Origin of the sequence: Chryseobacterium sp. Leaf394 (assembly GCF_001424105.1) — a bacterium.
In the GTDB taxonomy this organism is placed as follows: Bacteria; Bacteroidota; Bacteroidia; order Flavobacteriales; family Weeksellaceae; genus Chryseobacterium.
This window is the reverse complement of sequence record NZ_LMQH01000010.1, coordinates 71567-129237: the sequence shown is the minus strand read 5'-3', so window position 1 is coordinate 129237 and position 57671 is coordinate 71567. Positions and strand designations below refer to the sequence as shown.

General features: G+C 36.5%; 58 protein-coding genes (1 of these 58 cut by a window edge). 38 read left to right on the top strand and 20 right to left on the bottom strand.

Features of this window, described 5'->3' with window-relative positions:
• From ASG21_RS03355 to ASG21_RS03335, 5 genes are all read left to right on the top strand, one after another.
• Positions 1-2159 carry the 3' portion of an MMPL family transporter gene (locus tag ASG21_RS03355; RefSeq protein WP_056075881.1) on the top strand. 1495 nt of this gene lie to the left of the window's left edge, so the window shows 2159 of its 3654 coding nt (coding positions 1496-3654); its start codon lies beyond the left edge, outside the window; its stop codon occupies positions 2157-2159.
• Between the two features lie 42 nt (positions 2160-2201).
• Positions 2202-3116, top strand: a complete 915-nt coding sequence (locus tag ASG21_RS03350) for a hypothetical protein (protein ID WP_056075878.1) — start codon at positions 2202-2204, stop codon at positions 3114-3116.
• A 2-nt stretch (positions 3117-3118) separates the two neighbouring features.
• Positions 3119-4258, top strand: a complete 1140-nt coding sequence (locus ASG21_RS03345; protein WP_056075875.1) for a beta-ketoacyl-ACP synthase III — start codon at positions 3119-3121, stop codon at positions 4256-4258.
• Entirely contained in the window at positions 4258-4689 is a 432-nt protein-coding gene (locus ASG21_RS03340; RefSeq protein ID WP_056075872.1) for a hypothetical protein, read from the top strand. Before ASG21_RS03345 ends, ASG21_RS03340 begins: the two co-directional genes overlap by 1 nt.
• Before the next feature lie 164 nt (positions 4690-4853).
• The gene (locus ASG21_RS03335) at positions 4854-5294 is read left to right on the top strand and encodes a hypothetical protein (protein ID WP_056075869.1); all 441 of its coding nucleotides are present in this window, start codon (positions 4854-4856) and stop codon (positions 5292-5294) included.
• 142 nt (positions 5295-5436) lie between these two features.
• On the opposite strand, the gene ASG21_RS19990 is transcribed toward ASG21_RS03335, so the two are convergent.
• Positions 5437-5628 carry a hypothetical protein gene (locus tag ASG21_RS19990; RefSeq protein WP_128414207.1) on the bottom strand — a complete coding sequence of 64 codons (192 nt, stop codon included), beginning with the start codon at positions 5626-5628 and terminating at the stop codon, positions 5437-5439.
• 291 nt (positions 5629-5919) lie between these two features.
• On the opposite strand from ASG21_RS19990, the gene ASG21_RS03325 reads away from it, so the two are divergent.
• Entirely contained in the window at positions 5920-6189 is a 270-nt protein-coding gene (locus ASG21_RS03325) for a hypothetical protein (RefSeq protein WP_056075861.1), read from the top strand.
• A gap of 102 nt (positions 6190-6291) precedes the next feature.
• On the opposite strand, the gene ASG21_RS03320 is transcribed toward ASG21_RS03325, so the two are convergent.
• Both ASG21_RS03320 and ASG21_RS03315 read right to left on the bottom strand, forming a co-directional pair.
• A complete protein-coding gene (locus tag ASG21_RS03320; RefSeq protein WP_056075858.1) occupies positions 6292-6615 on the bottom strand; it encodes a hypothetical protein in 324 nt (107 codons plus the stop codon).
• 80 nt (positions 6616-6695) lie between these two features.
• Complete coding sequence (locus ASG21_RS03315; RefSeq protein ID WP_056075854.1) at positions 6696-9608, bottom strand: M16 family metallopeptidase; 2913 nt, start codon at positions 9606-9608, stop codon at positions 6696-6698.
• A gap of 241 nt (positions 9609-9849) precedes the next feature.
• Here ASG21_RS03315 and ASG21_RS03310 point away from each other — a divergent pair, with 241 nt between their 5' ends.
• From ASG21_RS03310 to ASG21_RS03280, 7 genes are all read left to right on the top strand, one after another.
• A complete protein-coding gene (locus tag ASG21_RS03310) occupies positions 9850-10254 on the top strand; it encodes a hypothetical protein (protein WP_056075851.1) in 405 nt (134 codons plus the stop codon).
• 50 nt (positions 10255-10304) lie between these two features.
• Complete coding sequence (locus ASG21_RS03305; RefSeq protein ID WP_056075850.1) at positions 10305-11303, top strand: BtrH N-terminal domain-containing protein; 999 nt, start codon at positions 10305-10307, stop codon at positions 11301-11303.
• 19 nt (positions 11304-11322) lie between these two features.
• Entirely contained in the window at positions 11323-11712 is a 390-nt protein-coding gene (locus ASG21_RS03300; RefSeq protein ID WP_128414206.1) for a hypothetical protein, read from the top strand.
• A 22-nt stretch (positions 11713-11734) separates the two neighbouring features.
• Entirely contained in the window at positions 11735-12490 is a 756-nt protein-coding gene (locus tag ASG21_RS03295) for an ABC transporter ATP-binding protein (protein ID WP_056075844.1), read from the top strand.
• Positions 12480-13742, top strand: coding sequence for an ABC transporter permease (locus tag ASG21_RS03290; protein ID WP_056075841.1), 1263 nt, complete (start codon positions 12480-12482; stop codon positions 13740-13742). The genes ASG21_RS03295 and ASG21_RS03290 overlap by 11 nt, the downstream gene beginning before the upstream one ends.
• Positions 13743-14045: 303 nt before the next feature.
• Entirely contained in the window at positions 14046-14465 is a 420-nt protein-coding gene (locus tag ASG21_RS03285; protein WP_056076540.1) for an acyl-CoA thioesterase, read from the top strand.
• A gap of 56 nt (positions 14466-14521) precedes the next feature.
• Entirely contained in the window at positions 14522-15655 is a 1134-nt protein-coding gene (locus tag ASG21_RS03280; RefSeq protein ID WP_056075838.1) for a beta-ketoacyl synthase N-terminal-like domain-containing protein, read from the top strand.
• A gap of 43 nt (positions 15656-15698) precedes the next feature.
• Here ASG21_RS03280 and ASG21_RS03275 read toward each other — a convergent pair whose 3' ends face one another.
• On the bottom strand, positions 15699-16601 hold the full coding sequence (locus ASG21_RS03275; RefSeq protein WP_056075835.1) for a hypothetical protein: 903 nt from the start codon (positions 16599-16601) through the stop codon (positions 15699-15701).
• 399 nt (positions 16602-17000) lie between these two features.
• Here ASG21_RS03275 and ASG21_RS03270 point away from each other — a divergent pair, with 399 nt between their 5' ends.
• The 12 genes from ASG21_RS03270 (at position 17001) to ASG21_RS03215 (ending at position 26360) form a co-directional block, all read left to right on the top strand.
• Complete coding sequence (locus tag ASG21_RS03270) at positions 17001-17240, top strand: hypothetical protein (protein ID WP_056075832.1); 240 nt, start codon at positions 17001-17003, stop codon at positions 17238-17240.
• Positions 17237-17776, top strand: coding sequence for a hypothetical protein (locus ASG21_RS03265; protein ID WP_056075829.1), 540 nt, complete (start codon positions 17237-17239; stop codon positions 17774-17776). The genes ASG21_RS03270 and ASG21_RS03265 overlap by 4 nt, the downstream gene beginning before the upstream one ends.
• An 88-nt stretch (positions 17777-17864) precedes the next feature.
• Positions 17865-18122, top strand: a complete 258-nt coding sequence (locus ASG21_RS03260) for a phosphopantetheine-binding protein (RefSeq protein ID WP_034963026.1) — start codon at positions 17865-17867, stop codon at positions 18120-18122.
• 81 nt (positions 18123-18203) lie between these two features.
• Positions 18204-19400, top strand: coding sequence for a beta-ketoacyl-[acyl-carrier-protein] synthase family protein (locus ASG21_RS03255; protein ID WP_056075826.1), 1197 nt, complete (start codon positions 18204-18206; stop codon positions 19398-19400).
• Positions 19400-20461: a beta-ketoacyl synthase N-terminal-like domain-containing protein gene (locus ASG21_RS03250; protein ID WP_056075823.1), complete on the top strand. Its 1062-nt coding sequence runs from the start codon at positions 19400-19402 to the stop codon at positions 20459-20461. The genes ASG21_RS03255 and ASG21_RS03250 overlap by 1 nt, the downstream gene beginning before the upstream one ends.
• A gap of 51 nt (positions 20462-20512) precedes the next feature.
• Positions 20513-22279, top strand: coding sequence for a WG repeat-containing protein (locus ASG21_RS03245; protein WP_056075821.1), 1767 nt, complete (start codon positions 20513-20515; stop codon positions 22277-22279).
• A gap of 14 nt (positions 22280-22293) precedes the next feature.
• Complete coding sequence (locus ASG21_RS03240; RefSeq protein ID WP_056075817.1) at positions 22294-23043, top strand: polysaccharide deacetylase family protein; 750 nt, start codon at positions 22294-22296, stop codon at positions 23041-23043.
• Complete coding sequence (locus tag ASG21_RS03235) at positions 23043-23669, top strand: outer membrane lipoprotein carrier protein LolA (RefSeq protein WP_056075814.1); 627 nt, start codon at positions 23043-23045, stop codon at positions 23667-23669. Before ASG21_RS03240 ends, ASG21_RS03235 begins: the two co-directional genes overlap by 1 nt.
• Positions 23635-24270, top strand: coding sequence for a hypothetical protein (locus ASG21_RS03230; protein WP_056075811.1), 636 nt, complete (start codon positions 23635-23637; stop codon positions 24268-24270). The genes ASG21_RS03235 and ASG21_RS03230 overlap by 35 nt, the downstream gene beginning before the upstream one ends.
• Before the next feature lies 1 nt (position 24271).
• Entirely contained in the window at positions 24272-24646 is a 375-nt protein-coding gene (locus tag ASG21_RS03225; RefSeq protein WP_185113702.1) for a 3-hydroxyacyl-ACP dehydratase, read from the top strand.
• 55 nt (positions 24647-24701) lie between these two features.
• Positions 24702-25187 (top strand): hypothetical protein, encoded by a 486-nt coding sequence (locus tag ASG21_RS03220; RefSeq protein ID WP_056075808.1) that lies wholly within the window; start codon positions 24702-24704, stop codon positions 25185-25187.
• Positions 25188-26360 (top strand): DUF2062 domain-containing protein, encoded by a 1173-nt coding sequence (locus ASG21_RS03215; RefSeq protein WP_056075804.1) that lies wholly within the window; start codon positions 25188-25190, stop codon positions 26358-26360.
• A gap of 443 nt (positions 26361-26803) precedes the next feature.
• Here ASG21_RS03215 and ASG21_RS03210 read toward each other — a convergent pair whose 3' ends face one another.
• From ASG21_RS03210 to ASG21_RS03180, 7 genes are all read right to left on the bottom strand, one after another.
• Complete coding sequence (locus tag ASG21_RS03210; protein ID WP_056075801.1) at positions 26804-28465, bottom strand: C45 family autoproteolytic acyltransferase/hydolase; 1662 nt, start codon at positions 28463-28465, stop codon at positions 26804-26806.
• Positions 28455-29990, bottom strand: a complete 1536-nt coding sequence (locus ASG21_RS03205; protein WP_056075799.1) for an NAD(P)/FAD-dependent oxidoreductase — start codon at positions 29988-29990, stop codon at positions 28455-28457. The genes ASG21_RS03210 and ASG21_RS03205 overlap by 11 nt, the downstream gene beginning before the upstream one ends.
• Positions 29991-30416: 426 nt before the next feature.
• Positions 30417-31301 (bottom strand): lipid A biosynthesis acyltransferase, encoded by an 885-nt coding sequence (locus tag ASG21_RS03200; RefSeq protein WP_056075795.1) that lies wholly within the window; start codon positions 31299-31301, stop codon positions 30417-30419.
• Between the two features lie 95 nt (positions 31302-31396).
• The gene (locus ASG21_RS03195; protein ID WP_056075792.1) at positions 31397-31648 is read right to left on the bottom strand and encodes a phosphopantetheine-binding protein; all 252 of its coding nucleotides are present in this window, start codon (positions 31646-31648) and stop codon (positions 31397-31399) included.
• Positions 31649-31653: 5 nt separating this feature from the next.
• On the bottom strand, positions 31654-32874 hold the full coding sequence (locus ASG21_RS03190; RefSeq protein ID WP_056075790.1) for a beta-ketoacyl-[acyl-carrier-protein] synthase family protein: 1221 nt from the start codon (positions 32872-32874) through the stop codon (positions 31654-31656).
• A gap of 88 nt (positions 32875-32962) precedes the next feature.
• A complete protein-coding gene (gene fabG, locus ASG21_RS03185) occupies positions 32963-33694 on the bottom strand; it encodes a 3-oxoacyl-ACP reductase FabG (protein ID WP_056075786.1) in 732 nt (243 codons plus the stop codon).
• A 307-nt stretch (positions 33695-34001) separates the two neighbouring features.
• The gene (locus ASG21_RS03180; protein ID WP_056075783.1) at positions 34002-35519 is read right to left on the bottom strand and encodes an aromatic amino acid ammonia-lyase; all 1518 of its coding nucleotides are present in this window, start codon (positions 35517-35519) and stop codon (positions 34002-34004) included.
• Positions 35520-35602: 83 nt separating this feature from the next.
• Between ASG21_RS03180 and ASG21_RS03175 the strand changes: the two genes are divergently transcribed.
• Positions 35603-36847, top strand: coding sequence for an NAD(P)/FAD-dependent oxidoreductase (locus ASG21_RS03175; RefSeq protein WP_056075779.1), 1245 nt, complete (start codon positions 35603-35605; stop codon positions 36845-36847).
• A 34-nt stretch (positions 36848-36881) separates the two neighbouring features.
• Here the strand turns inward: ASG21_RS03175 and ASG21_RS03170 are convergent, their stop codons facing one another.
• Both ASG21_RS03170 and ASG21_RS03165 read right to left on the bottom strand, forming a co-directional pair.
• The gene (locus ASG21_RS03170) at positions 36882-37478 is read right to left on the bottom strand and encodes a hypothetical protein (protein WP_056075777.1); all 597 of its coding nucleotides are present in this window, start codon (positions 37476-37478) and stop codon (positions 36882-36884) included.
• A gap of 95 nt (positions 37479-37573) precedes the next feature.
• Positions 37574-38866, bottom strand: a complete 1293-nt coding sequence (locus tag ASG21_RS03165; protein ID WP_056075773.1) for an AMP-binding protein — start codon at positions 38864-38866, stop codon at positions 37574-37576.
• Positions 38867-39265: 399 nt separating this feature from the next.
• Here ASG21_RS03165 and ileS point away from each other — a divergent pair, with 399 nt between their 5' ends.
• The 8 genes from ileS (at position 39266) to ASG21_RS03125 (ending at position 46627) form a co-directional block, all read left to right on the top strand.
• On the top strand, positions 39266-42664 hold the full coding sequence (ileS, locus tag ASG21_RS03160) for an isoleucine--tRNA ligase (RefSeq protein ID WP_056075770.1): 3399 nt from the start codon (positions 39266-39268) through the stop codon (positions 42662-42664).
• Between the two features lie 59 nt (positions 42665-42723).
• Positions 42724-43104: a TraR/DksA C4-type zinc finger protein gene (locus ASG21_RS03155; RefSeq protein WP_056027007.1), complete on the top strand. Its 381-nt coding sequence runs from the start codon at positions 42724-42726 to the stop codon at positions 43102-43104.
• An 88-nt stretch (positions 43105-43192) separates the two neighbouring features.
• The gene (locus ASG21_RS03150; protein ID WP_056075767.1) at positions 43193-43438 is read left to right on the top strand and encodes a DUF6576 domain-containing protein; all 246 of its coding nucleotides are present in this window, start codon (positions 43193-43195) and stop codon (positions 43436-43438) included.
• A 64-nt stretch (positions 43439-43502) separates the two neighbouring features.
• Positions 43503-43700 (top strand): DUF2683 family protein, encoded by a 198-nt coding sequence (locus ASG21_RS03145; protein ID WP_056075763.1) that lies wholly within the window; start codon positions 43503-43505, stop codon positions 43698-43700.
• Entirely contained in the window at positions 43700-44338 is a 639-nt protein-coding gene (locus ASG21_RS03140; RefSeq protein ID WP_056075760.1) for a lipoprotein signal peptidase, read from the top strand. The genes ASG21_RS03145 and ASG21_RS03140 overlap by 1 nt, the downstream gene beginning before the upstream one ends.
• Before the next feature lie 43 nt (positions 44339-44381).
• On the top strand, positions 44382-45026 hold the full coding sequence (locus tag ASG21_RS03135) for an ElyC/SanA/YdcF family protein (RefSeq protein WP_056076536.1): 645 nt from the start codon (positions 44382-44384) through the stop codon (positions 45024-45026).
• Positions 45027-45054: 28 nt separating this feature from the next.
• Positions 45055-45765, top strand: a complete 711-nt coding sequence (locus ASG21_RS03130) for a hypothetical protein (protein ID WP_056075757.1) — start codon at positions 45055-45057, stop codon at positions 45763-45765.
• 1 nt (position 45766) lies between these two features.
• Positions 45767-46627: a hypothetical protein gene (locus tag ASG21_RS03125; protein ID WP_056075754.1), complete on the top strand. Its 861-nt coding sequence runs from the start codon at positions 45767-45769 to the stop codon at positions 46625-46627.
• Position 46628: 1 nt separating this feature from the next.
• Here the strand turns inward: ASG21_RS03125 and ASG21_RS03120 are convergent, their stop codons facing one another.
• Both ASG21_RS03120 and ASG21_RS03115 read right to left on the bottom strand, forming a co-directional pair.
• A complete protein-coding gene (locus ASG21_RS03120; protein ID WP_056075752.1) occupies positions 46629-47546 on the bottom strand; it encodes a response regulator transcription factor in 918 nt (305 codons plus the stop codon).
• Between the two features lie 92 nt (positions 47547-47638).
• Positions 47639-48907 (bottom strand): hypothetical protein, encoded by a 1269-nt coding sequence (locus tag ASG21_RS03115; RefSeq protein ID WP_056075750.1) that lies wholly within the window; start codon positions 48905-48907, stop codon positions 47639-47641.
• Positions 48908-49060: 153 nt separating this feature from the next.
• On the opposite strand from ASG21_RS03115, the gene trpS reads away from it, so the two are divergent.
• Positions 49061-50029 (top strand): tryptophan--tRNA ligase, encoded by a 969-nt coding sequence (gene trpS, locus ASG21_RS03110; RefSeq protein ID WP_056075747.1) that lies wholly within the window; start codon positions 49061-49063, stop codon positions 50027-50029.
• 57 nt (positions 50030-50086) lie between these two features.
• On the opposite strand, the gene ASG21_RS03105 is transcribed toward trpS, so the two are convergent.
• From ASG21_RS03105 to ASG21_RS03085, 5 genes are all read right to left on the bottom strand, one after another.
• The gene (locus tag ASG21_RS03105; RefSeq protein ID WP_056075744.1) at positions 50087-50782 is read right to left on the bottom strand and encodes a YjjG family noncanonical pyrimidine nucleotidase; all 696 of its coding nucleotides are present in this window, start codon (positions 50780-50782) and stop codon (positions 50087-50089) included.
• Between the two features lie 202 nt (positions 50783-50984).
• Positions 50985-51572, bottom strand: a complete 588-nt coding sequence (locus ASG21_RS03100) for a sigma-70 family RNA polymerase sigma factor (protein WP_056075740.1) — start codon at positions 51570-51572, stop codon at positions 50985-50987.
• Between the two features lie 190 nt (positions 51573-51762).
• Positions 51763-52245 carry a hypothetical protein gene (locus ASG21_RS03095; protein ID WP_082482351.1) on the bottom strand — a complete coding sequence of 161 codons (483 nt, stop codon included), beginning with the start codon at positions 52243-52245 and terminating at the stop codon, positions 51763-51765.
• Positions 52246-52332: 87 nt separating this feature from the next.
• On the bottom strand, positions 52333-53613 hold the full coding sequence (gene metK / locus ASG21_RS03090) for a methionine adenosyltransferase (RefSeq protein WP_056075735.1): 1281 nt from the start codon (positions 53611-53613) through the stop codon (positions 52333-52335).
• A gap of 229 nt (positions 53614-53842) precedes the next feature.
• Positions 53843-54793: a LysR substrate-binding domain-containing protein gene (locus tag ASG21_RS03085; RefSeq protein ID WP_056075732.1), complete on the bottom strand. Its 951-nt coding sequence runs from the start codon at positions 54791-54793 to the stop codon at positions 53843-53845.
• Between the two features lie 109 nt (positions 54794-54902).
• Here ASG21_RS03085 and ASG21_RS03080 point away from each other — a divergent pair, with 109 nt between their 5' ends.
• The 3 genes from ASG21_RS03080 to ASG21_RS03070 all read left to right on the top strand — a co-directional run.
• Entirely contained in the window at positions 54903-56390 is a 1488-nt protein-coding gene (locus tag ASG21_RS03080; protein WP_056075729.1) for a catalase, read from the top strand.
• Between the two features lie 105 nt (positions 56391-56495).
• On the top strand, positions 56496-57263 hold the full coding sequence (locus ASG21_RS03075) for an enoyl-CoA hydratase-related protein (protein ID WP_056075726.1): 768 nt from the start codon (positions 56496-56498) through the stop codon (positions 57261-57263).
• Between the two features lie 32 nt (positions 57264-57295).
• A partial coding sequence (locus tag ASG21_RS03070) for a dCMP deaminase family protein (protein WP_056075723.1) occupies positions 57296-57671 on the top strand: 376 nt, incomplete at its 3' end.

Sequence of the window (57671 nt, the reverse complement as noted above, 5' to 3'; positions counted from 1 at the left end):
GTGAAGCGTTAGCGAGAAATTCGAGACTAAGCCAATTTCTGGAAAAGGAGAAGCAGGAAGGTAAAATTTTAAGTTACAATTCTATTGGAAATGTTGTTTTGTCTGAAAAAGATCAGCAGAAAAAGGTAGATCAGTGGAACAGATTCTGGAATCAGGATAAAAAAAATCAGACGATTTCTGAATTGGTTAAAAACGGAAATGAATTTGGCTTTAATGCTTCGGCTTTTGATCAGTTTAATGAAAATTTAAATAAAACCTATTCCAGTTTAAGTTTAAAAGATTACCAAAAAATAAAGGCACTTCAAATCTCAGAGTTTCTGAGCAATGAGAACGGATTTTTCACAGTTTCAAATGTGGTAAAAGTGGATGAAACCAAAAGAGATACATTCATCAAAGACGTTGAAAAAAGCCACGAATCTTTGGCAATCGACCGTCAGCAGATGAATGAGAACTTTTTAGGTTTATTGAAAAGAGATTTCAATACTTTGATTAATTATTCACTTCTTGCAATCGTTCTAACAATTATTGTTTTCTTCAGAAATTTTGAACTGTCTCTGCTGACAATGTTTCCGATTGTTTTAACGGGAGTTGTAACTGCCGGAATTCTGTACTTTTTAGGTTTAGAATTAAATATTTTCAGTACCGTTGTCTGCACTTTGGTTTTTGGCGTTGGCGATGATTTCAGTATTTTCCTGACGAAAGCAATGCAAAAAGAGCATACGACTGGAAAAAATGAACTTCCGACCTATCGGATTTCTATTATTTTGGCGGTTTTCACTACAATTTTATCCATCGGTTCCTTGATTTTTGCCAAACATCCGGCATTGCATTCATTAGCCTTGGTCGCTTTGATCGGAATGTTTTCAGTGATTGTCATTACTTCCACATTATATCCGTTCTGGTTCCGGTTTTTAATTATCAACAGAGCTAAAAAAGGCTTGTCGCCAATTACTTTGAGACTGCTTTTAAATTCTGTCATCTCTTTTATTTACTATGGTTTAGGCGGATTGATTTTCTCTGCCATCGGAAGTATTTTCGTGAAAAGATCGAAAGGAAAAACTTTGGAATTCATCAAATTGATTTTAGCAAAATTCCTTGTTTCTGTTTTATACACCAATCCTTTTGTCAGAAAAAAAATCATTAGAAATCCTGATGAAAACTTTTCTGAACCTGCAGTAATCATCGCCAATCACACTTCATTTCTCGATACACTGGTCATGGGAATGGTCAGCCACAAAATTGTTTATCTTGTGAACGACTGGGTGTATAATTCTCCGGTTTTTGGGAAAATTGTGCGGGCTTTAGGCTTCTATCCTGTTTCTCAGGGCATTGAAAACGGCATGGAGCAATTGAGAGAAAAGATTGCGCAGGGATATTCGCTGGTTGTATTTCCTGAATCTGAACGTTCATACAATAACGACGTCAAAAGATTTCACAAAGGTGCTTTTTACATTGCGGAACAGTTTAATTTGGATATCGTTCCGATTTACATTCACGGAAATTCTGAAGTACAGCCGAAAGGAGATTTTATTATTTTTGACGGAAGCATTACGGTAAAAGTAGGCGACAGAATCCGTAAAGAAGATTTGAGTTTTGGAAAAGATTATTCTGAGAGAACGAAAAAAATCAATGCGTATTTCAGAAATGAATTTGCGAAACTGAGAAATGAGCTTGAGGATGAGAATTATTTTAAAAAGAAATTACTTTTAAGCTTTTTATATAAAGAAAATGAAGTTGTAAAACCTGCAAAGGAAGATTTCGATAAAAATAAATCGGTCTATTTTGAACTGAACAAACACATCCCGAGTGACGCTACCGTATTTCACATTGCCGATGATTTTGGGCAGAAAGATGCTTTACTCACACTTCAGCAAGCGGGACGCAGAATTTTCAGTTTAATCGGTGATTCAGAAAAAAGAGCTGTAGCAAAAAACAGTTATCTTGTTCACAAAAGAAAATTGAATTACATTGATAATCAGACACAAATAAACAAAAAGATCGATATACTTTTAATTTCTGACGAAAAATATCATCTTACTGATATCAAAGATTTTCCGGAGACCATTATTCTGCTGAATATTAAAAATCAGACTTTTGAAAACGCAAATTATAAACAATTGTTTAATTCAGAAGCAATAAAAATTTTTAGGCACGAATAATAAATCTGAAAATCTTATTTTTGTAAACCATAAAATAGATTAATGCAAAAAAATATACTTGTCTTATATTACACTCAGACCGGACAGCTGGAAGATATTGTAAAAAATATTGCCCAACCCTTTGAAGATAAAAAAGACGAATATAAAGTAACTTACTACAACATTCAGCTGAAAAAAGATTTTCCTTTTCCGTGGCCGTCTGATGTTTTTTTCAATACCTTTCCGGAATCTTACCTTCAGATTCCAAGTGAAATTCTGCCACCGCCTGAGGAGGTTTTAAATACAAAATTTGATCTGATTCTTTTTGGCTATCAGGTTTGGTATTTAACGCCGTCTATTCCTGTAATATCATTTTTAAAAAGTGGATTTGCAGAAAATATCCTGAAAGGCACGCCAGTTGTTACCATCTCCGGAACCCGAAATATGTGGATGCTTTCTCAGGAAAAACTGAAGGTTTATCTGAAAAATTTAGACGTAAAATTAGTCGGAAACATTGCATTAGTCGACCGAAGAGATAATTATACAAGTGTTTTAACGATCCTTCGCTGGATGACCACCGGACAGAAAGAAAAATCCGGAATCCTTCCTGCGGCAGGCGTTTCAGACGAAGAAATAAACGGAGCTGGGAAATACGGGAAGATCATTGAACAGCATTTCCGCAACAGCGATTTCGTAAATCTGCAGCCCGAACTGGTAAAAAACGGAGCTGTAGAAATCAGAGCTTTCCTTGTGAGAGTAGAAAAAGTTGGGAACAAAATTTTCACGGTGTGGTCTAACCTTATCATGAAGAAAAAAGAAAAACGCCCGATGCTGATCAAGTTTTTTAAAGTATATTTAATGGCAGCAATCTGGATCATTTCACCCATTGTTTTGATTTTTCATATCTTGCTTGCACCTATTTTGTGGAACAAAAGACAAAAACAGAAAAAATATTTACAAGGAATTAATTTAAAATAGAAATGTACGACGTATTCATAACAAAAGCTTCAACATACTTGCCAAATGAGCCGGTTTCTAATGATGAAATGGAAAGCTATCTTGGCTTAGTCAACAATACTCCTTCTAAGGCGAGAGCTTTAATTCTGAGGAATAATAAAATTACAACCAGATACTATGCTTTAGACAAAAACGGAAAACCTACACATACCAATGCGCAGATTACTGCAAATGCTGTGGAGGGACTTTTTGACGAACATTTCAAGAAAGAAGACATGGAGCTTCTCTCATGCGGAACCACTTCAGCAGACCAGATTCAGCCTTCACACGCTTCTATGGTTCATGGTGAACTGAATATCGGTAAATCGGTTGAAATCAATACCTCTACCGGACTGTGTAATTCCGGAATGAATGCGTTCAACTATGCCTTTCTGAATGTTAAAGCTGGTGTAAAAAATAACGCCATCTGTGTAGGTTCAGAAAGATTTTCTGCATGGATGACAGCTGATAAGTTCAATCACGAAGCGGAAAACCTTAAACTTTTGGAGGAAAAACCTATTGTTGCTTTCAAAAGAGAATTTCTGAGATGGATGCTTTCGGACGGAGCCGGAGCTTTTTTGCTTGAAAACAAACCGAGAGAAAACGAAATTTCTTTAAAAGTAGAATGGATGGATTTCTATTCTTACGCGCACGAAATTGAAGCTTGTATGTATTCAGGATGCGAAAAGCAGGAAGACGGAAGCCTGAAATCATGGGCAGAATATCCTGCTGAAGAATGGCTGAACCAATCTATTTTTGCATTAAAACAGGATACAAAACTTTTAGATAAATATATTTTAGTAAAAGGAGCAGAAAGCTTAAGAGCATCTTTTACCAAACACGATCTTGATCCTGATTCCATCGATCATGTATTAGCACACATTTCTTCAGGTTACTTCAAAGAAGGATTAAAAGAAGAATTTGCCAATGTCGGACTTGATTTCCCTTGGGAAAAATGGTTTTACAACCTTTCTGAAGTTGGAAATATCGGTGCCGGATCTATCTTTATTGCTGTTGAGCAGCTGATGAATTCCGGTAAACTGAAAAAAGGAGAAAGAATCATGCTTTGCATCCCTGAAAGTGGAAGATTTGCTTACTCCTGTGCCCTGTTAACGGTTTGCTAATGAGAATTTCTTTACCAATCAACGACAAAAATTTTGTTGAAAGTTTAATTCCGCAAAAATTTCCTTTTGTGATGGTGAGTGGAATTTCAGAATATTCTGAGGAGCATCTGGTTTCAGGATTTGAAATTAAAGAAGACAATATTTTTGTTCACGAAGGCGTTTTTCAGGCTTCAGGTCTAATTGAACATCAGGCTCAAAGCGTTGCTCTTCATACAGGATATAAATTTTATCTTCTCGGAAAAGAAGCACCTACAGGCTACATCGGAGCCATCAAAACATTTGAAGCTGAAACTTTACCGAAATTGGGTGACCATTTAATTTCTGAAGTAAAGATTATCAATGAAATGATGGGCGTAACGTTGGTGGAAATCATTACTAAAATCAACGGTCAGATCATTGCAAAATCTGAGATGAAAACCGTTGTAAAATAGTTGTAAAGAGCCAAGGAAAAAGTAAAAAGAGCCAAGTGATCAGTCTGGTTTGTTTTACAGAAGTTTTTAAAACTCGTAATATCCTAGGAAATTGCAAAGATTTAAATTAGCACAATACAAACCTAACGGGCTTTTAAAACCTGTTAGGTTTTAAACATAAAAAAATGGAGTTAAAGGAAGACAACCTCATCAACATTCATCATTTTCTGCCGCATCGCGCACCCATGCTGATGGCAGATTATATTCTGGAGCTTACTCCGGACAAGGTTGTGACTTCTTTTGATATCAAATCTGACAACATTTTTGTTCACAACAACCATTTTGTGGAAGCCGGACTGATCGAGCATTCTGCACAAACCTCCTCTTCAATTCTCGGACAGAGTTTTTTTAAAGGTCCTGATGTAGAAACGAAGGTGATCGGTTTCATTACCAATATCAAAAAAATTGAAATTTTTGATTTGCCTGAGGTTGGCGACACCATTATTTCCAAAGCAACCCTAATTTCTCAGTATGAAAACATCTGTCAGATTTTCTGTGAGACTTTTATGGGTGAAAAGCTGTTGATCCGTACGGAGATCAGCTTGTTTATTCAGGAGATTGAATAGTTTAATTCATGAAAAACTTTATTGTTTTTTGTATTACTGTCACGTGTTTTGCGTTATACTCAGTTGCGCATTACTCGTTTCTGCTTTACATCAATCCACACATGATGCCCTGGCAACAGTTTGAAACTAATGGAACTTTAGTTTATTCAAATTCGGGCTTCAGATTGTTTACTGTCAGTATTTTGAAATCATTCGCTTTCAGTATTCCATTTTCTTTACTATTCATGATCAGATTAAACTTTAAGTTCAAAAAATTATCCAGCGCTATCAGAGCTTCAATAATTCTAAATGCCCTCGTGTTTTTAACTGTTTTGCTGTTTTCTGTGATTGCCATTTCATTTTCGAATATTTATTTTGAGCATTTCGCCAGCTTTCCAAATACTATTGCCAATCGTTATCCTGGTTATTTGGCTGATACAGTTCATTTATCTTTGATTTCAGGTCTCACAATTTCCTTCATAGCTCTATCACTTTATCCGGATAAAGTTTTAAACAGAGTTTTTAAATTTATTTAAAGATTTTATTTAATTATTGCAGAACATCTTCCGGATGGAATTAAACAGACACCCTTTGAAATAGCGTTTATATTGATTAAATTCTCAATATATTTGGAAAAAATAAAAGTATGAATGTAAAAGTAAGGTTCTATTCCTACGACATCGAATTTGAGTTTAAAAACTATGTTGAATTTCCTGTAGTACCTGCAGTTGGCGATGAGGTTAATCTTATTTCATTCTTTAAGTCTGAGACTTCTGAAAGATTAGAATATGTAAAAAAAATGGAAGATCTCAGTCTGTACGAAAATGCTTTGGTTACTGAGCGTACCTGGTGCAGAGATCTAGAAAAAGATGAGGTGTATTTATTGATTCACTTAAAGTATAAGAGGAGAAAGTAAGAACTGCTTCAATTTCCTAGTTACAACATAGCTGCCCAATTTTGAGCAGCTTTTGTTTTTATATTTAAAACTTGCTTATGTAAGCTTTAACGATATTTTTTATCATTGATCGATATTCAGGCTAGCCAAAAGCTTTCTGCTTGTAAGCCGGACTTTCTCCCATAAATCGTGTTTCAAATGGTGCGTGTAGAATAATTTTTTAATATCAATTTCTTCAATTAAATCTTTCAGCTCAGTAAACAGAATTTTGATCTCTTCATTATCTGAATAATTTTCAATCATAAATGAAGCATCTTCAAAATCCAAAAGAAGTTCTTCTGTATGAGCATATTGATCATCTTTAAATAAATTGTGTATGTATTTTTCCTGCTCAGACGAATCTCTTGAAAGACTTGTAAGCGATTGTATCAGTAAATTATCATTCATCAGTTATTAAATAAAATTCAAATTAAATAAAAAAAGTGAGACATTTCTGCCTCACTTCAAACAATTTATATTAATGAAAATTAATATCCAAAGATTTCTTCCAGGGTAACTTCTTTGAACTCACCCATTTTGTTGATTGATTCCATATTCAGGTTTTCTTTTTTCCCGATGATGGCGGTGTTGTACTTCAACGGTTTAATTTCTTTGTTGTAGAAACTTGTCAGTTGAGGCAACGTCAGATTTTGAATTTCATTATAGTAATCTTTTCTGATATCGTAATCTACGCCAAGTTTTTTCAATGCCAGTTGGTTGTAGAAAATATTGGTTCTGTTGATTCTGTTTGATGCAATCTGCTTCAATGCTGAACCTTTAGAATTCTCAAACTGCGCCGGGATCTGAGGAAAATCTGCCATCAAATCATTCATTGCGTTTACTGCAAGAGGTAATTTGTTTGCCTGAGTTCCGATGTAGTTGGTCACATAGTTAGGATGATCTTTTTCAGAAGCCGTTCCATAAGAAACGTAAGCAGAATACGCCAATGACTTACTCTCTCTGATTTCCTGAAAAACGATAGAAGACAGTCCACGCCCGAAGTACTCGTTAAATACATTTGATTTTCCGAAGTCTGCAAGGTTTACATTGCTTCCTTTTGCCACTTTCGCCATTTCCATCTGCACCATATCATAAGCTGTGAAATATACTTTGCCTTCAGTTGCCGGCTCTGCATATACCTTAGCTTTCGCAGGCTGCAGTTTGGTGTCTGCAATAAATGGTTTCACTGCTTTTTCAAGACTTTTCTGATCTTCTCCGTATAAGAAAACTTCGTAAGGATATTGGTTTAAAGTCTTGATTTTAGACATCAGATCGTTAACGTTGATACTTTCCAGACGTTGTTTTGTGATAATATCAGTCATTCTGGAATCCTTTCCATATTTAGCATAATTGGAAAGTGCTGCCATAATTCTTGCTTTATCTTTTTTGGCCACTTCTCTGGATTCCAAGATTGTTTTTACCGTCTGGTCATAAATTGCTTTGTCAGCTTTTACGTTGGTAATCCAGTGGTTCAACAGTTCTACTCCTTTCTTCATATTGCTTTCCAGCCCGCTCAGATAGATGATCGTCTGGTCATTTGAAGTTCTGAAACCGTTGGAGATTCCTAATTTATAGAATTCTTCTTTTAACTGTTCAGGAGTATATTTATCGGTTCCTAAATATTGTAAAACGCTTACCCCAAGGCTCAGTTCTTTATCATTATCTGTTCCGAAAGGGAAAATATAGTTGACCTGAGCTACTTTGTTATATTTGTTTTCAACGAAACTTATTTTCTTGTCTTTGATCTGCGAAGTGGCGATGGCAGTTTTGTAGTCAATAAACTGAGGTTTGATGTCTCCTGCTTTTGTTGCCAGTAGGTCTTTAAGGAAAGGCGACTGCGCTTCTCTGTTCAGTTTAATTGGTGTGATGGCAGGGTTCTGTACGCGAACCAATTTATCATTCACTCCTTTTTCTTTATAAACAACTACATAATTGTCTTTGAAAAACTCGTTGGCAAATTTTACAATATCTGCTTTGGTAATTTTTTCATAATCATTGATCTCGTCTAATTCCTGCTGCCAGGTTCTTTCGTTGATGTAAGCATTGTAAAGCGTTGTTGCCAAACCGTCGGCAGTTTCCCAGCCTTTCATACGCTGTACTTTCATATCGTTGACGATGGCTTTCAGCATCCAATCCGGGAACTGACCTTTTTTAACTAAATCTAACTGCCCAAGCAATAATTTTTTAGCCTCATCAAAGCTTTGCCCATCTTTCGGTACAACATACATTGTAAATGCACCATAAGTTTTGTAAGGTGATTCGTATGCTCCTGCGCTCAGCACTTTCTGTTTTTGGCTGATGTTTAAATCGATCAAACCAGCATCACCGCTGTTACTCAGAATTTCAGCAACCATGCTGGCCATTCTTGCATCTTTGGTTCCGTATGAATCAGATCTCCAGGCCATAGTCATTCTTGGTGCAGACGGACTTTTTACAGTTCTGCTTACCACCTGCGTCATTGGCTCCTCAGAAACCATTTTCTTCATCGGAAGTTCTTTGTATTTGAATGACCCGAAGTATTGGTCAACTAATTTTATCGTTTTGTCGAAATCCAAATCTCCTACCAAAACTACTGCCATGTTGTTAGGTACATAGTACGTATCAAAATACTTATGAATAGCTACCATTGAAGGACTTTTCAAATGCTCTGACGTACCGATTGTCGTTTGCTGACCGTTCGGATGCTTAGGGAAAAGCGCCTCCATTAAAGTATAATTTACCAAACGGCTGTCGTTATCCTGAGCTCTGTTAAATTCCTCATAAACCGCTTCCAGTTCTGTATGGAAAAGTCTTAAAACCAATTCTGAGAAACGTTCTTTTTCAACTTTAAGCCACTTCTCCAACTCATTAGCCGGAATATTGTTTTTGTAAACCGTTTCGTCTAACCAGGTGTGAGCATTAGTTCCCGTGGCTCCCAAAGAAGAAATTGCTTTGTCATATTCATTGGCAATTGCAAATTTTGAAGCTTCCTGAGAAACATCATCGATTTTCTTATAGAGTGCTTTTTTCTTTTCAGGATCTTTTTCTGCTTTATGCTGTTCGTAAAGGTCAGAAATCTGCTGCAGCAAAACCTTCTCCTTTGCCCAGTCCTGAGTTCCCAGGTGAGAAGTTCCTTTGAAAACCATGTGCTCAAGGTAGTGCGCCAATCCTGTATTGTCGCCCGGATCGTTATTTGAACCTGTTCTTACCGGAACATAGGTCTGGATTCTCGGAGCATCGTCGTTTTTTGCGAGATAAACTTTTAATCCGTTTTTTAAAGTATAGACTCTCACTCCCGCCTGATCATTTTTCACAGTTTCATACGTATAACCCTGACCGTCAGTCACTGTCTGCGTATCAAATTTCTGCGCCATTGCGTTGATCATGAAAAAGAATGAAAGAGAAATAAAAACTTTCTTCATAGTTGAATTTATTAAATCATTTTAATTGGTAAAATTAGTCCAAAAATTAAAGTTTTTGTTACAGTCTTTAACTTTATATAAATAAATAACTACAAACAGAAACAATCTTTATAAAATCCAGGACATTATCATCTGGACATTCCATTATCTTATGTCCTGCATTTTTATTATTTTAGCACATCGAAAAATCAGTACAACAGATGCTTGAAATATCATCTGAATTTAACATTAATCTTCCCGGATGAAAAAACAAGACATTCCACAAGACGAAAGTAATTTGCAGTCAGCAAATATGACCGAAATGTTATATGTGACTGATGAAAATAACAATTATACCACAGCACAAAGCATCGGTTGGGAAGCTAAAAAAGCGGCCTTAGATGAATCTATGGCACTCATTAACGAAAGAATTGAAGAAGCGAAACAAAATGTGGCGAATAATGTCGTGAGCCCCATCATCTATTTTATGGAACTCAATAAAATGGATTTGCAGGTTCTCGCGGCATACGTCGGAAAGTGGCAATGGACAGTCAAACGACACGCAAAACCGAATATATTTAAAAAACTCAGCGATTCTACTTTGAAAAAATACGCCGACACGTTCGGAATTTCAGTAGATGAATTAAAAAACTTCAATGGTAAATAAACCTTTTAGGTTTCAAAAAACTGTAAGGTTTAATAAAATCCAGACTTATAATGAAGATCAATTTCGAACACCACCAGACAGCCCACTGCGAAAACGGTGTTGCCTCCAATCTATTACTCAACAAAGGATTAAAACTCAGCGAACCCATGATTTTCGGAATCGGTTCCGGATTGTTTTTCGTGTATCTGCCGTTTCTAAAAGTGAACTTTGCGCCGGGTTTCAGTTACCGACCAATGCCGGGAGCTATTTTCAGTAAAGCGGCAAAAAGACTGGGCATCAAAATCAAAAGAATTAAATTTTCAAACCCGAAGGAAGCGCAGGCTGCTTTGGAGAAAAATTTAGAACAAAACATTCCGACAGGTTTACAAGTTGGTGTTTTCAACCTAACATATTTCCCTGAAGAATATAAATTCCATTTCAACGCCCACAATCTTGTGGTTTACGGAAAAGAGGACGGAAAATTCCTCATCAGCGACCCTGTGATGGATTTCGCAACCACGTTGACCGAGGCTGAACTTGAAAAAGTTCGGTACGCAAAAGGTGCACTTGCTCCGAAAGGTCATATGTACTTTCCAACGCACATTCCAGAGAATGTTCATCTGGAAGAAGCTATCAAAAAAGGAATTAAAGACACCTGCAAAAACATGTTGGCTCCCGTTCCATTAATTGGCGTAAAAGCAATGCGTTGGGTGGCGAAAAGCATCCCGAAATGGGCTGACAAAAAAGGTACGAAAGTGACCAACCATTACCTCGGACAACTCATCAGAATGCAGGAAGAAATCGGAACCGGCGGTGGCGGATTTAGGTTTATTTATGGTGCTTTTTTGCAGGAGGCCTCAGTGATTCTTAAAAATGAAGAATTGAAAGAATTATCTAAAGAAATTACTGCAATCGGTGACCTTTGGAGAGACTTTGCCGTGGATATTGCAAGAGTTTACAAAAATAGAAATTCGAAAAGCGATATTTATAATCAGCTTTCAAAATCGATGTTGCATATCGCAGATTTGGAGGAGGCATTTTACAAGAAATTGAGAAAAGCGATTCGTTAACAAAGAAATGAACTCAAGCATGATATTTAAATTTTTAACTCCAATTTTTATCCTCTTTTTTGCAACTTATTCTTCTGCGCAATCGGAAAAATTAGATTATAAAAATTTGTTGATTGGAAAATGGGAATATAATATTGCTTATGATACAATTGCAGTTGTAGATGATGGAAAAAATCGTTCTGAAAATTTCTTTTTTACTGATATGAAGATATCAAAAGATAAAATAAAAATTTCAGATTACAATGAAAAATTGGATGGACATTGGGAACTAAAAAACTATAATCAACTTTTCATTTATCTTAAAAATAAAAAAGTTTTAAAATACTCTATAACAACGCTAGATAACGAAAATATTGAGTTACAAATTTTTGGGTTTCCAATTCCCACTTTAGGATTTAAAAGGAAATAGAGCTATAAAATTCAGAAATCGGATGTCAAACCCCATCATCGAAATAAAAAACCTCTACAAGAAATACAAAAACTCGGAAGATTTTTCGGTTAATGATATTTCTTTGAACATCGATAAAAACGAAATCTACGGAATTCTCGGTCCCAACGGAGCGGGGAAAACCACTTTGATTTCTATGCTTTCAGGTTTGATTAAACCGACCTCAGGAAGTTTTACCATCAATGGTTTGTCGCCTAAAAAAGACAATTCGAAAATCAAACAAATCATCGGCGTTGTTCCTCAGGAATATGCGCTCTATCCGACTTTAACGGCGAAAGAAAATCTTTTGTTCTTCGGAAGTCTGTATGGTTTGAAACACGATTATCTTCACAAAGCCATTGATGAAGCTTTGGAATTAATGGGCTTAACGAAATTTGCCAATAAAAAAGTCGACCAGTTTTCAGGCGGAATGAAACGCCGTTGCAATCTGATTGCAGGAACGCTTCACAACCCAAAAGTTCTATTTCTGGACGAGCCGACTGTTGGCGTTGATGTTCAATCCAAAAAAGCCATTATCGATTATCTTTTAGATTTAAATAAAAAAGGAACGTGCATCATTTATACCTCGCATCACTTATCTGAAGCTGAGGAATTCTGTACAAAAATCGCCATCATCGACCACGGAAAAATCCACGCAACGGGAACACCGGAAGAATTGGTAGAAAGAGTTGCCAATGCGGAAAACCTGGAGGATGTTTTCATTTCATTAACCGGAAAAGAATTGAGAGATGTTGTATAAATTGTGGAGAAGTTTCATCAAGGAAATTCAGTTATTGAAGCGAGATTCGGGCGGAATTGTTATCATCTTTCTGATGCCGTTGCTTTTGATTATTACAATTACTTTAATTCAGGATTCGACATTTAAAAATCTGGAAGGTTCGAAAATCCCGATTATTTTCATCGATAACGATAAATCTGAAGTTTCGAAAGTCATCAAAAAAGAACTCGAAACCAGCAAAACATTTGAACTCGTCACCGACTACAACGAAAAATCGGCTGAGAAAGCTGTGTTCACGGGAGATTATCAGATGGCCATCGTCATTCCAAAAAATCTGACGAAAGATTTAAATTCAAATATCGATTCCAAAGTTCAGACCGTCGTTAGTTCGTTTGGTTTGGAAACCGATTCGACCACGACAAAAGCTGTTGCTTCAAAGGCAAAAGACATTCATCTCTATTTCGACCCCGCTACCAACGCAGGTTTCAAAAATTCTGTGATGAATGCCATCAACAAAATGGTTTTCGAAATCGAGAATAAAAAAATCTACAAAGCCTTCCAGGACCAACTCGGAACAACGGAAGACCTTGAAAATAAAAGCCTGATTACTTTCAAAGAAATCACACCAAACAAAGGCAACGAAGAAGTGATGCCAAATTCCGTGCAACACAACGTTCCTGCGTGGGCGCTGTTCGCGATTTTCTTTATTGTGGTGCCACTGTCGATTAATTTAGTCAAAGAAAAAAGTCAGGGAACGAGCGTAAGAGTTCGCGTGAGCCCGACGCCGTATTACATTCACATTTTAGGAAAAACATTCACCTATCTCATCATTTGCGTCATCCAGTTTTTGCTGATGGTTGCAGTGGGAATCTGGCTTTTCCCGCTAATGGATTTACCTCAGTTTGATGTTTCAGGAAAAATGTTTCATCTGCTTATTGTGACTCTTTTTGCAGGATTGGCAGCGATTGGATTTGGAGTTTTAATTGGAACCGTTTCAGATACTCAGGAACAGTCGGCGCCGTTTGGAGCGACTTCGGTTGTAGTTTTGGCGGCGATTGGCGGAATTTGGGTTCCGGTTTTCCTGATGCCTGAATTTATGCAGAAAATTGCGCAATTTTCCCCGATGAACTGGGGCCTGAATGCCTATTACGATATTATTTTAAGAAACAGTGGCATTAGCGAAATTGCCAAAGAACTGATTTTCTTATTTTTATTTTATATTGCGATGGTCAGCATTTCTTTATTGTATGAGAGGAAACAAAATAGTGTTTGATTCAACATTGTAAAGATTTTTAGGAGCCGGGAACCTGCTGTCCACTATATCTTTTTTGTCATTGCGAACGAAGTGAAGTTATCAATTGAACTTATCAGCAATCGCAATGACAAAAAAGGATGCCGTTCCCATCAGGGCTAGGGATTTCGTGGAAAATTCACGTTTTGTCAACCCTAACCAAAAGTCAAAATTTTGGCAAAGTTGAAAGTAGAATATAAATGAACCAACAAAACATATTTTGATTATAATTGGTGACCTTTGTCAAAACCTTTGTGCCCATTGTGGTTAAAAAAAGAAAACAAAATGCAGTCTAAAAATTTAACCTGTACCGAAGAAGTACGCGTCCGGTTCAACGAGACAGACCCGCTGGGAATCGTCTGGCACGGGCATTACATCGTGTATTTTGAAGACGGAAGAGAGGCTTTCGGAAGACAGCACGGTTTGACCTATCTCGACATTCAGAAAGCTGGATTTATAACGCCGATTGTGAAAAGCACTTGCGAGCATTTTCTCCCTTTGAAATATGGCGAAACCTTCAATATTGTAACGACTTTCGTAAATTCTGTTTCGGCGAAATTGATTTATAAATACGAGATTTTCAATCAGCAAAATCAATTGGTTTGCAGTGGAGAAACCATTCAGGTTTTTCTGGATTCTGAAAATAATTTATGCCTGTACAATCCCGAGTTTTTTCAGGCCTGGAAAGATAAAATGGGATTATAGTTGGCGATTGGCTATTAGCTTTAGGCTTTTTAAAATATGAATCGAAAATTTCATAAATGAACAAAGAAATTTACATTACAGATTACAACTGCGTCACGCCTTTGGGTTTTGATGTGAAATCAAACTGGGAAGCACTTTTGGAAGGAAAATCTGGAGTGGCTTTGCATAAAATTATCGACAATCACGAAGCTTTCTTTGTTTCTAAAATTGATTCTGAGAAACTAGAAGAGAAATTTAATAAACACTTCGACAATCAGGATTTCACAAGACTTGAAAAAATGTTTTTGTTGAGTCTGAAACCTTTGGTAGAAAGACATTCGATTTCAGATGACACTGCTTTTATTCTTTCAACAACAAAAGGGAATATCGGTTTATTAAAAAACGAAAACACTTTGCCGGAAGGCGTTTATCTTTCAAAATTAGCTCAAAAACTCGCAGATTTTTTTGGATTTAAAACCAAACCGATTGTCGTTTCCAATGCCTGTGTTTCCGGAGTGATGGCGATTTCTGTGGCGAAAAATATGATTCAGGCAGGACAATATAAAGATGCTTTTGTGGTCGCCGGAGATGAGATTTCCGAGTTTGTGATTTCGGGTTTCAATTCTTTTCAGGCAATCGGAAGCGAACCCTGCAAACCTTACGACAAAAACCGCAACGGAATTAATCTGGGCGAAGCAACTGCAAGTGTTTACATCACTTCAGAATTAAATCAGTACGAAAAATTTAAGTTTAAAGTTCTGGGCGACTCAGCGATTAACGATGCGAATCACATTTCCGGACCATCGAGAACCGGCGACGGACTTTTTGCGAGCGTACAAAATGCAATGAAAGAAGCAAAAGTTTCTGCAGAACAAATCGATTTCATTTCCGCCCACGGAACGGCAACCCTTTACAACGACGAGATGGAAGCCATCGCTTTCAACCGTATGGATTTGCAAAATGTTCCACTGAACAGTATGAAGGGTTATTACGGACATTGTCTCGGAGCTTCAGGACTTTTGGAAAGCATTATTTCTATGGAATCGGCTTTGAAAAACACTTTAATTCCATCCAAAAACTTCGAAGAAATGGGTATTTCTCAGGATTTGAATATTATAAAAGAAAATCAGTCTGCAGACATCAAATATATCTTGAAAACCGCTTCGGGTTTTGGAGGTTGTAATGCGGTAGTGGTTTTGGAGAAATGCTAATAAACCAAAGAACGCTTTCAAAATTTCGAAAACGTTCTTTGGTTTATTTTAGTTCATTAGCAATCATTATTTTTTCATTTATAGTATTATGCCAAAGTAAACCGGTTGGAGCATGATAATAATTGTCTGAAGAAATTTTAGGTTTTAATCTGAAGTAAAAATCATAAGATCCTCCTACAATTCCTTTATCGGGAATATATAAAAAACGGTCAATACCACGATGCTCATTATATCCGTCATGAGCCCACCAACCGTCAAATGTCCAAAATTGATATGCTTTATTGCCTTTAACGGAATATTCTTTTGATAAATAGTTTCTAAAACCGTAAGAATTACTTAAATCTTTTCCGAGAATACCTTCCCGGACATCCATTATAAAAATTTGATTAGGAAATTGTTTTTTAAAACTCTTTTCCATCTGTTTTATGGTAACTTTATTCTCTTGCGTATTGATTGTTCCATAGGTCGTAACCATTGGGGATTTTAAAGCTGAGATACTAAAAAACTCTGTTAAGCATTGTTTAGAGACATAATACATACCATTTTCTTTTCTTAAAAATTTATATTCTAAGGTCTTTTTTTCAGGAGTATTATCCAATCCCCAATTATCATAAAGCTTTTGCAGATCATCTTTAGAAAAAATCTTTTCTCTCACTTCATCATAATCTATCAGCATCCAATTATTACCTCTTTCATTCATTCCAGGAAGTATGATTTCATCGAGATCTGGTAATACAGATAATAGTAATATATTATTTTTAGATATATAGATGTTATACATATTAATATTTTTTTTAATATTATATATATCTTTAGTGTCTAAAGTGTATTCTTGTACCTTAAAGTCTCTCTTTAAATCATCAAGAAAAAAAAACTCTTGAGCATGTAAAACTGATGATGAATAAAAACTGATTAAAAGCAATGTTAATTTTAAAAAAAATCTCATAAGTATTAATTTAAGAGCATTTAGTACATTGGTGATCCCTTGCTGTAGTATTTCTTACGTTACTGTTTAAACTTCCTGCTCTGGCGTTAATATGATTATACCTGCTCTGGCCATTGCGACAACTACATCTTGAGGCAAACTGGTATTAGATGCTGAAAGTATATTTTGCAGTATGGTTAAAAAAGATACCATTGTTCATGACCGTCAACACAACCAAAAAAAACATAGTGATATTGCAAAAAGAAAAATGAATTTATTTTTTTTATATTAAGTATTTAAATTCAAAGATAATTTAAAATCATTTATAAGTGATAATTAATTTTTTTTAAGTATCTCAAATGAGGAACAGATCTTGGAACATAAAATTATTCGTACTTTTAAATAATTAAAGTTTAGAAAATGGAATCTGCAGAAATAAAAAAGAAAATTCACGATTTTGTCGATATTGCCGATAAAAGAATTTTAAATATTTTCATACGAATTATTGAAGCTGAAGAGCAGGAAGATAATTATCCTGCGGTTTTGAGCTCAATTTATAATCAAATTGAAAAAGAACTCCAAAAACACTTAAACGTAAAAACAGATTCTCAAACTTGGGAAGAGGTAAAAGAAAGATTAATGCAGAAGTTTAATCAATGAAGAAAACACATATCTGCAACATAGAAAGCTCAAAAATAATCCTCGACGACCAAATTATTTTTGAATCCGAAACCGAAAATTTCTCAGACTTTGCAAAAGAAGCTTACAAAACTTTAGAACTGAACTATCCAAAATTTCATAAGATGGATAATCTCAGCAAACTCGCTTTTCTGGCATCCGAAATGATTTTGAAAAACGATGACCACAGCAATACTGCTTTGGTTTTTGCCAACAAATCCTCAAGCCTCGACACCGATTTCAAATATCAGGAAAGCATTAATTCCGAGGAAAATTATTTCCCGAGTCCTGCCGTTTTTGTGTACACTTTACCGAATATTTGCGTCGGTGAAATAAGCATTAAACATAAAATGCAGACCGAAAATGCTTTTTTCGTTTTAGATGAATTTGATGAAAAATTTTTGAATTCATACGCGGCACAGATTCTGCAATCAGGGAAAGCTGAAAAAGTCTTGTGTGGCTGGGTCGAACTATATCAGGAAAGTTATAAAGCTTTTGTATATTTGCTAACTACGTAATTTAACAATATAACAGTATAACAATGTAGCACTACTTCAGTTCCAATTGGTAAACTGATACATTGATACATTGGTAAATTTTTGAAAAATGGAAGATTTAAAATTAGAATTAAAAAACAAAATCATAGAAGTTCTTAATCTTGAGGACGTTGCAGTAGAAGAAATCAAAGATACTGACCCACTTTTCGGTGGCGGTCTTGGTTTGGATTCTATCGACGCTTTGGAATTAATCGTACTTCTAGACAAAGACTACGGAATCAAATTATCAGACCCGAAAAAAGGAAAAGAAATCTTCCAATCCATCGAAGTGATGGCAAAATACATCGAAGAAAACAGAACAAAATAATTCAATCTAACAATGTATCAATCTAGCAATGTACCAATATTGTTACACTGTTAAATTGATACATTGGTACATTATAAAGGGATGAGTCAAAAAATTGCCATTACAGGGATGGGCATCATTTCCTCCATTGGTAACAATGTCGGGGAAAATTTTATTTCGCTTATGACCGGTAAACACGGCATTTCAGACATCGAACTGTTTGAAACACGCCACGCCGGAAGCATCAAAACAGGCGAGATAAAATTGTCTAATGAAGAACTTGTGCAGAAACTTCAGCTGGATGAAGATAACAATGTCACAAGAACCGCTTTGTTGGGAATGGTGGCCGCAAAAGAAGCGGTAGAAAGCGCCGGAATTTCGGATATCAACGACTACAAAACCGGACTCATATCCTCCACCAGCGTGGGCGGAATGGACATCACCGAAAAGTATTTCTACACCTACGAAGATTTCCCTGAAAAGCAAAAATACATCGACGCTCACGATGCCGGAAATTCATCTTTGGCGATTGCAGAAATGTTGGGACTGAAAGGAATGGTTTCTACCATCAGCACAGCCTGTTCGTCTGCAGCCAATGCAATTATGATGGGCGCAAAACTCATCAAAAACGGCGTTCTTGACCGAGTGATTGTCGGCGGAACAGATTCACTTTCGAAGTTTACTTTGAATGGTTTTAATACGCTGATGATTCTCACAGATTCTTACAACACGCCTTTCGACAACGACAGAAAAGGTCTGAACCTGGGCGAAGCAGCCGCTTTCCTGATTTTGGAATCTGATGAAATTGTCAAAAAAGAAAACAAAAAAGTGCTCGCTTATCTTTCTGGTTATGGAAATGCCAACGATGCACACCACCAAACCGCATCCTCGGAAAACGGACAAGGCGCTTTTTTAGCAATGGAAAAAGCTTTGAAAGTTTCAGGTTTAAAAAAAGAAAACATCGATTACATCAACGTTCACGGAACGGCGACTCCGAATAATGATTTGTCTGAAGGTATTGCGATGATTCGGATTTTTGGTGAAAACCAGGTTCCGGAATTCAGTTCTACTAAGGCGTTTACTGGCCATACTTTGGCGGCAGCGGCGGGAATTGAAGCGGTTTATTCAATTTTGGCGATGCAGAACAATTTGATTTTTCCAAATTTAAATTTCAAAACTAAAATGGAAGAATTTGATTTGACGCCGGTTACCGAACTGAAAGAGAAAAATATCAATCACGTACTTTCCAATTCATTTGGATTTGGCGGAAACTGTTCAACTTTAATTTTTTCTAAATAATGAGTGCAGTTTACATCAACAGTGTCGCCTGCATCTCGGTTCAGGACACTTTAAACGAAAATTTTTTCGACACTTTAAAACCTGAAAATTCAGTTCAGATTTTAAAAGCCGTCGAGCCCAATTATAAAGAATTCATTCCGCCAGCGATGAGCAGAAGAATGTCTAAAACAGTAAAAATGAGTTCCGTAGCTTCCACAAAAGCGTTACAGGAAGCAGGAATTGAAAAACCCGATTCCATTATTGTCGGAACCGGAATGGGCTGTTCTCAGGATTCTGAAAAGTTCCTGAAAAATGTTTTGGAAAACAATGAAGAATTTCTGACGCCAACTTTTTTCATCCAATCGACACACAATACAGTTTCCGGGCAAATTGCTCTGGGATTGCAATGTCACGGCTATAATTTCACATACGTCAACAGTTCATCTTCACTCGAATTTTCAATGCTGGATGCGAAACTTCAGATTTTGGATGGTGAGGCAGAAAATGTTCTTGTCGGTTCAACAGATGAACAAACGGACAGAACGATGGAGCTCTATAAATTGAGCAATTCCATTAAAAAAGAAGAAAATCTTCCGGTTGATTATTTAAATTCAACGACGGAAGGTGTGATTTGGGGCGAAGGCTCAAGCTTTTTTGTTTTAGGAAAAGACAAAACTGAAGCTTCTTATGCACAATTAAAAGATATTCAAATTGTTAACTCATTAGAACTTAATGAAATTCAACCATTCATTGAAGATTTTTTAATTAAGAATAATTTGAAAAATGAAGAGATTGATGCTGTTATTTTAGGTTTCAGCGGAGATTCAGAATCGGATGATTATTACAAAAATGCATCGCAATTGTTTCCAAATTCTTCATTACTTTATTATAAACACTTGAGTGGAGAATTCAATACAGCAAGCGGTTTTTCTACATTTATGGCCTGTCAGATTCTGAAAAATCAGGTGATTCCGGAAGTGATGAAAATTAATGATATGAAAAAAGAAAGCATTCAAAATATTCTTCTCTACAATCATTTGGGAGGAATTGACCACAGTTTGGTTTTGCTGGAGAAAGCATAAAAAAACAACAGATAAAACTGTTCAAATAAAAAACACAAAAACAAAGGTGAAATGTCACACAGAATTTACATTTACAATGCATCAAATCCATCGGATGCCAGTGAAAGTGATGTGATGATGGTAGAATGGGGCTATGACGTCCCTCTGCTTCTTCAAAGTCTCTTCACGGGTGAAGGTTTTGTTGCAGGAAATATTTACAATGACCACACAGAGCCTGATAATTTCGGGCTTTATTTTGATGCTCAAGCTGGTATTGAAAATTTTAAAAAGCTCTATGAGTTTTTAGAAAATTCAAATCTAATTGACGATTTCGAAAAATTTTCGGAGGCCAAAGAGAATTTATTCAATTATCTTGACAAGCTGAAGCAACCCTATTTCCATATCGATGCATGGGATGTTTTCAATATGAACGATATCTCGCATGAGGAACAGGCACAGCAACTTTTAAAAGATATTCAACATAATAATAACGTTTTTCATCAGGCTATAGAAGCTAATGATGCGACTTTGCTGGATGCCAAGCAATTCACCACTGAATCAATTTTAGGATTTAGCAATTTCAGGGAACTTTTGAATTATGTAGACTACGATTACGGTTGGAAACATATCTGGCAGGAACATATCGAGCCAAATCAAGTGGAAATTTTCGAAGAAAATGAACTTTGGGGACTTAAAGATGAAAATGGAAATGTACTAATTCAGCCGTTTTACGACGCATTTTATGCGTATGATTACTATACAGACCTTGCCGTAGTTGTGAAAAACGAAAAGTATGGCTATGTAGATAAGCGAGGTGAAGAGATTATTCCCTTAATTTTTGATGATGCGTACGATTTCGAAATTTATCAGACAGCCATTGTAAAGACGGGCGAAAAATTTGGACTGATAAACTTGAAAGGTAAAGTTGTTCTCGAGCCTTTGTATGAAGAAATGATTTTTTTGGAAAATGACGGCAACAACGAAATTTTCACTGCAAAACTCAACGACAAATACGGCCTGATTACATCTAACGGCGAAGTGAAAATTGATTTTATATCCGACAATCCGTTTGAATCTAAAACGAGTTATTTTAACACAAAAGTAAACGGGCAAAAGGCGCACAAAATCTTCACCAGAAATTTTGTCTACGTTGGGGATTATCCTGAAAATGCACTTGAAGGATTGAGCTATAATCATATTTTGGTAAAGCCTCACAAAAACCAGCAGAAACACAAAATATTTGGTTCAAAAGGAAATCTTTTGGTGGATGACTTTGATAAAATCGTTAGAACAGACTATCTTCCCGAAGCTTTGGTCATCCTTAAGAACAAAAAGAAAGCTCTTTTACATCTCGCCACAGGTGACTTACGTTTAGATTTCGAATATGACCAGATTTCGGAGATGGTAATCCTGAGCAATAGTTTGGACTCAGATAAAATCCTTAAGGTAGAAAAAGATGGTTTGCTTGGTGTAATAAATTCTGGCGTTCCAGATGTATGGATTGTTGAAATGGAAAATTACAATGACGCTCTGTTTTTATCTAAAAATATTTATGCTTTAAGAAGAGGCGATTTCTGGGCTCTAAAATATTTGAATGAAGATGAGCCATTAACTTTTGAATATGATTTAATTTGCAGAAAGCCTTTATATGATAGCGTTGCATATGCATTTTATGGCAATAATGTTTATGTTGTAAAAGAAGATGGTTTGGAGTTTGCAAATGCTTACGAGGTTTTGGAGGATGTAAAAGACGATTATTCAATATATTATTTTGATGCGTATGCAAAAAAGAAATTGTCTGAATACGTGAAAAGAGAAATTGGCGAACAGCCAGATTAACTGATAATTTAAAAATGAAGCACTACCCATTTATCATCTTCTATCTTTTCCTGAATGCCTTTGTTTACGCATTTCAGGGAACAGTTTGGGTATATATCTTTTGTTTCATCCTTTTTTCAGCAGTTGTTATCTGGGGTTCGTTTGACATTCAGTTGGGATATTTTGTTAACAGTTTCACTCATAAGCGGACAAAAATCAAAGAAGTCGCCTTGACTTTTGATGATGGACCGACAGAATTTACTCCGAAATTTTTAGATGTTTTAAAAGAAAATAACATCAAAGCTACCTTTTTCTGCATCGGAAAACAGATTAAAAAATATCCTGAAACGTTCCAAAGAATCGTTGCAGAAGGCCATACAGTGGGCAATCACACTTTTTCACATTCAAATAATACCGGATTTTTATCGACTTCAAAAATGATTGAGGAAATTAAAAAATGTGATGATGTAATGTTGAAAATTGGCAATATTAAAACCAATTTGTACCGTCCTCCTTTTGGAGTGACCAATCCGAATATTGCAAAAGCCATTACGAAAACCGCGAAAAAAAGCATCGGCTGGAATGTCCGTTCACTGGACACGGTGATTCCGGATGAGAAGAAAATTTTAAAGAAAGTAACCAAAAATTTAAAAAAAGGAAGCATAATCCTGCTTCACGACACTTCTGAGAAAACGTACAATGTTTTGGTTGATTTATTGTTATTTTTGGAGCGTGAAAAATATTCAACTTTCACGATTGATTCAATCATTAAATCGGAAAAATAATGTTTAAAAATATAGCTTTCTTCGCCTTTTTATTAATTTCAGGTTTTGTTTTTGCCCAAACTACGGCAATGACGGGTGCCGAATCCAAAGCATTTGTGACAAAAATTTCTGCTGAAACAAGGGAAATTAAAACCTTGCAAAGTGATTTCGTTCAGACAAAAAAAATGGATTTTTTAGATAAAAACATTGTTACGCAGGGACGAATGTCTTTAAAATCGCCAAATACACTAAGCTGGAAATACACAAAACCCTATCAATACAGCATTATCTTTAAGGAAAACAAAATTTTCATCAACGACCAAGGGAAAAAATCGTCGGTAGATGCAAAGAGTAAAACGTTTGAAAAAATCAATAAACTGATTGTCGGAAGTTCAAACGGAAAAATGTTCAGCGACCCTGAATTTTCTGTGGTTTATATGAAAAATTCAAATTCAAATATCGCGAAATTTACCCCGAAATCTGCGCAGTTGCTGAAGTACATTAAGCAAATCGAACTTCATTTTCCTAAAAATCAGTCGACAGTTTCTCAGGTAAATATGACCGAGGCTTCAGGAGATACTACAAATATTGTTTTTAAAAACACCAAAATCAATGCGCCGATTCCTGCTTCTGAGTTTTCTTTATAGCTCATTTTTGTTGCTGATGTTTTCGTGCAAAACGTATCAGCTGACAGATGCAAAACCAATTTCAAACTCCGAAAAAGAAGTTGAAAATCTGTACTTTTCTTCAAACGAAGATTATGTTTACAAATGCCAAATGGAAGTTTACGGCAACGACATCAGCGGAATTCTTATCATTAAAAAAATCTCTGAAACCACACACAGGGTTGTGATGACCTCAGATTTTGGAAACAAAATGATTGATTTTGAAATCTCTGAAAATGATTTTAAACTGAATTATGTTTTAGAAGATTTAAACAAAAAAATGGTAATCAATTTTCTGAAAAATGATTTTCAGGAATTATTAAGACAAAAATATCCTGTTGCCGAAAGTTTTGAAAATGAAAACTCAAATATTTTCAGATCAGAATTAAACAGGAAAAATTACTATCTGTATTTTAACAAAGAAAATTCTCTTCTCACGCAAATTGTTTACACCAGGAACAGAAAGGAAAAGATCAATTTTAGTTTTGAAGCTAAAAAACCTACTTTTGCAGAGACGATTCATCTTAAACACAAAGATTTTAAGATCGATATCAAACTATTTCAAATAACCGAAACAGAATAAAATGCAGACCATACTTACAGATTTTTACACTTTAGAAAGCTCTGAAAAATTAGAAAACGGAAGTTTTTCAGCAAATATTAAACTGAATAAAGATCACAATATTTTTAACGGCCACTTCCCAGGAAATCCCGTTACACCAGGCGTTTGTATGATGCAGATCGTGAAAGAGCTTACAGAGGAATTTACAGGAAAGAAATTATTTTTGAAATCTGCATCCAACGTGAAATTTATGGCGATTATCAATCCGTTTGAGACGCCGGATCTTACAATGCAGCTTGACATCAAGGAAATTGAAAACGAAGTGAAGGTAAAAAATACAACTGCTTTTGGCGAGACTATTGCATTAAAACTGTCTGTTAATTATACTAAAATTTAATATATGGAATCGCTTATCCGGCGATTCCAAGTGACATTTAAATACAAAATTCCACATGAAATTTTTACTTTCTTTTATAACAGTACTGTTTTTATTTTTCCAGAGCGGTGATTTGGATGCCCTGAGAAATGCGTATTCAAAAGCCAATTCTTCAAACGAAGGCGCAAAAAACTTCATCGAATTAGCAGATAAAAGTTCATCTTCAGACGCATTAACAAAAGGTTATAAAGCTGCTGCAGAAATTCTGGAAGCCAAGGTGACGACCGAAAAAAACAAAAGAAAATCTTTCGTAAAATCTGGAGCTACAGAATTAGAAAGTGTGATAAAATCTAATCCAAATAACGTTGAATTGCGGTTAATCAGAATGAGTGTTCAGGAAAACATTCCGAAAATCGTTGGCTATTCAAAGAATTTAAAAGAAGATAAAGCATACATTCTAAGCAACTATTCAAAGCAGAATACTGCTCTGAAAACGTACATCAAAAAGTTCGCAATGCAGTCTAAAACCATGACCGCAACCGAAAAAAATTCGTTGAAATAAATGACACTTTCTGAAGTACAGAATGCGATTGACGAAAGGAAAATCTGCGTTTTAATTCCGACTTATAACAACGAAAAAACGCTGACAAGAGTTATTGACGGCGTTCTGGAATATACGCAAAACATCATCGTTGTCAACGACGGTTCTACCGATTCCACTTCAGAAATTCTAATAACCTACCCTCAGATTACCGTTCTCAATTTACCCGAAAATAAAGGCAAAGGAAACGGACTGAAAATAGGTTTCAGAAAAGCAAAAGAGCTCGGTTTCAATCATGCTATCACCATTGATTCAGACGGGCAGCATTACCCAAATGATATTCCCGTTTTTGTGAAAGCTTTGCTTGCGGAAAATGAAGATGTTCTGCTCATCGGCAACCGGAATATGTCGCAGGACGGCATTCCAAAGAAAAGCAGTTTCGGAAACCGTTTTTCCAACTTCTGGTTTTGGTTTGAGACCGGAATCAAGCTTGAAGACACGCAATCCGGCTATCGTTTATATCCTTTACACAGAATTCCGAAGAAATATTTCACTCCAAAATTTGAGTTCGAAATCGAAATCATTGTCCGGACAGCCTGGCGTCATGTTCCCGTGAAAAACGTTCCGATAAAAGTGCTTTACGACCCGGCAGAAAGGGTTTCACACTTCAGACCGTTCAAAGATTTCACGCGGATCAGTATTCTAAACACGGTGTTGGTCACCATCACGCTGTTTTACATTATTCCAAGAAATTTCATCCGGAATTTCAGAAAAAAAAGTTTTAAAAGATTCATTAAAGAAGACGTTTTGGAAAGCGATGGCACCAACCGCACCAAGGCATTTTCAATCGCACTGGGCGTTTTTGTGGGCTTCTCGCCATTCTGGGGATTTCACACTTTGCTGGTCATTTCCCTTTCCGTGCTTTTTAAACTCAATAAAGTTCTTGCATTCATCGCATCCAACGTGAGTTTGCCTCCATTTATTCCGTTTATTATTGTTGCTTCCCTGTTTTTGGGTTCGCCTTTCGTTGCGGGAGAAAGTGATATTTTCAATCAGGAATGGAATTTCGAACTAGTAAAAAATCACTTTTTACAGTATATCATCGGAAGCATGATTTTAGCAATTTCCATGTCAGCTATTTCGTGGATTGCCACGTTTTTGTTTTTGAATAAAGTCAGTCCAGAGAATAATTAAAATAATTTGGGCAGCTGTATCCGCCTTCCACTCCCAATCTTTTTTGCTTCACTTTCTTGCTAATTGAAATATACCACAAGCAAAAAAGGATTTCCGTTCAATTCGGGCTGCAAAGACGTTTTGTCTTTTTTTTCAATATTTTGAACAACCAAAACTCAATAAAATATTTCAGTTTTATATCAATTTTTCTTCCCGTGCTCTTCCATCTAACACAGCCACGAAGTGGATGAAACCCATAGAAACGAAGAATAAAGGAATAGAACCACGAATTTTTAAATTTAAAAAGCTCTTGGTGAAATCGAGCAACCGAATTAGGCGAAGACAATCCAAGGATTACAAATAAGACAACAACAGAACCACGAAGTGGTTCAATTTGAATAGCCGTGGGTGAAACCCATGGATGAAAACAACACAGAAACTGAAGCACGAAGTGGTTCAACTAATCATTTCAATCTCCTCACCGTTTTCCTCAAAAATTCCTCAACATTCTCTCTGTCCGGAACCGTTGTGATCTCCTTCGTCAAAGCTTTTTCAAATTCAGTTTTAGCCTTTGAATATTCTCTTTGTTTAAAATAATATTTCCCGGCCTGATAATAAACCAACCAGAAATCAGGATTCAAAGACTGATAATTTGGAATAAAATCATCCGTTAAAACGACATCATCACCATCAATTGCATGCTGAACTTCACCGTTGGCAAACTTAAATTCTTCATAATCCTTAAATTCTTTAGACTCAATAAACGGATCTTTGGCAATATTCAATTCTGATTTGGCAAAGTCGCCATCTTTCAATCTCTGATCAGAGAAAATTTCATTTAAATCATAACATATAAATTCCCCGAGCTGATACGGACTTGAAGACACCCAAACCAATCTTCTCTCAGGCGAAAAAATCACAGCATGATGCGCCAGAAGCTGATTAATGGCTTTCTCATTTCCATAACCAATACTTTTGTCTTCTAAACCGGATTTGTCCCTTAAAATCGAAGCTATTTTCTCAGGATTGAGTTTTTTATTCGTTTGTAAAAGCTCCTGAAGCTTTTCGTAACGGTATTCTGAATGACTTTCTACAATATGCTTCTGATTTCTTTTATCATTTTTATAAGCATCAGACTGAAAATGATTCGTGCAGAAAACCTTACTGGAATTCGCCACATCATAAACACCGAAATTCTTAGGTGAAACTTCAATAATGACTGCCTTTTTATCATTCGCGCTTCCAACCAAGATAGATTCGGACACAAAAACCTTTCGTTTCTTGGCAATCGCAATCGCCTCTTCTATATTTTTAGCATACTGCAAAATCTCTCTTGTCACCAAAGAAATCGGTGTTTTTGCCGTTAATGGAATTTTAGATTTCCCTGCATTGATCGTCACAGTAATTCCTTCCTTATTCATTCCGGAAACCACGCCAATCATCCCGGGCCAACTCACACTCATGTACGGAATTCCAGTTTCCGGTTCTACAAATTCGATGAGTTTATTTTTAGCAAAATCATCACCGACATAGAAATCGAAGTTTCTTCCAATCAGCAAATCGCCGTCTTCTGTATTTTCGTTCCAAACGGCAAGCGAAGTACAGCCAACGACCATCAGATCCTGCATGGCGTGGCCGATGTCGTGCGCACCATGCAGATACATTGCTCTTCTGAATTTCGGAGAGATATAATCATATCTGTCTGATGAATACTGGGATAATCCGTACAATTCTGCCTGAAAATCATCTCTCACATTGAGATACATTTTTCGGTTGTACCATTTCAGGAAACCGCGCAGAAGGTTTTGTTTAAACTTTGAAGGAACAAATGTTTTCACTTTCGAAAAGAAAATCTCTTCCTGCTTCTGCATCAGATTTTGCGTTAAAGCACCATTGTTATAGCCCAACTGTAAAGGATTTCCTTTGATATACAATTCCCAAAGCTGCTGTCTGTTTTTGGTCAAATAATTTTGATGAAACGAAAAAGTAGAATCGTTGATTTTCTCAACTTTAGGGATTTCCAACGCATACTGTTCGACTTCAGGAATATGTTTTACAGACTTTTTTGTGCCACACGAAATCAGAGTAAAAATGAGAAAAATAAAAAATAAATGTCTACTTTTCATCGGATTGATTTAAAATTTTAGACAGACGTTCATCGATCAAATCCTTCCCCAAGATCTCAGCACAGGTGTTGAATGCACCAATGGTACAGCCTAAAATTCCGTGCATATTCACTGATTGTCCAGTGAGGAAAAGATTATCTATTTTAGTTCTTGGAGAAACCATTGTTTTTAAGGGATTTTCTGAGCTTTTGATGTAGCCGTACATATTTCCCTCAAAACTTCCGATATAATCGCGGTATGACAATGGAGAAGATGTATAAATATTTTTAATCGAAGCTCTGAGATTGGGTATTTTATTTTCCAAAGCCTGAATCATTTTTTCAGCTTTTTCAAGCTTAAATTTGTCATACAGTTCAGCTCTTTCCTGTTGGTTGGCTATCGTATTGAACGTATTTTCCCATTCTTTCACCTCTGCAAAATCCATGTATGAAATTGCCGTTAAGCTTTCCGCAAATTCGGGATGATGCTTTGAAGGGGTGGAAGACAGCATATACGTTTCCGGCCAGTTTTCTTTTTTATATTGAAAAGCTTTCCAAACTAAATCTTTAGATGAAAAGTGATACACATTGTAATTGAAATTGGAAATAGCATTTGGTTTTAAAACCAGATATACACTGAAACATGATGAAACCGGCTCCCAACTTAAGATTCTGTTCAGAAAAGATTTTTTCAGTCTACTTTCTCCAATCAATTTTATGGCAGAACGAATCTCAATATTTGATATAAACTGAGTGGCAGAATATTCTTTTCCCGATGTTGTTTTTACGGATGTCAAAGTATTGTTTTCATTAAAGACAAATTCAGAAACTTCAGAATGTTTGTGAACTTCTCCTCCGTATTCCCTTAATTTTTTGATCAGCAATTTTGAAATCTGGCTACCGCCTTTTACACATTTATAAGCACTTTGAATATAGGAATTGACCGTCAGCGCATGAACGTAAAATGGCGTATCCTCAGAATCTCCGGCATACAGAAAGTTGGAGCCGAGCAATACTGCCTGAAGTTTTTCATTGGAAGTTATAGACTCAATGAATCTTTTAGTGTTGAGATGCAGAATCTCTTCGTTGTAATTGTTTTGTCCGACCACATTGTATCTCGGAAAATAATTGCAGACCCTCTGAATTTCCTCGCAGTAATTCTCCAGATTTTCTTTCTCTTCAGGGAAATATTCTGAAAGTTGTTTTACGAAATTATTGTAACCCTGTGCATGTGGATACTCGATTTCATCATCTCCAAAAGTGATTTTATCGTAACCGTTTTCATCCATTTTTTCAAGTTGGAGGTCATCGATAATTTCTAAATACGAAAAAAAGTGATGAAGGTTTTGCCCTTTCGATAATCCACCCAGATAGTGAACTCCGGTATCGAAAATGAGTTTGTCCCTTGAAAATGTCTGGAGATTTCCGCCATATTGGTTGTTTTTTTCGAGAACGCAGACTTTAAAGCCTTCTTTCGCCAAGATAAGCGCCGAAACAAGACCGCCTAAACCGCTGCCGATGACCAATATGTCGTAGTTTTTTTTCAAATTTTGATTATTGTTTTTAACGGCAAAAGGTACAAAAGTTTATCAAATTGGTTAGAATAAAATGTGCTTATTTAATTGCTAAGTACGCTAAGATTTTTTCTAAATCTTCCTGCAAATTTTCCGTTCGGAAGGACTTCCTACTCAAGAAAAGATAAAATTTGACTGTTTATAATCAAACCTCATAGGTTTTGGAAACCTATGAGGTTTAAGCCAGCGAATTTCAAAACAGACCCATAGACACAAATTGGATTCTACTTGACTCTTTTAACTTTTTATTTGTCTCTTTTAAAACACCGAATTGCCCGCAGCCCGACTTGAGTGGAGCTCTTTTTGTAAGCCTTGGGAAAGCTATGGCACAAAAAAGCGGGAACGGAAGGCGGAAAAGCTGCCCAAATAAAAATTAGCAGTTGGATATCAAATAAGAAATCAATCTACATCATCCCAGAAATCGAAGTAATTGAACCACTGCAATGGATATTTTTTGATCATCGATTCGAGATTTTGGGTATAGGAATTGAGAAGTCCCTGAGCATCGCGTTTTTTGACCTGTTGAGCCACTCTTGCATATAAATGGTAATGGAGATTTTTTTCTTTCATCACATAAACGTAAACCACGGGAACGCCCAAACGTGAGGCAATGAGAAACGGTCCGGCCGGAAATTTTGCACTTTTTCCGAGTAAGTCTGCTTCAAGAAATTTTGAACCTTCAAAATAACGGTCACCTGTGAAGCAAATGAGTTCGTTTTTGGACAATGCTTCGTTGATGTCGAAAATATGCGACATATCATCTTTAACGTAGATGAATTTGATGTTGCTCTGCTTTACAGAAACGCTTTTGAGGTATTCTTTGATTACCGTAACTTCCTGATCTGTGGTAACTAAATTAATCTGACAGTCAAAGTCGATGTCGGCAAAAAAATGTTCGGCAATTTCGAAATTCCCGATGTGGGCACTGATAAGAACGCCGCCTTCTTTTTCGGCTAAAAGGTTTCTGAGATTTTCAATTCCGTCGAATTCGTAAGTGTATTTTTCACGTAAGCCTGCTGAAATTGCGGTTTTGTCGATTAAGGTCTGACCAAACGTAAAGTAACTTTTATAAATGGAAACTTTCGATTTCCAAGAGCTGAAAGTAAGGCGTTTTCTGAAGTAATACGAAATGTAAAGATTGCTCTTTTTTTCGAACAGAAAATAGTACGAAGCCACAAAATAAAGCACAAAGTATGAACTGCGGACACCGATATTTCTAATGCACCAGACGAAGATTCTGTATCCTAAGATGGTGCCTTTAGACTTGCCTTTCCACTTGTTCATAATACTAATTTAACAATGTAGCAGTGTAACAATATAACAATACCTTACAAATTGGTAAACTGATACATTGGTAGATTGTTACATTATTTTTATTGCTATATTTTTTGAGTAATTCTATTTTCGATTGTCGAGTAGAAATCGTTGAAAGTGATGATATCTTTAAAATCGGCTTCACCTAATTTCACGCCAAAATTGGATTCGATGACCACCACCAAATCAATATAATCTAAACTGTCTAAACCCAAAGTTTTCTTGAAGTGGGCATCATTGCTGATCTCATCGCCATCTACCTCAAACTCATTGATTAAAAAATCATTAGCAATGGCAACAATTTTTTCTCTTTCCATGTTTTTTATTCAAATTTTTTAACGATCAATGCGGAATTGGTTCCCCCAAACCCGAAAGAATTCGACAAAAATACGTCAATTTTTTGATTTTTAGTTTCGGAGATTAAATTTATCCTTTTTGCGTCTTCGTCAGGATTTTCCAGATTGATGTTCGGAGCCACAAAATCGTTCTGCATCATCAGAATGGAGTAAATCACTTCACTCGCCCCTGCCATCCAGCATTCGTGACCGGTCATCGATTTGGTCGAGCTTACCGGAACTTCACTTCCGAAAATTTCGTGAATTGCTTTTGCTTCGTTGGAGTCGCCGATGGGTGTAGAAGTCGCATGGGCATTGATGTAGTCGATATCTTTTACTTCCAGACCGGACTGTTTCAAAGCACGGTTCATTGCCAAAGCGGGACCATCGATATTTGGAGTAGAGATATGTCCGCCATTTGAAGAAAAGCCATAACCAACGATTTCTGCGATGATGTTGGCACCTCTTTTTTGAGCTGATTCTAAACTTTCCACAATCAAAGATGCTGCTCCGCCACTTGGAATTAAGCCATCTCTTCCCGAGTCAAAAGGTCTTGAAGCTTTGGTTGGCTCGTCTTCTCTCACTGAAAAAACGCCCAAACCATCGAAGCTCGCCATTGAATATTTATTAGTTTCCTGAGCACCGCCACAAACGATGATGTCCTGAAAACCGTTTTTGATCATCATATACGCCAATCCCAAAGAATGAGAACCGCTTGCACAAGCCGCGCTGATGGTTAAATTGATTCCTCTTAATTTAAAAATAGTAGAAAGATTCATCGTCACTGTAGAGTTCATCGATTTGAAAATCGCTCCTGAACCCATCAAAGTGGTATCTTTTTTCTCTCTTGCGATGTCGATCGATTCTACGACAGCTTTAGAAACGCTGTCGTTTCCGTATAAAATTCCGACTTCGTTTTGGTCTAAGAAGTCCTGATCGATATTGGCCTGTTGTAAAGCATCGAGTGTTGCAATGTAGGCATACTCGCTTTCTTCACCCATGCTTACGCGCTGGCGTCTGTTAAGAAGATTTTTAAGATCGGGCTTGGGAACCACGCCGCTAAGACCTGATCTGAAGCCAAATTCTTTTCTCTCATCCACTAAAACAATTCCGGATTTACCTTGATACAGGGATTCTTTCACTTCTTCCAAAGAAGTTCCGATGCAAGAATAAATTCCCATTCCGGTAATGACTACCCTATTTTCCATCTTTTTAAATTTAACAATGTATCAGTTTAGCAATGTAACAATTTTAAATATTGGTAAACTGGTAAATTGCTACACTGTTACATTATTTTTATGAATAAATTCCTCCGTTAATATTAATAATTTCTCCTGTGATATAGGAAGATTTTTTTGAGGCTAAAAATGCGACCAAATCTGCCACCTCTTCCGCTTCCCCAAATCGGTTGGCTGGAATCATCGCTTTCAATTCGTCTTCATTGAAATCCTGCGTCATATCGGTTTTGATGAAACCTGGAGCGACTGCATTCACGGTGATATTTCTTTTCGCAACTTCCTGAGCAAGAGCTTTTGTCACTCCGACCAAAGCGCCTTTTGCCGCTGAATAATTGGTTTGTCCGGCCGTTCCTTTTACTCCCGAAACGGAAACCATATTAATAATTCTGCCGTATTTGTTTCTCAATAATTTCTGAATGAAGAAATTGGTAACGTTGTAAAAACCATTTAAACTCGTGTTAATCACTGAGTTCCAGTCTTCACTTGGCATCCACATGAATAATCCGTCTCTTGTAATTCCTGCATTATTAACGATAACCTCAACGATAGATTTTGGATTATTTTCCTGCCATTCGTTTAAAACTTTCTTAGTTTCCTCAGCATTTCCTACATCGAATTTAAGAATTTCTCCTGTAGAACCCAACTCTTCGATTTTCGCTAAAGTTTCCTTTGCTGCAGCTTCATTGGAAGTGTAGTTGATGAGAATATGATAATTTTTTTCTTCTGCCAGTTTTATACAGATCGCTCTGCCGATACCCCGGGAACCACCTGTTATGATTGCACATTTCATGTATATGTCTTAGTTTGTGAATAAATTTACAATAGGTTTCTGCCTACTTTTATTAAATCATCCCTTTGGAAATTTAGAAATGTTATCTGTATTTTTTTTCCGTGGGGTTTATTTGATATTGAACCCCTTCAGGGTTCTGATTTTATTACCGATTTCGTTTCCATAGGTTTGCACCTATGATTATTGATTTTGAACCCTTTCAGGGTTCTGATTCGTTAACGATTAGTTCCAAAGGTTTCCACCTACGGCTATTGATATTGAACCCTTCGGGTTCGCAGTTTGCAATATTTATTTGTGCGGACGGTCTCTATTTTTTAAGATAGTCTTTTACCTTTTGCAAATATGGATACATCACCATATCATCTGAAAATGCCGGAATCAATTGTCTGATATCATCGTACAGTTCTTTCGTTTTCGATGAAACTTTATCCTGATAGCCACAATATTCTATTGCCTGAACAACTGTAATCGCTTCGATTGCCAATACTTCAAAAGCATTTTCAATCACCTTTCTGCAAATTACCGCAGCATTTGTCCCCATGCTTACAATATCCTGATTATCATTATTATTAGGAATACTGTGCACATACATCGGGTTCGAAAGCATCTGGCTTTCCGCAGTTGTCGAAGTTGCCGTGAACTGAACGCCCTGCATCCCGAAATTGAAACCTAATTTACCTAAATTTACAAAAGGAGGCAAAATTTCGTTGATTTTTGAATTTAAAAGATAATTCAGCTGTCTTTCTGCCAACATCGTCAGTTTTGTAACGACGATTTTAAGCTTATCCATTTCCAGAGAAATGTAATCTCCGTGGAAGTTTCCGCCATGGTAAACGTGTTGATCTGCTACGTTGATGATCGGGTTGTCGTTTGCGGAGTTGATTTCGTTTTCTAAAACTTTCTCTGTAAATTCCAGTGTATCTAAAACAGGTCCAAGAATTTGCGGAATACATCTCAAAGAATAATATTCCTGCACTTTTTCTTTGAAAACTTTTTCCTGCTCTTCAAAATGAGTGTATAAGTGGTCAGCTCTTTTTCTGATCAATTTGCTGTCAGACAAATGAGCACGCATTTTTTCAGCAATTTTCTGCTGTCCGGCATGAAGTTTCGTTCCGTTCAATACTTCTGAAAAATGATCATCGTAAGCCTGAACAATTTCATTAATTGCACAGGATAATTTTAATGAAATTTCAGTTAACTGATTGGCCTTGTAAGCATTAACAATACCAATTCCAGACATCACTGAAGTTCCGTTCATTAAGGCTAAGCCTTCACGAATTTCAACCTGAATCGGCTCTAAACTTTCAATTTCAAAAACATCTTTGGTTGATTTTCTTTCGCCTTTATAGAAAACTTCGCCTTCACCGATTAGTACTAAAGCTAAGTGAGCCAGCTGAACCAAATCACCGCTTGCTCCTACTCCGCCATGTTCAAAAATCAGCGGCGTAATATCTCTGTTTATTAATTCTTTAAGTAAATTAACAACAGATTCGTGAACACCAGAATTTCCTAGTGACAATGTGTTTAATCTTGCCAACATACAGGCTTTCACCTCATCTGCCGGAAGCGGATTCCCGATACCTGAAGAGTGACTTCTGATTAAATTATACTGCAACTGATGCGTATCTTCATCGCTGATTTTGAATTGTGCCATCGGCCCAAAACCGGTATTCACACCATAAATTACTTTATTTTTTGAAAATTCTTTAAGAAAAGAAAAACTTTCATTCACCCTCTGGAGAAGTGATGGATCTAATTCTATGCTTTCGTTTTCAATTATAATTCTCTGAAAATCTCTCAGTTCTAAAAAGTTATTTATTTTCATCAATTAAAAGTAATAGATATAATTTTGTAAAATATAATTAATTGTCACTAATTTTGCGCAAAGATAAAAGTTTTATTAAACAAATGGACAAAGAAATTGTTGATGTTTTAGTAATTGGAGCTGGGCCTTCCGGATGCGTATCTTCTGCTTATCTGAAGAAGAATAACATCAATGTGAAGGTGGTCGAAAAGACAAAATTTCCGCGGCTTGTTGTGGGTGAAAGCCTTATTCCGCGAGTGATGGATCATTTTGACGAAGCCGGATTGTTTCCTGCACTCGACAAAATGGGCTTCGAAAAAAAACTAGGCGCACGTTTTATGCGTGGCAATGAAGTCTGCATCTTTGATTTCAGCAACAAATTCGGGGAAGGCTGGGACTGGACCTGGCAGGTCCCGAGAGCTGATTTCGACAATACTTTGGCTCAGGAAGTCATCAATAAAGGCGTTGATCTTGAATTTGAAACCGAAGTGATTGGCATTGAATTTAACGGAACCGATTCTATCACCACCGTAAAAAACAAAGACGGAAAAACGAAAGAAATCCATGCGAAATTCGTGATCGATTCCAGCGGTTACGGAAGAGTTTTGCCAAGACTTTTAGATTTAGAAAAACCCTCAAAACTTTCTCCGCACTCAGCAATTTTTGCTCATGTGGAAGACATCAACAGAGAAGAAGGCGAGGAAGGAACTTTAATTTCTTTTGATATTATTGAAACGGAAGTCTGGCTTTGGGTAATTCCTTTTTCCAATGGAAATACGAGTGTAGGAATTGTCGGACCCACTGAATATATTGACAAATTATCTGAAAACGGCGATGCTGCGGAGGCCTTGAGAAAAGCAATTTCTCTGTCGGATTATTATGTTAAACGTTTCGGAGATGTAGAATTTTTATTTGAGCCGAGACATTTGAAAGATTATTCATGCTCAGTTAAAAAATTATACGGAGACGGATTTGCCTTGACGGGTAATGCTTCAGAATTTTTAGATCCTGTTTTCTCGTCAGGAATGGCATTTGCCACAGAAGGCGGAATGACGGCAGCAAAATTGGCAATCCGACAGTTGAACGGTGAAAAAGTTGACTGGCAGACAGAATTTGCAGATTACATTTTATACGGCGTCAACGTTTTTACAACATACGTGAAAGAATGGTATACCGGAAATCTTCAGGAATTATTTTTCCACCAGCCTGAAAATCCTGATGTGAAAAGGAAAATTTGTGCAGTCCTCGCTGGATATGTTTGGAATAAGAAAAATACTTTTGTGAGGATACACGATACGGCAATTGTCAACTTGGCCAATTTCATTAAAACAGAAAAAGAAAAAGCATAAAAAAACGGTCTGAAAATTTTCAGACCGTTTTGTTTTATTTTAAAGCTTTCTTCAGTTCTTTTCCGAACTCTTTTCCCGTTTTTTCGTAGGCTGCTGAAATTCTTCCGTACTCCATTCCGTAATCGACTTTACTACCAGTACCTTCAATTTTATCGCCTTTTAATGTTGCTAAAACATTTGAAGGATTTGCCGTTTCCACGATTGTAATTTCTGCAGACAATTTTCCAGGTTGCGTGACGAAACCTTGCCATCCGGCATACATCCATTTTGGATGAATGATTAATGTGTATTTTGTTTCAACATTTTGGGCAAATTTAATCTTCTTTGATTTATTTAATCCTTCAATAAATTTTTCCGTCCAAATAGTTTCTACATGCTGTTCCCAAGTATCAATCCAGGTTTTCCATGCAGCTTCGCCTTTTTTGGCTACCGTTTCTTTATGTCTTCTGTCCAGATATTCAGTTTCTGTAAAATTTTCAGCCTGAAAAAGTGGACTCCCGTAATTACGTTCAACATTCACTTCGGTCTGACCTTTCAGAAAACTCAGGTTTCCTGATTCGATCGTTAATTTATCTTGAGCGAGAATTGCCGTGCTCACTGTAACGCACAGAAAGAAAAATATTTTTTTCATAGTTTAAAATTAAGATCGCAAATATAATATGTGAAAAGAAAATTCACTTTAACTGAACGACAATATTTCCAACTTATTTGAATAACATTTAAAATTTATCTTAAATCTAAAAAATTAATCGGTTTTCTGCTGTTCGGATTAAAAACTGTTTTCGACAAAACATCAAAATCAACAATTTCAATTTTTGGGCTTACTCTTAATTTTGCTCTGAAATGATCACGAACTTCGCCTTCAAAACTTTCGTCTTCTCTTTCGGTGCTGAGTTTAATGATAATTTCATCTAAACCAATTTCATTCGATTGAATTACAATCTGGTAACACAAAATTCCGTCAAAATCATTCAGAATATCATTCATTGCAGGCGGATATAAAGTTGTGCCTTTATATTTAATCATCTGCTGTTTTCTGCCGACAACGGGACCGAGTCTCATCGTATTTCTGCCACATTCACAAGGTTCATAATGCGCTTTAACTAAATCTCCCGTTTTAAATCTTAACAGAGGCAAAGCTTCGACGCCTAAAGTAGTAATCGTCAGTTCGCCGCTTTCACCCTCTTTCACAGGATTCCCTTCGTCATCAAGAATTTCTGTTATAATCAATTCCGGATGCTGATGACCGCCGATCTGAAATTCACATTCTGTAAAAGCGGTGCTCATTTCGGTAGATGCATAAGTGGAAAATAATTTAATGTTCCACTTTTCCTTTATCTTCTGCGAAAGAATATTATCTGAAAAATCCTGATTTTTAATGCTTTCACCAATGCAAACCGCACCGATAACGCTTGAATTTTTGTAATCAATCCCATGTTTTTCAGCATAGTCAATCATTTTTAAAAGAAATGAAGGTACCGTGATCAAATATTTTGGTTTATATCTGAAGATCGAATCCCATTGCAGTTCCGGAATTCCGGGTCCCATTCTGATGACACTTGCTCCCATTTTCCGTAGACCCAAAAGGTAGGCAAGACCGGCGATAAATCTTTTGTCAATGGTCGTAATCATCTGCACCACGTCACCTTTCTGAATTCCTGCGCAGGCAAGAGATATCGCTTCGTTGTACGCTATTCTTTCCATATCATTTTCAGAAAGACCGAAAGTTACAGGATCACCCAACGTTCCTGAAGTTGTGCTGTAATCAACGATCTGAGTTTGGGAAACACAGAAAAAATCATCATTATTCTGCTGAATATCATTCTTCGATGTCGTCGGGATTTTCCGCAAATCTTCCAAAGTCTGAATATCAGAAATCGGGATATTATTTTCTTTAAATAACTTCTGATAAAATGGTGAATTTGCCTCCAAATATTTCAAAAGCTCCTGAAGTTTTTCTTCCTGAAAATTTTTGATGTCCTGAATGCCTGATTTTTCGATGAGTGGGAAGAGTTCCAATAGTTTAAATTTAGATGACAAATTTATTTAAATTTAAATTAAAAGCTGGATGGAAAGTTTCATCCCCACAGATCGCACCAATTTTCACAGATGATTGTTTTAAAATCTCAAAAGTCTCCGTAATCCGCAAGATCTGCGAGAGAATATAGGTTTTGGCTAAAGCCAATTCCATTTGATAATTTTGAAAGCGGGCCAAAGCCCGCTCCTATTGATATACAACAAGATGTTTAAATCATTACGTGCGAAAATTCACATTTAACCATTCACAATTCACTGCTTTCACCCTCACAATTTTCGCAAACTTTTCAATAAACCCAATCAAAATAAAACATATATTATAAACCGACAAAAATCACTAAATTTGCCAACTTGATTAATCAACGAAATTGAGAAATTACAATGAGCCAATTTAAAGAATATAAAAACCTCAACCTGATAGACGTAGCCGAGAATGTTGCGGAATTCTGGAAAGCCCATAAAACCTTTGAAAAAAGTGTTGAAACCCGTGAAGGAAATCCTGAATTTGTGTTTTATGAAGGTCCGCCTTCAGCAAACGGAATGCCCGGAATTCACCACGTTATGGCAAGAGCGTTGAAAGATATTTTCTGTCGTTATCAGACTCAAAACGGGAAACAGGTTTTCCGTAAAGCAGGTTGGGACACGCACGGACTTCCTGTGGAATTAGGAGTTGAAAAAGAACTCGGAATTACGAAAGAAGATATTGGCAAAAAAATTTCGATTGAAGATTACAATCAAGCCTGTCGTGAAGCAGTAATGCGTTACACGGATGTCTGGAATCACCTGACCGAAAAAATCGGTTATTGGGTAGATTTGGAAGATCCATACATCACGTACAAATCAAAATACATGGAAACCGTTTGGTGGTTGTTGAAGCAATTGTACAGCAAAGATTTGTTGTATAAAGGCTACACGATCCAGCCTTACTCTCCAAAAGCAGGTACCGGACTTTCTTCTCACGAAGTAAACCAGCCGGGAGCTTACCGCGACGTTACCGATACGACGATTGTTGCACAGTTCAAGACACTTCTGGAAACATTACCTTCATTTTTACAGGGTTTTGGAGATGTACATTTCTTAGCCTGGACGACAACGCCTTGGACCTTACCTTCAAACACTGCGTTGACAGTAGGACCGAAAATCGATTATGTTTTAGTAAAAACATTTAATCAATATACTTTTGAGCCGATCAATATTGTTTTGGCTAAAGCTCTAACCGGAAAACAGTTCGGTAAAAAATTCGTTGAGGGAACTGACGAAGATTTCGCCAATTACACTTCATCAAGCAAAACCATCCCTTTCCAAATTCTTGGAGAATTCAAAGGTGCTGATTTGGTTGGAATTAAATATGAGCAATTATTGCCATACACTTTACCTTACCAAAATCCTGAAAATGCGTTCAGAGTAATTTCAGGAGACTTCGTTACGACAGAAGACGGTACAGGAATCGTTCACACGGCGCCAACTTTTGGTGCTGATGATGCGAAAGTGGCTAAAGAAGCAACGCCTGAAGTTCCGCCAATGTTGGTTTTAAATGAATTCGGAAATCCGGTTCCGTTGGTTGATTTGCAGGGGAAATTCACTTCGCAGATGGGAGATTTTGCAGGTAAATATGTGAAAAACGAATATTACGATGCGGGAACAGCACCAGAAAAGTCCGTTGATGTAGAAATCGCTATCCGTTTAAAAGAAGAAAATAAGGCTTTTAAAGTTGAAAAATATGTTCACAGTTATCCACACAGTTGGAGAACTGATGAGCCGCTTTTATATTATCCGCTGGATTCATGGTTTGTGAAAATGACGGCGGTAAAAGACCGTTTGGTAGATTTAAACAAAGAAATCAACTGGAAACCAAAAGCTACAGGAGAAGGACGTTTCGGAAATTGGCTTGAAAATGTCAACGACTGGAATCTTTCCCGTTCAAGATACTGGGGAATTCCGTTGCCGATCTGGAGAACAGATCCTTCCACAGGCTCAGCACAGGAAGAAATCATCATTGGTTCTGTTGAAGAATTATACAACGAAATCGAGAAATCTATCGCAGCTGGATTCATGACAGAAAATCCGTTCAAAGGATTTGAAATCGGAAATATGTCTGAAGAAAACTATTCTTTGGTTGATCTTCACAAAAACATCGTTGACAAGATTGTTTTGGTTTCAGAATCAGGAAAAGCAATGAACCGTGAGAGCGACCTGATCGACGTTTGGTTTGACTCAGGATCTATGCCTTACGCTCAGTTGCATTATCCGTTTGAAAACAAAGAATTAATTGACAACAATAAAGCGTTCCCTGCAGATTTTATCGCTGAAGGCGTTGATCAGACCCGTGGATGGTTCTACACACTTCATGCAATCGGAACAGCAGTTTTTGACTCGGTTGCTTATAAAAATGTAATGAGTAACGGACTTGTTTTGGATAAAAACGGTCTGAAAATGTCAAAATCTAAAGGAAATGCGGTTGACCCATTTGAAACTTTAGCGGTTTACGGACCGGATGCTACACGTTGGTACATGGTTTCGAATGCCAATCCTTGGGAAAACCTGAAATTTGATATCGAAGGAATTGACGAAGTGAGAAGAAAATTCTTTGGAACGCTTTACAACACCTATTCATTCTTCACTTTATATGCAAATGTTGACGGATTTAAATATGCTGAAAAAGATATTGAAAACCGTCCGGAAATCGACCGTTGGATTTTATCTGAATTGAATCTTTTAATTAAAGAAGTTAAAGCATTCTACGAAGATTACGAGCCGACAAGAGTGGCAAGATCCATCAGCAATTTTGTGAATGATAACTTAAGTAACTGGTACGTAAGACTGTGCAGAAGACGTTTCTGGAAAGGAGATTATTCTGATGACAAAATCTCTGCTTACCAGACTTTATATACCTGTCTTGAAACTGTTGCCAAATTATCTGCGCCAATCGCTCCGTTCTTTATGGATCAGTTGTATCAGGATCTGAATGCTGCTACCGGAAAGGAAACTTTTGAATCAGTTCACCTGACAGATTTCCCTGTTGCTGATGAAAGTTTAATCGATCAGGATCTGGTTGAGAAGACGCATTTAGCACAGAATATTACGAGTATGGTTTTCTCTCTGAGAAAGAAGGAGAACGTAAAAGTACGTCAGCCTTTACAGAAAGTTTTGATTCCTGTTTTGGATAAGAAAACTGAGGAGCAGATTTTAGCGGTTTCAGAATTAATTAAACAGGAAGTTAATGTTAAAGAATTACAGTTAATCAATGCTGAAGAAGCATCTCATTTAATTGTAAAACAGATCAAACCGAACTTCAAAACTTTGGGCTCAAGACTTGGAAAAGACATGAAAGTGGTTGGGAATGAGATTTCTAATTTCACACCAGAGCAAATTTCAGCTTTAGAAAAAGAAGGAAAAATGGAAATCCAGGGATATGAAATTACAACTGCTGATGTAGAAATTTCAACGAAAGATATTCCGGGATGGACGGTAACTTCTGATGGAAAAACCACTGTGGCATTAGATTTGACATTGACAGAAGAATTAAAATCTGAAGGTGTTGCAAGAGAACTGATCAACAGAATCCAGAACATCAGAAAAGAAAAAGATTTTGATCTTACAGACAGAATTAGAATTTCTGTTGAAGAAAGTTCGATATTTATCAGTGACATACGCAAAAATGAAGCTTATATTTCAGATGAAGTATTGTCGGATAAACTAGAAGTTGTATCTTCACTCTCAAATTTTAACGAAATCGAAATAGATGACGTTAAATTTAAGATAAATGTTGAAAAAATTTAACGTTTAGTTATTGTTTTTCAAATTCCATTTCATAATTTTATTAAAAAAGAAAAAGAACCATGTCAGACGAAAGAGTACGTTACAGCGATGCTGATTTACAGGAATTTAAGGCAATCATCAAAGATAAAATAGAGAAGGCTGAAAATGATTTAAAACTGATCAGAGAAAGTTTCATCAACGACCAGAATAATGGAACTGATGACACATCTCCTACCTTTAAGGCTTTTGAAGAAGGAGCAGAGACTCTGAGCAAGGAGCAGAACTCAATTTTAGCAGGAAGACAGGAGAAGTTTGTCCGCGACCTGAAGAATGCCCTTATACGAATTGAAAACAAAACTTATGGCGTTTGCAGAGTAACAGGAAAACTGATTCCTAAGCCGAGACTTTTGGCTGTTCCGCACGCGACATTGAGCATTGAAGCTAAAAATATGCAGAAATAATATTTTTTATCTTATTTTTGTAAATAATTAATTTGGGTTTATATGATGTTTTTAAAACATTATGTAAACCTATTTTTTAGTTATATCTATGAGTGAATATTTGATTTTAGGAATCATCCTTGTGGCAGCTTTATGGTTTTTTAACCGCGATCGGATCAAAAACAGATTCTATCCGGACAAGCCTAAAAATCTGACCATCGATCAGCAATTCAATTCAGATAAACGGGACAGGGAAAAGGAAATCGACCGACTTCTCAGCAAAATGGGAAAGAATGGCATCAACGACCTGTCCGCAAAAGACAGAAAACGGCTAGACGAACTGTCGAAGCATTAATATTAAAACATAAACGTTGTAAAAGCTTTAATTTAAGCTGAAACCTCAACGCAAATAAAGTAAAATGGAAGCACTAATTGTACACCCAAAAAACCAGATGGAGCTGAATGCGCTGAAAAGCGTAATGAAAGACATGGGAATCCGATACGAAAAATTTCACACCAGAGGTGCAAAAACTCAGAATTTTGAGCCGAGAATCACCGCACCGAAAAAGGAAAAGCCTGCAAGAAATTTTAAAGATAAACCCAAGACTGACCAATAATGAAGAAGATAGTACTTATCACTTTTCTTATATTGTTGATTGATCAGGCATCAAAAATTTATATTAAAACCAACTTTAATCTTAACGACAGTGTTGCCGTTTTTCCGGGATTTAAATTAACTTTTGTTGAAAATCCGGGAATGGCTTATGGTTTTCATTTTGGCGGAATGCTCGGGAAATATTTTCTGGTAATCGTCCGCGTTTTCCTGATTGGCGGAATGATTTATCTGTTTAGCAAATGGCTTAAAAGAGGTGAATCAAACTATCTGATCATCCCAATGTCCATGATTTTTGCCGGTGCCATCGGAAACTTAATTGACGGTATGTTTTACGGATTAATTTTCGACAGTGGAATGGTTTACGACGAAAACATCAAACAATGGATTGGTTACGGAGGAGTTTCGAAACTCGTTCCTTTTGGTCAGGGTTACTCTACTTTTATGAAAGGTTGTGTGGTCGACATGCTACACTTCCCGCTGGTAGACTGGCATGTTCCTGAAAGCTGGCCTTTAATTGGCGGAAGACACCTTGAATTCTTTAAATACATTTTTAATGTTGCAGATTCTGCTATTACTGTTGGCGGTGCACTTTTAATAATTTTCAGAAAAAAAGCGTTCCCGAACGGGCTTGAGTTTTAAAATAATTCATACTTTTATGAAACCTACAAAAGGTTCAAACTGTATGAAAAAAATGATAAAAAATACAATCAAAATATTCCTGCTGCTTTTTGTGGTGGGAATTATTTTTGTGATCTGGTCCAACTTTACCATTAAAGATCAGACGGAAAATTTCGTCACTTCAGATCTTTCTAAACTTCCGAGCGAAAAAACCGGACTTCTTCTTGGAACCAGCAAAACACTTTCGAACGGAAATCCCAATGCATACTTTTTTAACAGAATAAAGGCCGCCGCAGACTTATATAAATCCGGGAAGGTTCAAAACATAATTGTGAGCGGAGACAATTCTCAGAAAGATTATAATGAACCGGAAGAGATGAAAAACGAACTCATCAAAGCCGGAGTTCCTGCAGAAAGAATCTTTGAGGATTTTGCAGGTTTCAGAACTCTGGATTCTGTGTTGAGAGCAAAAGAAATTTTCGGACAGAATTCTTACATCATCATTTCACAGAAATTTCATAATGAAAGAGCTGTTTATTTAGCACGAAAAAACGGAATTAAAGCATTCGGTTATAATGCTGCAGATGTCAATAAATATGCAGGTTTTAAAACCAATGCACGAGAAAAACTGGCAAGAGCAAAGGTGTTCTGGGATTTTATGTTTGGGGTGGAACCGAAATTTGGTGGAGAGAAAATTCTGATACCTTAGTTTTATAAATTACTGTAAAACTGAAATAATGAGCGTCTTAACCTATCATTTAGTAAAAACAAATTATATTTCTGCGCTAAAAATTCTTTTGTTTCCACCAAAACCAAGGCAAATTTCGGGGTTGATTCATGCAGAAATAATGACAGCGATGACGCTTGGCTGGCCTATTCTTTCACCTTCACGAATGCTGATCCGGCAGATCGCCGTTTTTGCTCAATGGGAAAATGAAAGTGATATTGAAAATTTTTTAACTGAAAATGAATTAGGAAAAATCCTTGCGAAAGGTTGGCATACGAGGCTAACTTTTATGCGAAAATGGGGCAAGTTTAATAAGTTTGAAATTCCGGACGAAACTTTAGAATTTGAAAACCCGGATTTTCCAGTTGTCGCAGTAACAATTGCCCGAATGAAATTTCTGGAAATTCCAAGATTTATCCGCTGGGGAAGACCGGTTGAGAAATTGGTTCGCGACCATCCCGCAACAACTCTATCGTTAGCTTCCATCAAATTTCCAAATACCGTTTCCACTTTTTCAGTTTGGAATACACAGAAAGAAATGACCAATATGGTGCACGGACACAGCAAAGTTCCACAACCTGAAAGACATACCAACGCGATGAAAGAAAGAGACCGAAAAGATTTTCATTTCGAATTTACAACATTGCGTTTCAAACCTATTTCGGAATTTGGAGAATGGAACGGACGAAGAAATATTATCCCAAATCTTAAACAGCATTAAGATGAGATTTGCTTATCCGATGCAGAAATTCCAGGATTGGGTAACTCAGCAATGGGTAATCTTGCGTGGAAAGAAAATTAACCCCGAAGATTTTCCGTGGCTGATAGGTCCGTTTGGAAATTTGGATGCAATTGGTAAAGATTATATCCATCAGTTTGCGCAAAAGCAAAACTTAATTATTCAAAAAGACTCAGAATCAAAAGGCATTATTCCCTCAATGCAGAAACTGAATTTGTCTGAAACTGAATTCGAAAATCTATCTGAAAGCGTCATTCAATTCTATGAAAACACAGACGGTCACCATTTACAATTTTCTGTACAGTGGAATCCTTTTTTCAAATTTTTCGGGATTTTACTTAATAAACTGTTCAGCAACAGAATCAATCAGCTGAATATTCCGACGAAAAATATTGATGACTCTGAAACTTTAAAAAGCGAGATCATCAATCTTGCCGATCCTGTAACCCATGAAATCAAATACACATTTTGGTTCCGTTCGATTCAATCTACCGGACAGGTTATTTATTCCGGCGTGTACGGAATCAGCACTTTGCCTTCCGGTAAAACCTGTGTGAAAGCTGTTTTTCCTTTACCGAATGGGAATGCAACGGTGTCAATGATTCCAGGTGTTGGAGAAAATGGTGAATTGATTTTAGATTCTTCGGGCGAAAAATTTGGAGACGCCGGATTTTATTTTCTGCTGAAAGATTCTAAGGGAGAATACTGGTCGCAGTTCATCAGTTCATTTAGAGACCGTTTAGTTATCGGTCCAGAAAATGATATCATCTCAGCCGAACAGACCTTGACGCTTTGGCGTCTTAGAGTTCTTACTTTTAATTATAAGATTGAAAGGAAAAAGTAAATCAATACGCCTTTCTAAACTCACTCGGCGTTTCCGCTGTCTGTTTCTTAAAGAAATTTACAAAATGTGCAGATTCTTTAAAATTCAGTTTGAAAGCAATTTCTTTTACGGAAAAATCGGTTTGCTGAAGCAATGTTTTGGCGTTGTGAATCAGCTTGGCATCCAAATGTTCTTTAGCCGATTTTCCGGTTTCTGCCTTTAATTTAGAACTTAGATAATTGGGATGCACTGCGAGTTTAGAAGCGAAATACGAAATGTTATAATTTATATTTTCTTCGTGCTGCGAATCTTCGTGAAGTAAGGTCAGGAAACGGTTGCTCAGAGAATCTATTTTTTTCGATTCACTATTTTCTTCCTCATTTTTTAAAGAGTACTGATTGTACAGACGCTTTATTTTCATAAAAAAAATAAGAATTGCCGATGCCATTATTTCCAGTGAGTCATTCTTTTCCTCCATCTGAAACTCATCATAAATATAGTTAAACACTTTCACCAAATCTGTCATTTCATCATCGGCAATCACAATAGGAGTTGATTGATCTGCCTGAAAATATTCAAATACTGAAATGAAATGTTTCAGTTTCAGATGCTTGTCAATAAAATAGTCATTAATAATCACGGTGTATTCCAGGATGTTGTCATCAACCATTTCGCAGGAAACAATCTGATTGGGTGGGGAGATGAAGATTGCAGGCGCTTTCAGGTTCTCTTTCCATTGACCAATTCTCATCACACCTTCTCCTTTCAAAAGTAATTTGATGGCGTAAGAATTATGCTTAAAAGGTGGAACAACGAGTGATGGGTGTGTCCAAAGTTTATCCATCATATCCACATAGAGACCTTCATACTTAGATGGCGACATATTGACAGCACTGAAAAACTCATCAAATGTCTTGAAATACGGAACTTCATTTTCCATAAAATTGTTTTTGTAAATTTATAAAATACTCAATAAAATAAAAATATGAACATATATCTATCACTCATATTTGCAAAAAACACAATCAGCTTTTATTTAGCCAATATTTTTTCTAATTTATTTAATCTCATTTTTAAATTTTCAATTTCAATTTTCTGTTTAGTGACGGTTTCATTTTGCTCGAAAATATACAGATATAATTCCTCTATTTTCTCAAGATTAATTTCCGCAGATCTGTTTAAAACAATTCCACCTTGCTTTTCAATATCTGCCGCAGAAGGTACACCGGGAAGATGTTTATTAATCTTTATAAAATCTTTTACTTCATCAAGTTCCATTCTTTTATAATCGGGCTTCAGAACAGAATATCCGTCAAAATATTTTTGGAAAACATAGTCTGGCGTAATCGTTCCTGATGCAAGTATGTTTCCGATGACATGAAGCTTTTGGGTTGGATTCGTTGTTCCGAGTCCTAAAAATCCAACATCACGTGAAAATCTCGCCCATTCTGTATAATTAGTTGGCGACGTGTATTTCCCAAATGAAATATGCCCCAAAACCGAACCTTTTCCAGAAGTGTAAATCCTCGTACCAGGAGAGCTTCCGGCTCCTGAAACAGGGAAAAAGCCACTTTGCGTCATGCCGTACTTTTCTCCTGCCGGATCATCAAATACCCTCCCAACACCATAGTTGGAATCACCTTCAAATTGTATAGAGCCATTCACATTTAATTTTGCGATAGCATCTACACCTCCAATTCCTACATTTGCTGTACCTGCGAAATTAAGCCATTTATCAGCCATATTTACCGTTCTGTTTGATGCAAGCGTTCCATTATTTGTATAAATATTGGAATTGGCAAGGGTAACGGGATTACTGCTTACTCCATTGACCGTTGTGGTTAATTGGTTTGAAGAATTGAGAGTGTTACTTACAGCATTTACAGCGTTTGTCGTTGAAGAGATACCGTTAACTGTGGATGTAATAGTATTAATCGGATTGGTAATCTCATTTGTAGTGATACCGCTTCCGGTTGAAGACTGAAAGGTAACCCATTTTGCTAAAACAGCATCATAATAATAGTAACCAGCTTTTGTTATTTCTACAGTTTTTGCTGTTGTGGGAGAAGCTGCAGAAGTTGCGTATACAAAAGCTGCATTTTGATTTGGTCGGTATAAACCGTCTTTGGACTTTAGCTCGTTTCCGGACAGTCTTGGTGCGATAATTCCATCGATCTTAGATAAATCTGCAGACCTTGCTGTAACATCCAGAGTGGCCTTAGGATCTGTGGTGTCAATTCCTACTTGGGAATAAATGGTCACAAACGAAAAGGAAAAAATGGTAATAAAAATTTTTGTCATTAATTTGTTTTATTTTGCAAATTTCCCAAAATCAAAATCCCAGATCATTGCAATAATCACATCAAGAATTGCAAATTTTAAAGGTGATCAATTCTCGGATGAATAATATTCATTTAAATTTTGCCTATTTTTGCACAAACAATTTAAAATTAAATGTCAAGAATTCTTACCGGCATACAGGCCACCGGAACGCCGCACCTTGGAAACCTTTTGGGTGCAATTATTCCTGCAATTGAGCTTTCAAAGCAGGCAGGAAACGAATCATTTTTATTTATTGCGAATCTGCATTCACTGACGCAGATTAAAGATGCAAAAGAACTAAAAAACAACACCTATGAAATTGCTGCAGCTTGGCTTGCCTGCGGACTGGATACTGAAAAAACATTCTTTTACAGACAGAGCGATATCCCTGAAACCTGTGAACTTTCCTGGCATTTATCATGTTTTTTTCCTTACCAGAGATTGACTTTAGCACATTCGTTTAAAGATAAAGCAGACCGTTTGCAGGACGTTAATGCAGGTTTGTTTACTTATCCGATTCTGATGGCTGCAGATATTTTACTATATGACGCAGAAATCGTTCCTGTAGGAAAAGATCAGCTTCAGCATTTGGAGATTGCCCGTGATGTAGCATCAAGATTTAATAATCAGATGGGTGAAGTGTTGGTTTTGCCTCAGGCTGAACTGCAGGAAGACACCAAATACGTTCCCGGTGTGGATGGTCACAAAATGTCAAAATCGAGAGGAAACATTATCAATATTTTCTTACCTGAAAAAGAACTGAAAAAACAGGTGATGAGTATCGAAAGTGATTCAAAAACACTGGAAGAACCGAAAGATCCTTCGACTGATAAGACTTTTGCAATTTACGAACTGATTGCAACTCCTGAACAGACTAAAGAACTGAGAGCGAAATATTTAGCCGGAAATTTCGGTTACGGTCATGCTAAAAAAGAGCTTTTGGACTTAATTCTGGTTAGATTTGAAAAAGAGAGAGAATTGTTTTCTTACTACATGAACAATCTTGATGAGCTGGAAGCTAAACTTCAGGAAGGGGCTTTGAAAACGAGAGCAATTGCTACTGAAACCATTAAAAGAGTAAGAGAAAGTTTGGGAATTTAATTCAAGCAATTTCTATAGAGATACAATTTCGGCGACACCTCGATGTCGCCGAATTTTTTATAAATAATCCTTTATCTGCAGAAGATGTTTAATTACTTTTAAATTTTCCTGCTGTGGGTTTTCATTTAAAACATCGAAGAAAATGCAGTCTATCCCAAACTGTTGCGATCCGATAATATCTGCGATCCAGTCGTCGCCTATCAGAATACTTTCTTCTTTTGCAGCTTTGGCTAAACCTAATGAATACTCAAAAATCTCTGGATTTGGTTTTCTAACTCCCACAGAATCTGCGCTGGTAATAGTTTGAAAATAATGATCAATTCCTGATAGAATACATTTTCTTTCAGTTACTTCCTGAAAGCCGTTTGAAATAATGTAAAGTGTGTAATTTTTAGATTTTAGATATTCCAGAATTACATCCGCACTTTCTACAAGATGATTGTAATTTAAAATTTTATCTAAAAAATGTTCTTCAAAATACATAGACAATTCCAGGTCATCAATTCTGAAATGGTTGAAAGTATCGTAAAATCTATGTTTTCTCAGATATTCTTTATCAATTTCGCCGTCCCGAATTTGCTCCCAAAGTCTCTCATTGATTTCATGATACTTTGAGTGAAATTCTTCAAAATCGATATTATAATTTAAAGTAATTTCTTCCTTTTCAAAAAGATCTTTAATGGTAAGATAGGCGTTTTTGCGGTGATCCCAAAGCGTATTGTCGAGGTCAAAAAAAATGTGCTGAATTTTCATACAGCACAAATTTACTACTTTTTAATTTTTTGAAAGATGAAAGTGCGAATCCTTCACTTTGATAACTTCAAGATTTTTTGAGAAACTAAGCAAAAAATCAATAGTTTGCTTTTTTGGTTTCAAACTTTTGGATTTTAAAGAATCGTTATTTTTCATAGGCGAAAATTATTATTTCTTTAAAAACGAAAATTGTTCCAAATTATTATCTTGTGAGAATAATATTCTTTTCTTCCATTATTTTTCTGAGATTAATCAATGCATAACGCACTCGTCCAAGCGTTGTGTTGATGCTCATGTTGGTATGCTCAGCAATTTCTTTAAAACTTAAACCGTCAAAAAATCTGAGTTTAATCACTTCCTGCTGATTTTCAGGTAAAAACTGAAGCATTTTTATTAAATCTTCCTGAATCTGAAGACTTACCAACTGGTCTTCAATATTTTCTGAAGGTTCTCTGATCAAATCAAATATTGAAAATTCATCATTGTCAAAAGTAGTTTCAGAAACTTTCACATTCTTTGATTTTGCACGAAAATGATCGATAATTAAATTCTGAGCGATTCTTTTTGCCCAGAGAATGAATTTGCCTTCTTCGTTATAACGTCCCTCTTTCAGCATCACGATGATTTTCATGAAGGTATCCTGAAAAATATCATTGGCAAGATCTTCATCATTAATCTTGTAAAGAATAAATGTGAAAAGATCACGCTGATGTCTGTAGATAAGGGTAGATAAGGCTTCTTCGTTTCCGGTCTGATAAAGGGTAATCAGGTTGCTATCTGTAGGTTTCATAACTTTTCTCTTCTCTATAATTGTTATTTTGCAGATACCTTACACCAGAAAAATCTGGCTTATTTTTGGGGTTGCATGCAATTTTCAGAGTAAAGTCTTTTCTATAGCTTTGAATTATGCTGTAAATATAAATAAATTTTTAATAAATGTTAAACTTTTAACAATTAACATTAAAAAAAATTAAATATATCTACTTAAACATATCATAAATAGCCACTGTTGGAATATTTAATGTGAAATTAATATTTAAACCTTTCATTTCTTTACCGTTCAGTCTGGCATCTGCAACAGGAAATGCATACCCTCCGGTAAGGTCAACAATTCCGAACAAACTGAAACCTACCTTGGGAGCAACATATTTATTTGTGCCTTCGGCTCCTAAAATGAAGTAATAAGAATGGTAAAAATCTACATCTTTCTGAAAGTTTAAAAGTACATCTGCCTGCAGTTTGGGCATAATCGCGAATTTAGAATTGGCTGATCCCATCAGTGCTGAAGCACCTAATCTGTAAATCACATCATCATTTTTTAGAAACATCAGCTTACCTCCTACTTCACCAAAACTTGGATTTTGATAGACATATCCTACATTGATCATTTTATGAACCGTGTACTGTGCCTGAGCAAAAATGCCAGTCATGAAAATAAAAAGGACAGTGATTGCAGATCGCATATTCATTATAAAATATTTAGATGTAAAAATAAAAAAAACTGCTTTAGCATTTTCATGTTAAAGCAGTTTCTATACCGAAAAGAAGAATTATAAACCGAAAGCCGATTTAATCTCTTCTACTTTGTCTAATTTTTCCCATGTGAAGAATTCCAGACCTTCAAGTGTAAGTTCATTTTTGTGACCTTTGTTGAAAGTTTTATCAGCAACATAATGCTCTCTTCCCATGTGACCGTAAGAAGCAGTTTCCTGATAGATAGGGTTTCTCAGCTTTAGATTCTGCTCGATTGCGTAAGGTCGAAGGTCAAATACTGTAGAAACTTTTTTAGCAATTTCACCGTCTGTCAAATTTACTTTTGATGTACCATAAGTTGTGATAAAAAGACCACAAGGTTCAGCAACACCGATTGCGTAAGAAACCTGCACCAAAACTTCATCTGCAACACCTGCAGCCACTAAGTTTTTAGCGATATGTCTTGTAGCATAAGCAGCACTTCTGTCTACTTTTGAAGGATCTTTTCCTGAGAATGCACCACCACCGTGAGCACCTTTTCCACCGTAAGTATCAACGATGATTTTTCTTCCCGTCAGACCTGTATCTCCGTGAGGACCACCGATTACGAATTTTCCTGTTGGGTTAATGTGATATTTAATCTGCTCGTTGAATAAAGCTTTGATTTCCTCAGTCTGTAAAGCAACAACTCTCGGGATCAGAATATTTTTGATGTCTTCTCTGATTTTGTTCAGCATCTCTTCTTCAGCTCCGAAATCATCGTGCTGAGTAGAAACTACGATAGAATCTATTCTTACCGGCTTGTGATCGTCAGAATATTCAATGGTTACCTGAGATTTAGCATCAGGACGAAGGTATTTAATTTCAGAATCCTCTCTTCTCAAAGCAGAAAGTTCTTTCAGAATCGTGTGAGCTAAATCTAAAGCCAAAGGCATATAGTTCGCGGTTTCATTGGTAGCATAACCAAACATCATTCCCTGGTCACCAGCTCCCTGTGCATTTGCTTTTGCTTCAAAAGACTCATCATTTACCGCTCTGTCAACACCTTGGTTGATATCCGGCGACTGCTCATGGATTGCAGAAATAACTCCACAAGAATCTCCGTTGAACATATATTCACCTTTTGTATAACCAATTCCGTTGATCACCTCTCTTGCGATAGTCTGTACATCAAGATAAGCATCAGATTTTACTTCTCCAGCCAAAACAACCTGTCCTGTTGTAACCAAAGTCTCACACGCAACCTTCGAGGCTTTGTCGTAAGCTAAAAAGTTGTCGATTAACGCGTCGGAAATCTGGTCTGCGATTTTATCCGGATGGCCTTCTGAAACTGATTCAGATGTAAATAAATAAGACATATTATTCTTTTGTTTTTTTAATTTAAAATTAAGAGGATAAAAAATGAATAATTGCCGGAAATAGCTTAAATAGAATACTGTTTTAGCATATTTTTAGAGAGGTTGCAATCAGGTCAAATTTTTCCTCGTTATCAAACGTCTGCAAATGTAAGCACTATTTTTCTAATACTCAAAACTTTTGACTTTGAAAATAAATGAAAAAAATCAGACTTTTATCTGATTTCTAATTCTATTGCGGTTTAATACTCACATAATCTTTAGGATTTTCGTAGTAATTAAGTTTATCTTTCAGTGATTTTTTGATTGAATTTCCCAACTCATCAATAATTTTTTGTTTGAAAGTCGGTTTGTAATAAATAATACTGATTTCACGGTAAGGGAAAGGTTTTTTGAACTTAAACACCTTCGTTTTCTGATCTTCAGACAGCTGATTCAATGCCAGCTCAGGCAAAATACTGATTCCTCCTACTTTGTCAACCATGTGCACCAAGGTCTGAATATTCGAAGCCAGGAAATCTAAATTCTTAGGCTTTAAAGTATTTTCCTTTAAATGACAGATGTTTTCAAACTGATTTCTCAGACAGTTTCCCTCCTCCAAAAGCCAAACTTTTTCAGTATTCATTTCTTCGGGAACGATGAATGTATTTTTCTTATTGGCTTCAGTATCTGAACTGTAAATCATCAGTTCTTCATTGAAGAGAAAATCTTTGTAAAATTCATTGGCATTATCATAAGGTGTAGAAATAATTCCTGCATCCAGTTCGCCAGATTTCAAAGCTTTAATGATGTTTTCAGTAGTCATTTCCTTTACATTCATCTGGATTTTAGGATTTTCCTGAAGAAAATGGAAAATTTCAGTCGGCAGAATGAACGAGGAAACGGTAGGAATAATCCCTAAATTTATCGTACCTCCTAAAATATTATTTAATAAATTAGCCTTGTTTTTAAGCTCATTTACACCTTCAATAATGACTTTGGCTTGGTCTATAATTTGCAGTCCAACGTCGGTTGTTCGGATCGGATGCGTGGTTCTGTCGAAAATTTTCACATCCAGCTCATCCTCAAACTTCTGAATCATGGCGCTTAAGGTCGGTTGGGTAATAAAGCAGGCCTGCGCAGCTTTACCAAAATGTTTGTACTTATCTACTGCGATAAGATATTCCAATTGCTGAATGTTCATTCGATTAATATTATCTATTACAAAGATATGACGTTTTTGGTTTAGTAAATTAAAAATTCATCTAAATTTGAATTTGAAAAATGAAATAATAACTACAAATCATAAATAAATGGATACCAAAAAGTTAACCACAGGAAACGGAGCCCCTTATTTTGAGCATCAGGACTCGCAGACTGTAGGAGCGAGAGGCCCGGTTCTGCTTCAGGACTTTATACTGCAGGAAAACCTTGCCCACTTCGTAAGAGAAAGAATTCCTGAAAGAATTGTACATGCCAAAGGCAGTGGTGCTTACGGGAAATTTACTGTGACACACGACATTTCAAAATATACCAAAGCGAAACTTTTTTCTCAGGTAGGAAACTCATGTAAAATGTTTGCTCGGTTTTCTACCGTGGGTGGCGAAAAAGGAAGTGCTGATACAGCAAGAGATCCAAGAGGTTTTGCCTTAAAATTTTATACTGAAGACGGAAATTGGGATTTGGTTGGAAACAACACGCCTGTTTTTTTCATCAAAGACGCTAAAAAATTTCCGGACTTTATTCACACTCAAAAGAGAGTTCCTAAAACAAATCTTAAAAGTGCCACAATGATGTGGGATTTCTGGAGCTTAAACCCTGAATCTCTGCATCAGGTTCTTATTCTGATGTCAGACCGCGGAACACCTTATGGGTTCAGGCACATGCACGGTTTCGGATCGCATACATTTTCGATGATTAATGCAAATAATGAGAGAACCTGGGTGAAATTTCATCTTTTAACAAAACAGGGTATTAAAAATTTCTCTAATGAAGAAGCTGTAAAAATGGCAGGTGAAAATCCCGATTTTGCACAGGAAGACCTTTGCAACGCTATTGACAACGGAGATTTCCCAAAATGGACAATGTACATTCAAACCATGACGGAAGCTCAGGCCAACGAATTCCGCTGGAATCCTTTTGACATTACCAAAGTTTGGTCGCATGATGATTTTCCTTTAATCGAAGTTGGGGAAATGGAACTGAACGAAATTCCGGTAAATTATTTTGCCCACGTTGAGCAGTCGACCTTTTCGCCGAGCAATCTGGTGAACGGTATCAGTTTTTCACCCGACAAAATGCTTCAGGGAAGACTTTTCTCTTATCCCGATGCACACAGATACCGCGTTGGTGTAAACGCACATCATCTTGAAGTCAACCGCTGTCCTTTCGCAGTAAATAATTATCAGCGCGACGGTTTCATGGCAGATTCAAGCCATTATCAGGATAAACCGAATTATCATCCCAACAGTTTTGATGACATCCAGCCGGATTCAGCTTATAAAAACTTTGAGTATGAACTGGACAGCAATCATGTAGCCAACTACAACCGCAACGAAAATGACGATGATCACTACACTCAGCCAGGTCTTCTTTACACCAAAGCAATGAAGCAGGAAGACCGTGACAGACTGGTTCATAACATTATCGAAAGTATGAAAGGTATTGACGGATCTAAAAAAGACGAGATCATCAACCGACAGCTTTGTCACTTTTTCAGAGCCAATATTGAGCTCGGAATGAAGGTGGCTTCAGGCTTGCAAATCAGCATTGACGGCAACATGATGAATCATAATAAATAGTTTACGTTTCAAAATAAACTGTTAAAAGTGGAAAAAAATTACATTTTTCCACTTTTTTATTAAAAAAATTTATAATTTGCGTATTGCTAAATGATTAGAGTCAAAATGAAGTTCGAAAATATTATTGTAGAGAAAGAAGATAAAATTTCGGTAATTACGATCAACAGACCAACGAGTCTTAACGCACTGAATGCCAAAACAATTCAGGAACTGAGTGAGGCTTTTGAAAGCCTTGATAAAGATGAGGAAGTACGTGTAGTTATCATCACAGGAAGTGGCGAAAAGTCTTTCGTAGCAGGAGCAGACATCAAAGAATTCACAGATTTTGGACAAAAAGAGGCAGAAGAACTGGCAAGAAATGGTCATACTTCTCTTTTCAACAAAATAGAAAATCTTTCAAAGCCTGTAATTGCTGCAGTCAATGGTTTTGCGTTAGGCGGTGGCCTGGAACTTGCAATGGCATGCCACATCAGATACGCATCAGAAAATGCAAAGCTCGGACTGCCGGAGGTTACTTTGGGTTTAATTCCCGGTTACGGAGGCACACAGAGACTTCCGAAATTGGTGGGAAAAGGTTTGGCCAATGAAATGATTTTTTCAGCAAAAATGATCCCTGCAACAAGGGCAAAAGAAATAGGTCTTGTGAATGAGGTCTATCCTGTGGAAGAATTATTAACTAAAACGAAAGAACTTGCGACAACGATTGCCAACAACTCGCCAATGGCGATTGCAAAAGCAATAAGCGCTGTAAATCTTTCAGATACAGAGAAAGGATTTGATACCGAAATTCAATATTTCGGAGAAGTTTTTGAGTTGGATGACAAAAAAGAAGGGGTAGCTGCCTTTCTTGAGAAAAGAAAACCCAACTTTTAAACTTAGAATTACTTAATTTATTTCAAGAAACGATGCAGATGTACAGTAAGTTTGATAAAGCTTATCTAAAAATGGCTCAGGAATGGGCAAAACTTTCTTACTGTGAGAGAAAACAGGTAGGAGCAATAATTGTAAAAGACAGAATGATCATCTCTGATGGCTACAACGGTACGCCTTCCGGATTTGAAAACTGCTGTGAGGATGAAAACGGAAAAACACACTGGTATGTTTTGCATGCCGAAGCCAATGCCATCCTTAAGCTCGCGGGGTCTACACAATCAGCAAAAGGTTCTACACTTTATCTTACACTTTCGCCTTGTAAAGAATGCAGCAAGCTTATTTTACAAGCCGGAATAGAGAAACTGGTGTACATCAACGCATACTCAGATGATGAGGGAATTGCGTTTT

What these genes read in the sequence shown, in the direction of transcription:
- ASG21_RS03350 (WP_056075878.1), top strand. Translation starts at nt 2,202, where the DNA reads ATGCAAAAAAATATACTTGTCTTATATTACACTCAGACCGGACAGCTG.
- ASG21_RS03345 (WP_056075875.1), top strand. Translation starts at nt 3,119, where the DNA reads ATGTACGACGTATTCATAACAAAAGCTTCAACATACTTGCCAAATGAG.
- ASG21_RS03340 (WP_056075872.1), top strand. Translation starts at nt 4,258, where the DNA reads ATGAGAATTTCTTTACCAATCAACGACAAAAATTTTGTTGAAAGTTTA.
- ASG21_RS03335 (WP_056075869.1), top strand. Translation starts at nt 4,854, where the DNA reads ATGGAGTTAAAGGAAGACAACCTCATCAACATTCATCATTTTCTGCCG.
- ASG21_RS19990 (WP_128414207.1), bottom strand. Translation starts at nt 5,628, where the DNA reads ATGGCAATCACAGAAAACAGCAAAACAGTTAAAAACACGAGGGCATTT.
- ASG21_RS03325 (WP_056075861.1), top strand. Translation starts at nt 5,920, where the DNA reads ATGAATGTAAAAGTAAGGTTCTATTCCTACGACATCGAATTTGAGTTT.
- ASG21_RS03320 (WP_056075858.1), bottom strand. Translation starts at nt 6,615, where the DNA reads ATGAATGATAATTTACTGATACAATCGCTTACAAGTCTTTCAAGAGAT.
- ASG21_RS03315 (WP_056075854.1), bottom strand. Translation starts at nt 9,608, where the DNA reads ATGAAGAAAGTTTTTATTTCTCTTTCATTCTTTTTCATGATCAACGCA.
- ASG21_RS03310 (WP_056075851.1), top strand. Translation starts at nt 9,850, where the DNA reads ATGAAAAAACAAGACATTCCACAAGACGAAAGTAATTTGCAGTCAGCA.
- ASG21_RS03305 (WP_056075850.1), top strand. Translation starts at nt 10,305, where the DNA reads ATGAAGATCAATTTCGAACACCACCAGACAGCCCACTGCGAAAACGGT.
- ASG21_RS03300 (WP_128414206.1), top strand. Translation starts at nt 11,323, where the DNA reads ATGATATTTAAATTTTTAACTCCAATTTTTATCCTCTTTTTTGCAACT.
- ASG21_RS03295 (WP_056075844.1), top strand. Translation starts at nt 11,735, where the DNA reads ATGTCAAACCCCATCATCGAAATAAAAAACCTCTACAAGAAATACAAA.
- ASG21_RS03290 (WP_056075841.1), top strand. Translation starts at nt 12,480, where the DNA reads ATGTTGTATAAATTGTGGAGAAGTTTCATCAAGGAAATTCAGTTATTG.
- ASG21_RS03285 (WP_056076540.1), top strand. Translation starts at nt 14,046, where the DNA reads ATGCAGTCTAAAAATTTAACCTGTACCGAAGAAGTACGCGTCCGGTTC.
- ASG21_RS03280 (WP_056075838.1), top strand. Translation starts at nt 14,522, where the DNA reads ATGAACAAAGAAATTTACATTACAGATTACAACTGCGTCACGCCTTTG.
- ASG21_RS03275 (WP_056075835.1), bottom strand. Translation starts at nt 16,601, where the DNA reads ATGAGATTTTTTTTAAAATTAACATTGCTTTTAATCAGTTTTTATTCA.
- ASG21_RS03270 (WP_056075832.1), top strand. Translation starts at nt 17,001, where the DNA reads ATGGAATCTGCAGAAATAAAAAAGAAAATTCACGATTTTGTCGATATT.
- ASG21_RS03265 (WP_056075829.1), top strand. Translation starts at nt 17,237, where the DNA reads ATGAAGAAAACACATATCTGCAACATAGAAAGCTCAAAAATAATCCTC.
- ASG21_RS03260 (WP_034963026.1), top strand. Translation starts at nt 17,865, where the DNA reads ATGGAAGATTTAAAATTAGAATTAAAAAACAAAATCATAGAAGTTCTT.
- ASG21_RS03255 (WP_056075826.1), top strand. Translation starts at nt 18,204, where the DNA reads ATGAGTCAAAAAATTGCCATTACAGGGATGGGCATCATTTCCTCCATT.
- ASG21_RS03250 (WP_056075823.1), top strand. Translation starts at nt 19,400, where the DNA reads ATGAGTGCAGTTTACATCAACAGTGTCGCCTGCATCTCGGTTCAGGAC.
- ASG21_RS03245 (WP_056075821.1), top strand. Translation starts at nt 20,513, where the DNA reads ATGTCACACAGAATTTACATTTACAATGCATCAAATCCATCGGATGCC.
- ASG21_RS03240 (WP_056075817.1), top strand. Translation starts at nt 22,294, where the DNA reads ATGAAGCACTACCCATTTATCATCTTCTATCTTTTCCTGAATGCCTTT.
- ASG21_RS03235 (WP_056075814.1), top strand. Translation starts at nt 23,043, where the DNA reads ATGTTTAAAAATATAGCTTTCTTCGCCTTTTTATTAATTTCAGGTTTT.
- ASG21_RS03230 (WP_056075811.1), top strand. Translation starts at nt 23,635, where the DNA reads ATGCGCCGATTCCTGCTTCTGAGTTTTCTTTATAGCTCATTTTTGTTG.
- ASG21_RS03225 (WP_185113702.1), top strand. Translation starts at nt 24,272, where the DNA reads ATGCAGACCATACTTACAGATTTTTACACTTTAGAAAGCTCTGAAAAA.
- ASG21_RS03220 (WP_056075808.1), top strand. Translation starts at nt 24,702, where the DNA reads ATGAAATTTTTACTTTCTTTTATAACAGTACTGTTTTTATTTTTCCAG.
- ASG21_RS03215 (WP_056075804.1), top strand. Translation starts at nt 25,188, where the DNA reads ATGACACTTTCTGAAGTACAGAATGCGATTGACGAAAGGAAAATCTGC.
- ASG21_RS03210 (WP_056075801.1), bottom strand. Translation starts at nt 28,465, where the DNA reads ATGAAAAGTAGACATTTATTTTTTATTTTTCTCATTTTTACTCTGATT.
- ASG21_RS03200 (WP_056075795.1), bottom strand. Translation starts at nt 31,301, where the DNA reads ATGAACAAGTGGAAAGGCAAGTCTAAAGGCACCATCTTAGGATACAGA.
- ASG21_RS03195 (WP_056075792.1), bottom strand. Translation starts at nt 31,648, where the DNA reads ATGGAAAGAGAAAAAATTGTTGCCATTGCTAATGATTTTTTAATCAAT.
- ASG21_RS03190 (WP_056075790.1), bottom strand. Translation starts at nt 32,874, where the DNA reads ATGGAAAATAGGGTAGTCATTACCGGAATGGGAATTTATTCTTGCATC.
- fabG (WP_056075786.1), bottom strand. Translation starts at nt 33,694, where the DNA reads ATGAAATGTGCAATCATAACAGGTGGTTCCCGGGGTATCGGCAGAGCG.
- ASG21_RS03180 (WP_056075783.1), bottom strand. Translation starts at nt 35,519, where the DNA reads ATGAAAATAAATAACTTTTTAGAACTGAGAGATTTTCAGAGAATTATA.
- ASG21_RS03175 (WP_056075779.1), top strand. Translation starts at nt 35,603, where the DNA reads ATGGACAAAGAAATTGTTGATGTTTTAGTAATTGGAGCTGGGCCTTCC.
- ASG21_RS03170 (WP_056075777.1), bottom strand. Translation starts at nt 37,478, where the DNA reads ATGAAAAAAATATTTTTCTTTCTGTGCGTTACAGTGAGCACGGCAATT.
- ileS (WP_056075770.1), top strand. Translation starts at nt 39,266, where the DNA reads ATGAGCCAATTTAAAGAATATAAAAACCTCAACCTGATAGACGTAGCC.
- ASG21_RS03155 (WP_056027007.1), top strand. Translation starts at nt 42,724, where the DNA reads ATGTCAGACGAAAGAGTACGTTACAGCGATGCTGATTTACAGGAATTT.
- ASG21_RS03150 (WP_056075767.1), top strand. Translation starts at nt 43,193, where the DNA reads ATGAGTGAATATTTGATTTTAGGAATCATCCTTGTGGCAGCTTTATGG.
- ASG21_RS03145 (WP_056075763.1), top strand. Translation starts at nt 43,503, where the DNA reads ATGGAAGCACTAATTGTACACCCAAAAAACCAGATGGAGCTGAATGCG.
- ASG21_RS03140 (WP_056075760.1), top strand. Translation starts at nt 43,700, where the DNA reads ATGAAGAAGATAGTACTTATCACTTTTCTTATATTGTTGATTGATCAG.
- ASG21_RS03135 (WP_056076536.1), top strand. Translation starts at nt 44,382, where the DNA reads ATGAAAAAAATGATAAAAAATACAATCAAAATATTCCTGCTGCTTTTT.
- ASG21_RS03130 (WP_056075757.1), top strand. Translation starts at nt 45,055, where the DNA reads ATGAGCGTCTTAACCTATCATTTAGTAAAAACAAATTATATTTCTGCG.
- ASG21_RS03125 (WP_056075754.1), top strand. Translation starts at nt 45,767, where the DNA reads ATGAGATTTGCTTATCCGATGCAGAAATTCCAGGATTGGGTAACTCAG.
- ASG21_RS03120 (WP_056075752.1), bottom strand. Translation starts at nt 47,546, where the DNA reads ATGGAAAATGAAGTTCCGTATTTCAAGACATTTGATGAGTTTTTCAGT.
- ASG21_RS03115 (WP_056075750.1), bottom strand. Translation starts at nt 48,907, where the DNA reads ATGACAAAAATTTTTATTACCATTTTTTCCTTTTCGTTTGTGACCATT.
- trpS (WP_056075747.1), top strand. Translation starts at nt 49,061, where the DNA reads ATGTCAAGAATTCTTACCGGCATACAGGCCACCGGAACGCCGCACCTT.
- ASG21_RS03105 (WP_056075744.1), bottom strand. Translation starts at nt 50,782, where the DNA reads ATGAAAATTCAGCACATTTTTTTTGACCTCGACAATACGCTTTGGGAT.
- ASG21_RS03100 (WP_056075740.1), bottom strand. Translation starts at nt 51,572, where the DNA reads ATGAAACCTACAGATAGCAACCTGATTACCCTTTATCAGACCGGAAAC.
- ASG21_RS03095 (WP_082482351.1), bottom strand. Translation starts at nt 52,245, where the DNA reads ATGCGATCTGCAATCACTGTCCTTTTTATTTTCATGACTGGCATTTTT.
- metK (WP_056075735.1), bottom strand. Translation starts at nt 53,613, where the DNA reads ATGTCTTATTTATTTACATCTGAATCAGTTTCAGAAGGCCATCCGGAT.
- ASG21_RS03085 (WP_056075732.1), bottom strand. Translation starts at nt 54,793, where the DNA reads ATGAACATTCAGCAATTGGAATATCTTATCGCAGTAGATAAGTACAAA.
- ASG21_RS03080 (WP_056075729.1), top strand. Translation starts at nt 54,903, where the DNA reads ATGGATACCAAAAAGTTAACCACAGGAAACGGAGCCCCTTATTTTGAG.
- ASG21_RS03075 (WP_056075726.1), top strand. Translation starts at nt 56,496, where the DNA reads ATGAAGTTCGAAAATATTATTGTAGAGAAAGAAGATAAAATTTCGGTA.